Genomic DNA, 54,890 nt, shown 5'->3' with positions numbered 1-54,890 from the left:
CCAGCGGATCAAGGACCGGGGCGCCGCGGTGGTGGGCATCGACTTCCGCGACAACCGCGGGTCGGCGCAGGACTTCGCGCGTGACCGCGGCCTGACGTACCCGTCGATCTACGACTACGGCGGGCAGAACCTGTCCGCGCTCGGCGTGCCCGTCGGCGCGGTGCCGACCACCGTGATCCTGGACCGCCAGTTGCGGCCGGTGATCGTCTACCTCAAGTCGGTGAGCGAGCAGGAGATCTACGACGAGGTCGTGCGGGTCCTCGCTGAGGGCGACGACGCCCCATGACCGTCCTGCACGTGGCGGGGGTCGCCGAGACCTTCGCCGAGACCGTCTCGTCCGGGCCGCTGTTGCTCGGGCTGGGCGTGTGCGTGCTGGTGGGCCTGATCTCCTTCGCCTCACCGTGCATCGTGCCGCTGGTGCCGGGCTACCTGTCGTACCTGGCGGGCCTGGTGGGCGCCGAGGCACCGGCCGTCGTCCCCGGTGAGGCGCCCAAGAAGGGCCGGCTGCGGGTGGTGGGGGCCGCGCTCCTGTTCGTCCTCGGTTTCACCGTGGTGTACGTGCTGGCCACGTCGGCGCTGTTCGGCGTCACCACCGCCTTCTACGACCAGTCCCGGATGCTGCTGCTGCAACGCGTCGGCGGCGTCGTGACCATCCTGATGGGCCTGATCTTCATCGGCACCATCCAGATGCAGGACCGGCGGATGAACCCGATCCGGATCTCGCACTGGGTGGGCGCGCCGCTGCTCGGCGGCGTTTTCGCCGTCGGCTGGATCCCGTGCAGCAGCGCCACCCTGGGCGCGGTGCTGGTGGTGGCGGCCAACACCGAGGGGATGACCGCCTGGCGCGGGGTCGCGTTGGTCATCGCCTACTGCATCGGCCTGGGCCTGCCGTTCCTGCTGTTGGCGTTCTCGTCGGCGTGGGCGGTGCGCAGCCTCGGCTTCCTGCGGCGCAATGCGCGGGTGATTCAAGTGGTGGGCGGCATTCTGATGATCGGCGTGGGCCTGCTGCTGCTGTTCGGCTGGTGGAACGACATCGTCGACTGGATCCGGATCACCATGATCTCTGATGTGGAGCTACCGATATGACAACCTCCGGCCGGCCGTCGACCCTGCAGCGTTTCGTGGGGACGCCGCTGAAGAAGGTCTGGCGCGAGCTCACCGCCATGCGCACCGCGCTGGTGCTGCTGTTCCTGCTGGCCCTGGCCGCCGTCCCGGGCGCGCTGCTGCCGCAGCGCGACCTCAACGAGGGCAAGACGGCGCAGTACATCGCCGACCGCGGCACCCTCGGGGTGTGGATGGACCGGGTGGGTCTGTTCGACGTGTTCGGCTCGGGCTGGTTCACCGCCATCTACCTGCTGCTGTTCATCTCGCTGGTGGGCTGCCTCACCCCGCGCATCTGGGAGCACTTCAAGGCGCTGCGCACCAAGCCGGTGCCCGCCCCGCGCAACCTGAAGCGCCTGCCGCGGCACCTCACCGAGACCGTCGACGGCAGGCCCGCCGACCTGGCCGAGCGGGTGAGCACCAACCTGCGCGGCTGGCGCCGGACCACGCGGGAGGTGCCAGCGAGCACGGCGTACCCGGACGGCGCCGTGGAGGTGTCCGCGGAGAAGGGCTACCTGCGCGAGTTCGGCAACCTGACCTTCCACTTCGCGCTGCTGGCGCTGCTGGTGACCATCGCGGCAGGCAAGCTGCTCGGCTACGAGGGCACGCGCATCCTGGTGGCCGGGGAAGACCAGACCCTGTGCAACACCTCCACCGCGGTGTACGACTCGTTCCGCGGCGGTGCCCTGGTCGACGGCACGGCCCTGAACCCGTTCTGCGTGAACGTGGAGGACTTCGAGGCCAAGTTCCTGCCCAGCGGTCAGCCCGACATGTACACCTCGAAGGTCCGCTACACCACCGACGTGCAGTCCCCGGAGGACACCTGGACGCAGGGCACCATCCGGGTCAACGAGCCGCTGCGGGTGGCCGGCGACCGCGTGTACGTGCTGGGCAACGGTTTCGCGCCCACCTTCACGGTGACCTTCCCCAACGGGGAGAAGCGCACCCAGACCGCGCCGTTCCTGCCGCAGGACACCCAGACCATGCTGTCCGAGGGCGCGATGCGCTTCGACACCCCGGCCGGGATGTACCCGGACGAGGACGATCGCCGCAAGAATCAGCTCGCCATCGACGGCCTGTTCGCCCCCGACCCCGCCTTCCACTCGACGCTGCTGCTGTCGCAGTCGGCGATCGTCAACGATCCGCAGGTGGCGATCCGGGTGTACCAGGGCGACGGCGGCCTCGACACCGGCCGCGCGCAGAGCGTCTACGAGCTCGACCGCGCGCTGATCGATCAGGGGCGCCTGGTGCGCAAGGCGTCGGTGAACCTCAAGCAGGGCGAGAGCACCACGCTGCCGGACGGCACCGTGGTGACCTACGACGGCTACCAGCGTTGGGTGTCCATGCAGGTTTCGCACGACCCGGGCCAGACCGCGGTGCTGATCTCCGCCATCGTGATGATCGCCGGCCTGCTGGTGTCGATGCTGGTCCGGCGTCGTCGCATCTGGATTCGGCTGGTTCCGACGGTGACCGACGACGGTCAACGACGTACTGTAGTTGAAGTGGCCGGGCTGGCCCGTACGGACCAGGCCGGCTGGGGGGAGGGCTTCGACGACCAAGCGCGGGCCCTCCTGGTCGAAGGCGGACGTCTCCGACCGGGCGGACTGTAGTCCGACCGAGGAAGAAATCGAGGAATCGATCACGTGAACACCGATACAGATATGGGCGTCTACGTCAACGAGACGCTCGGGCGTCTGTCCGACGAGTTCTACATGGTGGCGCTCATCGTCTACTTCCTGGCGATGGTGCTGTTCCTGGTCTCGCTGGCCATGGCGGCCAAGACCCGGACCGCGGCCGGTGAGGCGTTGGCTGCGGCACCGGACCGGGAACTGGTCCACGCCGGCGCCGGTGGCTCCAGCACCACCGCGACCACCACTGCGGTGCCGTCGGCGGGCGACCGGACCCCCGGCCGTATCGACGACGGACCGAAGAAGCCCCGACGCAGTCGGTCGGCCACGCTCAGCGCGGCCACCTACCCGGTGGTCTTCATCGGCCTGATCGCGCACATCGCGTCGATCGTGCTGCGCGGTGTCGCCACCGAGCGCATGCCGTGGGGCAACATGTACGAGTTCATCTCGGTGACGTGTGCCGCCGCCGTGGTCGGCGGCCTGGTGGCGCTGCGCAACGTCAAGTACCGCCCGATGATGAGCTTCGTGCTGCTGCCGGTGCTCGTGATGATGTTCTTCGGCGGTACCGCGCTGTACGCCGACGCCGCCCCGGTGGTGCCCGCGCTCAAGTCGTACTGGCTGGCCATTCACGTCTCGGTGATCTCGATCGCCTCGGGCCTCCTGGTGGTCTCCGGCGTGCTGAGCGTGCTGTTCCTGGTCAAGGACCGGTGGCCCGCGGCCACCGAGATCCTGCCGTCCAAGGAGTCCCTGGACCGGTTGGCCTACAAGTGCGTCGTCGTCGGCTTCCCGCTGCTGGGTATCGGCATCATCCTCGGCGCCATCTGGGCCGAGGCCGCGTGGGGCCGGTACTGGGGCTGGGACCCCAAGGAGACCGTCAGCTTCATCTCCTGGGTGATCTACGCCGCCTACCTGCACGCTCGTGCCACCGCGGGCTGGCGCATCGGCGCCGCCTGGATCAACGTCGCCGGCGCCGCGTCGGTGATCTTCAACCTGTTCGCCATCAACCTGGTGGTCTCGGGTCTGCATTCGTACGCCGGGCTGTAAGTCGCCCGCGCGCGGTCAACAATCAAGAGGAGTAAGTGTGAAGAACGTCGGAGTCATCGGCGGCGGCACCATGGGTGCCGGTATCGCCGAGGTCGTCGCCCGTGCGGGCTCGTCGGTGCGTGTGCTCGAACGTGCGGAGGCCGTCGACGCGGCCCGTGAGCGGATCGCCAAGAGCCTGGCCCGCGCCGTCAAGGCGGGCAAGCTCGCCGAGGCCGACTCTGCCGCCACCCTCGAGCGCATCACCGTGACCACCGACCTGGAGTCGTTCGCCGACTGCGAGCTGGTCATCGAGGCGATGCCGGAGATCGAGTCGCTGAAGCTGGAGTACTTCACCAAGCTCGACGACATCGTGAGCAAGGACGCGATCCTGGCCACCAACACCTCGTCGATCCCGGTGATCCGCCTGGCCAACGCCACGCGCCACCCCGAGCGCGTGCTCGGCATGCACTTCTTCAACCCGGTGCCGGTGATGGCGCTGGTGGAGATCGTGACCACCCTCAAGGTGGATCCGGCCGTGGTGACCAAGGTGGCCGACTTCGCGCGCGACGGCCTGGGCAAGCGCACCATCGAGTCCAAGGACCAGTCCGGGTTCATCGTGAACGCGCTGCTGGTGCCGTACCTGACCAACGCCATCCGGATGTACGAGAGCGGCTTCGCCAGCGCCGAGGACATCGACGAGGGCATGGTGAGCGGTTGCGGTCACCCGATGGGTCCGCTGCGCTTGAGCGACACCGTCGGCCTGGACATCTGCCTGGCGGTCGCCGAGTCGCTGTACGCCGAGTTCGGCCAGGCGCACTACGCGCCGCCGGTGCTGCTGCGCCGCATGGTCGACGCCGGCTACCTCGGTCGCAAGACCGGTCGCGGCTTCTACGACTACTCCAAGTAGTCCGGTCTTCGCAGCAGGCGACTGTTTGCAGTAGACGACGACCCGTCAGAGTTTCCGTAGGAACTCGGGGTCGTCGTCCGGGCCTCGCGGGGCTTCTCGTCGGGACGATGTTCCGGCGGGGCCCTGCGAGGCCTTCGACATCTTCCACAGTATGAACACGACTGTGGCGACGACGATCAGCACGTACACGTAGAGCATGCTCCCGAGCGTACCCGTCGCTGATCGGCGGGGACGTGGCTCAGCGGTTGAGCAGCTCCACCACGTCGGCCTCCCGGAAGCGGCGGTGGCCGCCCGGCGTGCGGATCGACGGGAGCAGCCCGGTGCTGGCCCAGCGTGCCACGGTCTTGGGGTTCACATTGAACATCTCAGCCACCTGACCCGGGGTGAGGGTGTGCTGGCGCGCCATGCTCGGCGTGATGATCGGGTGTTCGGCGAGAGTCATCGTTCCTCCAAATCTCGACCTTTTCGGACATCTCCAGGAATACACCCCGAAGGGGCAGGTGCTCGAATGGTCAGGAAACAGTAAAGAGTCGGTAATGTCCGACTGATCGGGTTCCGTTTCGGCCTCCTCCGCCCGAACACGTAGGCTGGGACCATGACAGATGACCAGGCACAATCGACGGACGGGGCGGCCTCGACGACCCCGAAGGCCAGCATCGGTGCGCTGGTCGGATGGGTGGCGCTGTACACCCTGGTGCGCTTCGGTCTGGTGGTCGTGTTCGCCGCCGTGATCTGGGCGGTCGGTCTGCTCTTCGACGTGAAGGTGCCGCTCCTGGTGGCCGCGGTCTTCGGCGTGCTGATCGCGTTGCCCATCGGCATGGTGGCCTTCAAGACCATCCGGCTGAAGGTGAACGAGCAGATCGCCGCGGTCGACGCCGACCGGGCCGCGCGGCGCTCGGACCTGCATGCGCGGCTCCGCGGCGACAACGACTAGCCGCCGTGGCGCTCGTCGAAGCCACCGATCTGGTGCGCGAATACCGGATGGGCGACGAGCGGGTGCGTGCGCTCGACGGTGCCAGCCTCAGCCTGGACGGCGGGCAGTTCGTCTCGGTGATCGGTCCGTCCGGGGCCGGTAAGTCCACCCTCCTGCACATCCTCGGGGCGCTGGACACCCCCACCTCGGGTTCCATCGTCGTCGACGGGGTGGATCTGTCCACGCTCGACGACGACGCCGCTTCGGAGTTCCGGCGCCATCGGATCGGTTTCATCTTCCAGTTCTTCAACCTGGTCCCGACGCTGTCGGCGTGGGAGAACGTCGCCCTGCCCCGGCTGCTCGATTCGCAGTCGCTGTCGGCGGCCAAACCGCGCGCCGTGGAATTGATGGAGCGGGTGGGCCTGGGCGATCGGATCAACCACCGTCCGGGCGAGCTGTCCGGCGGGCAGATGCAGCGGGTGGCCATCGCGCGCTCGTTGATCATGGACCCCACCATCCTGCTGGCCGACGAACCCACCGGAAACCTGGACTCCAAGACCGGCGCCGAGGTGCTGGCGCTGCTGGCCGAGGTGGCGCACGACGACCCGAACCGGCTGGTCCTGATGGTGACGCACGCCGACAACGCCGCCGACTTCAGCGACCGTGTGATCACCGTCCGCGACGGCAAGGTGACGTGAGCGCGCTCGGGGCGGCACTCACCCGCGTGCGAGTGCTGAACCTGCGCGAACTGGCCAGCCATCGGCTGCGGGTGGTCACCTCGATGATCGTCGTGGTGGTGGCCTCCGGGCTGCTGATCGCGGTGCTCGGCGCCTACGGCTCGATGGCCGCGAGCGTCCGCGCCTTCAACGCGGCCCTCTCCGGCGCCGCGACGGTGGAGGTCGCGGCGATCGCCGACACCGGCGTCGACGCCGCGCTGGTGGGCAGGCTGCGCGCCGAGGTGCCCGACGCGAAGGCCGTGGTGCCGCTGGTCCGCGGCACGGTACTGCTCGACGGCACGCCCACCACCCTCCTCGGCTCGGACCTGCGCGTCACCTCGCTCTCGCCCCAGCTGCGGTCGGCCTTCGCCGCCTCCGGCAGGTCGGTCGACACCGCCGACCTCGACGACGGTGTGGTCGTCGGCGCGGGCACCGGGCTGCGCAAGGGCGACACGGTGGACATCGGCGGCACGCAGGTGCGGGTCCTGGAAGTGGTCGACGACCCGGAGACCAAGGTCCTCAACGGCGGCCGCTTCGTCTTCGCCTACCTCCCGCTGGCGCAGCGCCTGGCCGGGTTGGAGGGGGCCGTGGACTCGATCATGATCGTGCCCAAGGACGGCGTCGCCACCGAGACGCTCAACCGCGAGGTCAGCGCCGTGGTGGACGGGCGCGCCAGCGTCGTGGATCCGGACTTCCGGGTCAAGCAGGCCGAAGTGGCCAGCGCCGTGACCCGCGATTCGACGCTGCTGGTGTCGTTGGTGTCGCTGATCATCGCCGGGTTCCTGGTGTTCAACACGATGAACATGGCGGTCGCCTCGCGGCGGCAGTCGCTGGCGATGATCCGCGCGCTCGGGGCGCGCCGTCGACATCTGGTGACCGATCTGCTCGCCGAGTCCGCCGTCTTCGGCCTGGTCGGCGGTCTCCTCGGGGTGCCCGTCGGATGGCTCGCCGGGCGCTGGGCGGTGGGGCGACTGCCCACGTCGGTGGGCTCGGCCGCGCTCGAGGTGGACTTCGCGCTGCCCGGTTACGCGGCGCCGCTCGCGGTGGCGGCGTGCGTCCTGGCCTGCGTGGCGGCCACCGCGCTGGCCGCCCGTTCGGTGTTCTCGGTGGCTCCGGTGGAGGCGATGGTGCCGGGGGAGACCGCCGACGCCGACCCGCCGGCCCGTCGCCTGCTGTGGATCACCGGCCTGGTGGGGCTGGCGATGGTGATCGGCGCGTTCGTGATGACGCGGACGGTCGAGGGCCGCCCCGCGCTGCTGTCCGGCGCCGTCTACTCGCTGGGCGCGATCCTGGTCTTCTTCGGGCTCACCGTGCCGCTGGTGCGGGGCGTCGTCGCCGTGTGCCGTCGGTTCTCCGGGCCGGGCCGGCTGGCCGCGATCAACAGCGAACGCGCGCCGCGGCGGGTGTGGGCGACGGTGATGACCGTCGGCGTGGCGATCGCGGTGGGCGTGGGGATCTCCGGTGCGCTGAGCAACATGGTCGGCTCCATCGGCAACTCGCTGGAGGGGTTGAGCGACCCGGACATCTACGTGTCCTCCCGCGACAAGAGCGACATCCCGGTGGGGCCGGTGCTGAACCCGGAGATCGCCGAGAAGGCCGCGGCGCTGCCCGGTGTCGAGCGGATCGCCGGCGGGCAGTGGGCCACCGTCAACATCGGCTCGGCGCGCGCCATGCTGCAGGGCCTGGAACCCGGGGCCGCGGCGCCGTTCCTGCACAAGGCCACCCCGGAGGCAGCCGCCCAGACCCTCGCCGGCGACGGCATCCTCATCTCGCGCGTGCTGGCGCGCACCCTCGGCGTCGAGGTGGGCGACACCCTGCGGCTGGCCACACCGTCCGGCTATCACGAGTTGGTGGTGCGCGACACCGTCAACTACGTGACCATCGACTCCGGCACGGCCGCGATCGCGCAGACGCTGCTGGCCGAGTGGTTCGACCGCCCCGGCGACACGTATCTGCAGATCTTCACCGAGCCGGGCGCCGACCGCGAGCAGTTGCAGCGGGAGCTGCGGCGGATCGTCGCCGACTATCCGGGGGCCGGGAATCGGCCGGTGCACGTGTACACCGGCGCGCAGGCGCTCGAGGCCACGCAGGCGACGGTGGAGCAGGCCGGCGCCTTCACCGTGGCGATCCAGTGGATCGTCGCCGGTGCCGCCGCGATCGCCCTGCTCAACACGCTGTTGCTGTCGGTGCTGGAACGACGCCGCGAGCTCGGCGTGCTGCGCGCGATGGGGGCGTCCCGGCGGTTCGTGGTCCGCATGGTGCTGGCCGAGGCCGGGTCGGTGGCGATCGTCGGCGCGGTGGTGGGCCTGGTGATGGGTACCGGGCTGCACTACGTGGCCGACCGGAGCCTGGCCGAGACCACCTCCATCGACATCGTCTATCAGCCACTGTGGTCCACGGCCGGCTACGTGGCGATCGCGGCCGCGCTGTGCCTGCTCGGGGCCGTCGTGCCTGCGGCGCGCGCGGCGCGGATGAACATCACCGAGTCCCTCACCGCCGAGTAGGGTCTTCCGGCATGGCCGAGTACAGCCCCGCGGCGGCGTTCGATGCCGCCGTCTGCATCGTCGGTGCCGGACCCGCGGGGTTGGCCGCCGGGAAAGCCCTGGTCGAGCGCGGCGTCGACGTCGACTGGTTCGAGAAGGGCTCGATGGTCGGCGGGCTGTGGCGGATCGACAACGACAACGGCGGTTCCCCCGCCTACCGGTCGCTGCACCTGAACACCTCGCGGGCGTCGACGCAGTATCCGTCGTTCCCGATGCCCGCACAGTGGCCGGACTTTCCGCACCACACCCTGATGGCCGAGTACTTCCAGGACTTCGCCGAGCGGCACGGCCTGCTGGACAAGATCACGTTCGGGGCTGAGGTGACCGCGATCGTGCCGCTGCCCGGCGACGGCCCGGCCGGCAGCAGCGGGTGGGCGGTGACCCTCGCCGACGGTCGCACCCGCACCTATCGCCGGGTGGTGATCGGCACCGGCCACCACAGCGATCCGCAGCTGCCCGAGTTCGCGGGGTCGTTCGGCGGCGAGAGTCTGCACGCGCACGACTATCACGAGCCGTCGATCTTCGCGGACAAGGACGTCCTGGTGATCGGCGTCGGCAACTCCGGCATGGACATCGCCTGCGAGGCCGCGCGCGTGGCGAGGTCGGTGCGGCTGTCCACCCGGCGCGGGGTGTACGTGATCCCCAAGTACGCCTTCGGCAAGCCGATCGATCAGCTCGCCTCCCCGTACATGGCGTACCTGCCGTTCGCGGTGCAGCGCACGCTGTACGGACTCACCGTGCGGCTGGCCGCGGGACGGCCCCCGGACCGGGGCTGCCGAAACCCGATCACAAGATCCTGCACGCGCACCCGTCGGTGTCTTCGGAACTGTACGACCTCGTCGGGCACGGCGACCTCACCGTGGCGCCCGACGTGGAGTGCTTCGACGGCGACGTCGTGCAGTTCGTCGACGGCACCCGCGCGCACGTCGACGTGCTGGTGCTGGCCACCGGCTACCGGGTGTCGTTGCCGTTCCTGGACCCGGCGGTGTACGACCCGGCGGTGGGGGCCATGCCGCTGTACCAGCGGGTGCTCACGCCGGAGCGGCCCGGGCTGTTCTTCGTCGGCTTCTTCCAGGCGGTCGGCTCGGGCATCCCGCTGATGGAATTGCAGGCCGAGTGGATCGGCGACCTGATCACCGGGGCCTCGGTGCTGCCGCCGGAGCCGGTGATGCGGCGGTGGATCGACGACGACCTGGCCGTCCTCGCGAGCCGGTACGGCGGTTCCGAGCGGCACAGCATGCAGGTCGACTTCTGGCGGTACCGCCGGGCGCTGCTGGAGGCCGGCGCGCTGCGTCCCCACCCGTCGCTGCGTGAGCGCCTGACCCGGCCGCTGCTCGGCCTGCGCTGAGGTCAGCGGGCCTCGGCCAGCAGCCGTCGGGGCGGTACCCCGAACCACCGGCGGCAGGCGCGCGTGAACGAACTGGCCTCGGCGTAGCCGAGCGCGGTCGCGATCTCCGCGGCCGACAGGCCCGAGGGCGCCAGCCGCAGGGCCTGCTCCCGGCGGACGTCGTCGAGGAGGCTCTCGAACCGATCGCCGGTGTCGGCGAGGCGCCGCTGCAGGACGCGCGGATGCAGCGTCAACTCGCGGGCGACCCCGATGAGCGTGGCCTGGCCGAGGGGGAGCAGACGCTCGATGAGGCCGCGCACCAGGTCCGGGGTGGTCAGGTCGACGCGTTCGGCGGCCAGGTAACGCTCGGCCAGCTCGTGGGCGGCCGCGTCCCGGTCGCGGATAGGGGTGTCGAGCACCCGGTTGGGCAGCACGATCCCGTTGCGCGGTTCGTCGAAGGCCACGTCCACGCCGAACAGCTCCCGATAGACGTGCGGGTCCGCGCCCGGCGAGTGTTCGAGGTGCACCGCGATCGGGACGAAGTCGGGGGCGACGAGGAAGCGCATCAGATCGATCCCGATCCCGAGGGCCACCTCGACCGCCTGCTGGCGGTGCACGAGGTGGCGCAGCAGCACGGTGAAGGTGAACTCGGACGACTCCGGTCCGCGGACCAGGGCGGTCGCCAGGGTGGGGCTGTAGCTGTGCAGATAGCGCGACACCTCGTCGAGCGCGGTGCCGACGGTGTCGGAGTGCCGGGCGATGACCGCCACCGGGCCCAGGATGTCGATGCGCTGGCGGCGGGACAGGCGCAGCCCGAAGTCCGGGCAGTTCAGGGTGCGCGCGGCGTCGGTGAAGACGGCGCAGACGGCCGTGTAGGTGACGAACCGGTCGTGCTGCCCGGCGAAGCGCGGATCGACGCCGCGGGCGCGTAGCAGCGCTTCGGGGTCGCCGCCGAGTTCGTGGACCAGGTCGGCGAAGTTCGCCAACGACGAGGCCCGGATGAGGTCGGTCATGGAGCGTGCACCACCTCCCTCGGTCGCGAATGTCGGTGCCGCCCAGGATAGTCGTGTAATGACAAGTAATGGTCGTCATAGGGCAAGACCGATGAGGTGCGCCTCACATACTGTTCGGGATGATCGACGCCGGGTGACGCCCGGGACGAGTAAGGAGACGGCATGACTCATTCCACCAATTCCGCCGAGCCGACGTTCGACGCGCAGGCCTGCGTCGTCGGTGCGGGCCCGTCGGGTCTGGCCGCGGGCAAGGCACTGGCCGACCGCGGTATCGACTTCGACTGGTTCGAGAAGGGCTCGATGGTCGGCGGCCTGTGGCGGATCGACAACGACAACGGCAGCTCGCCCGCCTACAAGTCGCTGCACCTGAACAGTTCGCGGCCGCTCACCGAGTACCCGTCGCACCCGATGCCCGAGCAGTGGCCGGACTTTCCGCACCACACCCTGGTGGCCGAGTACTTCCAGGGCTTCGCGGAGGAGCACGGGCTGCTGGACCGGATCACCTTCGGCACCGAGGTCACCAAGATCGACCCGCTGCCCGGTGACGGCCCGATGGGCGGCAACGGGTGGGCGGTGACCACCGGCGACGGTGTCACCCGCACCTACCGCTATGTGCTGCTCGGCCCGGGGCACCACAGCATCCCGCAGATTCCGGAGTTCGCCGGCGATTTCAGCGGCGAGACCATGCACGCCCACGAGTACCACGAGCAGTCGGTGTTCGAGGGCAAGGACGTGCTGGTGATCGGTGTGGGCAACTCCGGCATGGACATCGCCTGCGAGGCGATCAAGACGGCGAACTCGGTGCACGTGTCCACCCGCAGCGGCGTCCACGTGCTCCCGAAGTACGCCTTCGGCAAGCCGATCGACCAGCTGGGCTCGCCGCTGATGGCCTACGTGCCGTTCCCGGTGGAGCGCGCGCTGTACGGGCTGACCGCCCGACTGGCCGCGGGCCGTCCGGAGGACCGCGGGCTGCCCAAGCCCAATCACAAGATCCTGCACGCGCACCCGACGGTGTCGGCGGAGTTCTACGACCGCGTCGGCCACGGCGACATCGCGGTGCACCCCGACATCGAGAAGTTCGACGACGACGAGGTGGTGTTCGTCGACGGCGTCCGTCAGCACGTCGACATCGTCGTCTTCGCCACCGGTTACAAGGTGTCGCTGCCGTTCTTCGACAAGGACGTCTACGACCCCGCCGCCAACGCGATGCCGCTGTACCAGCGGGTGCTCACGCCGGATCGCCCCGGCCTGTTCTTCATCGGCTTCATTCAGGCGGTCGGCTCCGGCATCCCGTTCATGGAGATGCAGTCCGAATGGGTCGGCGACTTGATCACCGGCGCGTCGGTGCTGCCGTCGGAGGCGGAGCAGCGTCAGTGGATCGCCGACGACCAGGCCGCTCTCGCCGCCCGCTACGTCCGCTCCGAGCGGCACACCATGCAGGTGGACTATTGGCGCTACCGGCGCGCGCTGCTCGAGGTCCGCGCCTACCGGCCCAATCCGTCGCTGCGCGAGCGCCTGACCCGGCCGTTGCTCGGCCTGCGCTGACCCACACCACCTCCCCGAAAGGACCCCCCATGACCGCGAACTCGCAGACCGCGCCGGCCGTCGAACGGCCCGCACCCGCCCTGCCCGCGAAGATCTTCATCACCGGCGCCAACGGCTTCATCGGCCGCGCCCTCGCCGAACGCGCCCGCGAACTCGGCACCGAGGTGACCGGTGTGGACCTGCTGCCCGATGCCGACGCCGGCATTCTCGGGGGCAGCATCTCCGACCCGTCGGAGTGGGCGGCCGCGCTCGACGGTGTCGACGCGGTGATCCACACCGCCGCCATCGTGTCCAACTCCGCGCCCCTCGACGACGCTTGGGAGGTCAACACCTACTCCACCCGGAAGGTGCTGGCCGCCGCCGCCGAGGCGGGGGTGGGCCGCTTCGTGCACCTCTCGTCGGTGGCCGCCTACGGCTTCGACTATCCCGACCAGGTCGACGAGAAGTACCCGGTCCGGGTCAACGGGTACAGCTACACCGACACCAAGGTGAACGCCGAGGCCGTGGTGATGACCGCGCACGCCGCCGGGGAGATCGACTGCACCGTGATCCGGCCCGGCGACGTCTACGGCCCGGCGTCCAAGCCGTGGGTGATCACTTCCCTGGAGATGATCCGCGCCGGGCAGATGGTGCTCCCGAACGGCGGCCGCGGGACTTTCACCCCGGTGTACATCGACACCCTGGTGGACGGCATCCTGCTGGCCACCGCGTCGGAGGCCGGGGCGGGGCAGGTGTTCAACCTGACCGACGGTCACGGCGTGACCTGTGCGGAGTACTTCGGGCGTCTCGGGGACATGATCGACGCCTCGGTCCGCACGCTGCCGACCAGCCTCGCGGTGGCCCTGGCCGGCGCGGTCGGTACGGTGCAACGTCGCCTCGGCCAGGCCAGTGAGCTGACCCCGGCTACCGTGCACATGCTGAACCGACCGGGTGAGTACTCGATCGAGAAGGCGCGCACGATGCTCGGGTACGCGCCGGCGATCAGCCTCGACGAAGGTATGCGCCGCACGCAGGAGTGGGCGCAGCGCGAGGGCCTGCTCACCCGCTGACCGTCGTCGGCCCGTCCTTCGGCTCGACCCGCCTGGCCTCCCCGGCGGGCGCGGACGGTCCCCTTGACCACCCGGGCCCGCCCCGCGGGGCAGGCACACTATGAAATTTTCAAATAACACATCGCGTCGGGAACCGTTCCCGGCACTGGTTTCATGCGCCTCACGCGGCGCTGGTTGACAAGGTCAAGGTTCGTCGCGCATTCGACCGGATCGGTTCACGACGACGCTTCGGATGCTCCGGATCGGCTGGCGGCACGAACCACGGCTGCCGATCGTGGCCGATGAACACTTCCCATCCACCGTGGTGAATCACGGTGTGGTGCCGGCGGCAGAGCAGGACACCGTTGTCCAGACTCGTGGCCCCGCCGTGCTCCCAATGCTCGACGTGGTGTCCGTCGCACCACGACGGCGGAACACCGCAACCGGGGAAGGCGCAACCACGGTCCCGTAGGACCAGCGCCTTGCGGATTCCCGGGGTGAACAGCCGCTTCTCGCGGCCCACATTCAGCGGCACACCGTTGTCGTCGAGCAGCGCCAAAGCCACCGCAGCCTCGCACATGATCAGCTCCGCCGTGCGCGCCGAGATCGGTCCGCCGAACCCGAGCCACGGCACCGCCGTGTCATCCTCGGCCGCGGCGATCGGAATTGAAGCCGTCTGTCCCGCAACGGAATCCAGTACTTGCCCGTTGATGACCACCGCCGCGGGCACCGACAGGGTGACGTGCGGCAAGACTCCGCCGGACTCTGGACGCTCCGAATGCGCCAGATACGTGCGCACCACCTGGGCCATCGCATCCGCGCGCCGCCGCTTGGCCGACCGCCGATCGGACGAACCATCCGGCTCGGGCACCGGCCGCGTGAGCGGATCCAACGCCGCACTGAGTTCCTCGGCTGCCACGATGTCGAAGTCGATCGTCACCGCCACCCGGCCGTCGTCCGTGCGGTTCAGGGTCATCTCGTTCAGGTCGTCACGCTCGGCGACCGGCACGTACCCGTCCGCAGCGTCGGGTTCGTCTTCGACCGGTGCCAACTTGATCGCCCACGCCCGAGCCTTTTCCTTCACCCGCGCCGGCGAGGTCTGCACCATCAACGAATGCACGATCCTCCGGCGATCGTCGTCGGACAAATCCACGCGGCCTGCCACGTGTCCGAGGCCAGACGCCACGGCATCACCGTGTTCCGCCGACACCGCACCATCACGTAAACCACGGACTACCGCGACCAGGTTCTCGTCGGACATCGCCTGCCCGAGCCGGCCGGCGCGGTAGGCGAGGGCCGGTGCCGCCCCGAGTTCGGTGAGGATCGCCGCGGCGGACCGCACATGCTTTCGGGTGGGTAGTCCGACTCGTTCGATCGCGGCGCACGTCGCGGCCACCGAATAGTCGGCCACATTGCGCAACCGTAGAACCGCTGCGGCTACGGCCAGGAGTTCCCGGTCGTCGTCGACCGCTCGCGCCCGGGCCAGGAACTGGGCGAGATTCGCCTGAGTATCGATGTCGGTGCCAGCGGGGATAGTGAGGTCATCGCTCATCAGATCGGCGAAGGCGTTGAGAGTTGCTGCGTCCATGACGCCCACTCCTCAGGTCGTGAGAAGCCAATAGCGAGGGAACCGGTCGAGCCGCGTGACGATCGGTCACCCGGCCACTCATGTTCCGAGAGTTCTGTGGGCGAGTCCGGGATGGTTCATCCCCTCTCGCTTGCCTCTATGGTACACCTCACATTTATCGAGCACAATAGTTCGAGTCGAGATTTTGAACGAACTCCCGCACCTTCTCTACCTGCGTAAAGGGGTGAAGGGGTGGTTCTCGTTGAGACTGCTTCGTTTTCCGGTCAGTCCTTCATCGACCGAAGCCCGGCCAGCCACTCCTCGGCGGCCGGCGACACCAGGGCATCCCGGTCGATGAAGGCATCGACGTCGGCGAGGTACTCGGCCAGGCATTGTTCGCCCAGGCGAAAGCCGACTTGCTTACGGGCCCATTCGAGGTGATTCTCGGTACTCTTGGGCTCGGTGAGCAGTACCAGCGGTGGCGTGGTGAGGGTGCCCGCTCCCTCGGCATATAGGGTCACGCGGACCGCGAACAGCATTATCCCGTACGTCTCGCGATCCGGACCGATGGTCATGTCCATTCGGGCGGCTGCCTCCGGCGGGACGGTGAAGTCGATGGGCAGTTCGGTCGACTGCAATCCGCTGTTGCCGGGGCCCCACGGCAGGCTGACCGCGTAACTGGCATCGACGACGACTTCGCCGCCGGAGCGATGGCAGTCCCAGCTCGACTCGCCGAGGAGTTCGGCCTCAAGCCGCGAGTAGGCAAGCGGAACGTCGGTATTGTTCTTGATGGTGAGATCGACGGACGACGCAGAAATGTCGGGCCTCGTGATTCGGTCGTGAGACGAGACATTGAACTCTTCGGCGGTGATGTCGACCGGCCGGGACAGGGACACGGCTGCGAACTCGGCGTCGGGCACGTCGCCCGACCCGAGCGTCGGGAGCACCGCGAGCACGATGCCGACGACAGTCACGAGCGTGGCCACCGTCGCCCAGACCGGATGGGTCAGACGCCGCCGCAGCGCACTCGCGGGGCGTGGTTCGTCGACCCATCGCGACCAGCCTGGTGGGGGCGGCCCCCAGCGGGGGTCGGGGTGCCAGTCGGCGGGCGGTTGCCAGTCCGGGTGGGGCGGTCTCGGCCAGTTCGGCGGCGGATTGAAGCGCACGGGCGTCTCCTACCGCGCGGCCCGCTGGTAGCTCGACCGGAGTCGGTCGAGCAGGCGCGAGCGCGTGGATTGGATGGCGAACATCTCGTCCAAGTGGGCCATATTGTCGGCGGCGCAGCGGCCGACCTCAGGGTTGCGGGACATGTCGGCGATCTGGGCCTCGGCGGCTTCGGCCGTCGTCACCACCGAGACAGTGCCGATCTCCTTGCGCTGCTCGCCGTCGTGCACCAGCGTCAGCTTCACGGCCATCACCATTGGCGCGGAGGCGAAGGCCGGCTGCACCTGCGGGCCCACGGTGAGCACCATCCGGTCGGCGGCGTCCGGCTTCACCTCGAAACGGATCTCGGTGGTCAACGACTTGTCCGCGGGCTCGGCGCCCCGCATCGGGATCGGCAGCTGATAGCCGACCGAGGCCTGGTCGGGGGCGGGTTTGGTGCCGGTGCAATCCTGCAACTGCTGGAAGTAGACCACCGTGGCGTCGATCTTGGTGATGAGCGACGGTTTGCCGCCCTTGTTCTGCAGCATGATGTCGATCGGGGTGACCTCCACGGCGCCGTCGACGGGGTCGCCGTCGCCGACTATCTGGGCGCCCAAGCTCTGCTGGCCGTCGATGGTGATCGACGCGATCTCCAGATCCACCGGCGGGGTCTTGACCGCCTCGTAGATCTGGAACGCCGAGATCGCCAGACCGATGATGCCGACGATCGCGCCGACGGTGGTCCACAGCGGATTCTCGATCGCCTTGCGAGTGACGCTGCCCCATCGTGAGGTGCGTTTGACCGGCGGCTCGGGGGCATCCTCGGGGACCCAGAGCTCCCAGCCGGGCGGCGGCGGCCCCCACTCGCGCGGGGGTGTCCACCCGGGCGGCGGTGTCCAACCCGGCGGCACCGGCGGCCAGTTCGGCGGCGGACGAAATCGCATGCGGCGAATCGTAGCCGGACGGTCCCGAGACGAGGAGACCATCCGGTTCTTTCGGACGCCCTAACTCAGGCCGAGGGCCACCCCGGTGGCGACGGCCCAGACCAGCATGGCCATGCCGGTGACGGCCAGGGCCGGGATCAGCGCGCGGCCCTGGGCGCCGGTGGCCACCGGGCGCACCGCCACCACCCCGAGGGGGAGGGCGAGGAAACCGAACAGGGCCCACCAGTCGGTGAACGCGCCCGCCCACAGGGTGATCAGGGACGGCAGGAAGACCAGGATCACGAACAGGCTGCGGGTGCGGCGGTCGCCGAGGCGCACCGCGAGGGTCACCTTGCCCGATTCGGTGTCGGTGGGGATGTCGCGCAGATTGTTGGCCACCAGCACGGCGCTGGAGAAGCAGCCGATCGCGATCGCGCACATCAGCCCGGTCACGTCCACCTTCCCGGCGACCACGAACTGGGTGCCGAGCACCGCCACCAGGCCGAAGAAGACGAACACCGCCACCTCGCCGAAACCGGCGTACCCGTACGGACGGCTGCCGCCGGTGTAGTACCAGGCGCCCAGAATGCACACCGCGCCCACGGCCAGCAGCCACCATGCGGTGGTCACCGCCACCGCGATCCCGGCGACGGCGGCGATGCCGAAGCAGGTGAAGGCGGCGGCCTTCACCGCGCCCGGACCGGCGAGGCCGGAGCCCACCAGCCGCAGCGGGCCGACTCGGTCGTCGTCGGTGCCGCGGATGCCGTCGGAGTAGTCGTTGGCGAAGTTCACGCCGATGATCAGCGCCAACGCCACCACCAGCGCCAGCGCCGCCTTCCACCAGACCACCTCGCCCACGTAGGCCGCGGCGCCGGTGCCGACGACGACGGGGGCGATCGCATTGGGAAGGGTGCGGGGCCGAGCGCCCTCGATCCACTGACTCACAGTTGCCACCCGTCGATCTTCCCACCGACGCGCTACGGCCCGTCCCGCCGGGTTACCGGTGCGAAGGCCAGTGAGATTCATCCGAAAGGAGGCTATTTCCCCCACGGGGAAGCTGCCAGCATGTTTGAATGCTGGCTTCCTCCCTCGCGACCGCTCGGCGTCGCTCCGCCGTCGCTGCCCTGTCGTGCGCGCTCTGCCTCGGTGTTGCCGCACCGATGGCACTGGCCACCACCGACGTGACCCCCGCAGCGGCGTCCGCACAGGACCTCCTGGCGGGTCTGGTCAACGACGGCACCCTCACCTGGGCGCCGGGCGCCGCGGGAGCGGCCAGCACCCTGCCGCCGTTGGGCTCGGCCGGCACCCCGACGATCGTCATCGTGACACCGGGTACCGACGACACCGGTCTGCACCCGCGGGTCGACGGTCTCGTGGGTCCGCGCGAAGCCGCCTACGTGAACTACCCGCAGTCCTTCGGGCCGTTCGTGTCGGGCAAGGCGGATCCGCCGTTGGGTCTGCCGTTCCTGGCGCCGGGCTACCAGTCGTCGGCGGCCATCGCCACGGCGGGCAATCTCGACGTGATGAAGGCACTGGTCGGCTACGGCGGACCGGTGCTGTACACCGGATTCTCCCAGGGCGCCGAAGCCCTCGGCGACGCCGCCGAGCAGGGTGTGGCCAGCGGGGTGCTGGACGACAACTCGGTGATTCTGCTGGTCTCCGATCCGCGCAGCCCCTGGGGACTCAAGGGCTGGGCCGCGGATCTGCCGGCCAGCGGCGTGTGGCTCTCGCCGATCCTGGGTGTGCTCGACATCGACAACAACGGCGCCCGCGATCCGGGCAAGACCGGCGACGTACCGGTGGTCGCGGTGATCGTGGCCGGCGATCCGGTGGCCGACTGGCAGTTCAAGTGGTACCGCCCGGCGTCGTCGCTGCTGGTGAACGCCGCCGGATTCCTCGTCATCCACGCGCCGGGCGACGGACCGTACGGCAACCTCGACAAGCTGGGCGAACCCACGGTGATGACCAGCGAGGACGGCAACACCACCTACCTGGTGTACGACACCGAACACCCGCTGGCGCTGCTCAACGCGGCGATCTACGACGTGCTCGGCCTCGAGTACGACGACGAGGACCTGCGGCGTTGGGATCGGAACGCCGAACTCTTCTACGCGATGGAGACGCCGGGCGTCGGCAACACCCGCGACGGCGTGCGAGTGAAGGCGGAGCAGCCGGCGGCGGTGCCCGCCGTGGCGGACACGACGGTGGCATCGCGCACGAGCGTGGATGGCGCAGCGGCGAAGTCCGCCGAGCCCGTCGTCGAGTACCAGGGACGTCATCGGGCCGAGTCTTCGCCCGAGGTGTCCGAGGCGCCGAGCGACTACACCGGCCGCCACCGCGCCGAGCCGACGCCCCAGGCCGCTCCCGAAGCTCCCACGACTTCCGGATCCGACACTTCGGACATCACCCCGGCGGCGCCCGCAGCGTCGGAGACTCTCGAGTCGACCGGGTCGTCGACCGAGCTGGAATAAGCCGAATACGGGCAAGTGCCCCTATGCTGGGCACATGGATGTATTGCGCCACGTAATTCTCGTTGTTCATTTGATCGGTTTCGCCATGACGCTGGGCGCGCTGCTCGAAGCCGCCTACCGGAAGCGTTTCGAGTTCAACGTTCCGATGAACATCGGCCTGGCGGTCTCGCTGGTCACCGGTGTGATCCTGTCGGCGCCGTTCGGCGACTTCGAGCCCAACTACCCGAAGATCGTCACCAAGGTGGTGCTCCTGGTGGTGCTCGGTGCGATCCTGGGCATGGGGATGGCCAAGCAGCGCAAGTCCGGCGAGCCCGTCGGCCCGCCGATGTTCTGGGCGGCCGTGCTGGTGTCGGTGGCCGCGGCCTCGGTGGCGGTCCTCTGGTAGTCGGCCACAGCGCCCGAAACGATTCGGCTCCCGCCCGGTGTGACACCGGGGCGGGAGCCGAATTCGTTGCCGCGGCAACCGCGCACGTGGCGCGGGCCGGGCGGTGACTGACAGCTAGGTGAGCGACGAGCCGTCGTACAGGATGTCGAAGAACTGCGCGGCCACCAGCTGCTCCTTGCTGCGCTCGGCGCCGAGCGCCTTGCGGTAGGCCAGCACGTGGCGCAGGCTCAGCGCCGAGTAGATCAGCGGCATGTGGTCCTTGCGCTGGTCGTAGACGCCCTTGGCGCCCTTGGCGGCGGCGAAGTCGCCCTTCGCGCGGGACGGGTGCAGCAGCGCGTCACGCAGCACGGCGGCCTTGATCATCTTCTTGCGCCCGCCGGGCACGGTGACCAGACCGTTCGGGCGGAACAGCGCGGTGTCGAACTCCTCGGCGGTGGCGACGGTGCAGCCCGCCGTCGGCCGCGGGTTGCACTCGACCATGTAGTGCGTGCCGTCCTCGGTCACCAGGTAGTCCATGCTGATCTGGCCGGTCCAGTTCAGTTCCTTGGCGATCTTCTGGGTGGCCGCCAACGACTCCGGGGAGTCGACGGACTGGAAGACGATGCCGCCGCGGTCGTCGATGGCCAGCGGATGCTCGTAGCACGAATGCAGCACCACTTCGCCCTCGTGCACCACGCTCCAGCTGCAGCGATCGGTGCCGACGAGGAACTCCTGCACCAGCCACGGATCCTGCTCGGTGGGCTTGATGTCGGCGACCGCGGTCTCCCCGGCCAGCGGGCCGGTATTGGTGATCACGTCCAGGCCGCCGCGGCCGAACGTGGCGCGGGCGAACCAGTGCTCCCACAGCTCGGTGGCGGCGACGAACTCCTCGGGGGTGGTGCACACGATGGTCTCGGCCAGCGGCAGGCCCAGACGCTTGCAGAGGTCGGCGAACGACGACTTATCGTTCACCTCGAGCAGGGCGTCGAGCTCCGGGAAGAACAGGGTGACGTCGCGCTCGCCCTGGATCTTCTCGCGGTTGGCGGCCAGGTAGAAGACCTCCTCGAACATCGGGAGCACCCAGTCCACCTGCTCCTCGTCGATGATCGCGATGACATCGTCGACGAACCCGTCCGGATCCTGGGTCGGCGGCCGGGTGACGACGCGCTTGTCGACACCCTTGGAGTGCATACCGGGCGACTGCTTGAAGGTGTCGGTGGCGATGACCGTGTGGCCGATCTCTTCACCGAGCTTGTGGATCTCGTCGACAGCAAAGGGCATTCTGGCGCTGGTAGCGAGGATGCGAGGATTGTCTGATGCCATGGCACCAACATAACAGTGCCGGACGCGGCCTCCGCAGGTCGAGGCCGGTTTCGCGGTGATCTGGCGCTAGGTTGCGCCGAGGTTGTCACGGAATTGTCGTTGCAGGGCTCGCCGGTCGACCTTCCCCGGCCCCCGCAGCGGCAACGCATCGACGATCAGCAGGTGGCGGGGAGCCGCGAACCGATCGAGCCGTTCGCGCACCGCACGGGTCAGGGTCGCGGCATCCGGTGCGGCGCCGTCGGGGACCACCGCCACGGCCACCGCCTGCCCCAGCCGTTCGTCGGGCACGCCGAACACCGCGCACGCGCCGACGCCGTCGAGTCGCTCGATCACCGCCTCCACCACCTGGGGCAGCACCGTCAGGCCGCCGGTGGAGATGGCCTCGTCGGCGCGGCCGACGACGGTCAGCCTGCCGTCGTCGAAGGTGGCCAGATCGTCGGTGCGGAACCATCCGGGCGTCGTGAACGCGGGATGTTCGGGCAGGTCGCGGTAGCCCAGCGCCACCGTCGGTCCGCCCAGTTCCACGCGGCCGACCCCGGTGTTCGGGTCGACGTCGATCAGTCGCACCTGCACCCCGGGCAGCGGCGTGCCGTCGTACACGCAGCCGCCGGCCGTCTCGCTCATCCCGTAGGTGGTGGTGATCGACAGGCCCGCGGCGCGGGCCGCGGCGGCCAGGTCCGGCGGGGTGCCGGCGCCGCCGACCAGGATCGCGTCCAGCTGAGCCAACGCCGCGGTGGCGGCCGGATCGGTGAGCGCCTTGCGCAGTTGCAAGGGGACCAGGGAGGTGTAGCGGCGTGGCCCGGTCATCGCCGCGACGGCCGCGGGCAGCGCGGCCGGATCGAAGCCGTCGGTCACATCGAGCACCATCGGGTCGTACCCGGCGGCCAGGCTGCGCAGCAGCACCTGCAGGCCGGCGATGTGATGGGGCGGCAACGCCAGCAGCCAGCTGCCGGGCCCGCCCAGCGACTGCGCAGTGGCGGCGGCCGAGGCGCGCAGGGTGGTGGCGGTGTGCAGGGCGCCCTTGGGGGTTCCGGTGCTGCCCGAGGTGGACACCACCAGGGTGCAGCGTTCGTCGATCGGCTCGCCGGCGCGCAGGCTCTCGCTCAGCGCCGCGGCCGCCGCGGGCGCGTCGGCGGGCAGCGGGAGAAAGGCGCCGCTGCCGTCGAGCATGGCCGAGAGCTCCGCGCGCGCGTCGAGCACGGCCGGGCCCGGCGGGAGCACCAGTGGCTGCAGCAGTCGCATACCGCTACTTGTACGCGAAGGAGGGGAAGATCTTGATGTCGAAGTAGTACAGGATCGTCTGCCGGGCGATCCACAGGATGCTGAGCAGGATGATCGCGCCGACGATCGCGTAGATCAGGTAGCCCAGGTAACGCAGCGCCGCGTTGCCCTCGGTCACGGTGCCGTCGGGGCTGGGATCGGCGCTGCCCTTGCCGATGCAGACCATGCCGACGCTGAAGAGCGCGGGCAGGCCGGCGCCGAGCAGCAGTCCCACGCCCAGGACGCGGAGGATGGAGATGATGAAGTCCATGTCAGATTTCCTTTAGCGTCGGCCGGTTCAGGACCGCGAGGCCGGGGAGGTGGCGTCGTCCAGGTCGAGGTCGACGGGGGACTCGCCGAGTTCGGCGTCCCACTCGGAGTTGACGTTGTTGGCGTCGACCTTCTCGTGCTGCGACCGCCAGTACATGAACAGCGAGAGCACCACCAGGATCGCGAAGATGGTGATGGCGCCGGCGACGTCGCCGATGCCGTGGGCCAGCCAGAAGCAGAGAGCGCCCACCAGACCCGCGGCCGGCAGGGTGGTGACCCACGCCAGGACCATGCGGCCGGCCACCGACCAGCGGACGTTGGAGCCCTTGCGGCCCAGGCCCGCGCCGATGATCGAGCCCGTGGCCACGTGCGTGGTCGACAGGGCCATACCGGCCACCGACGAGGTGAGGATGATGGCGGCCGACGACGACTGCGCGGCCATGCCCTGCGGCGGGCTGATGTCGATCAGGCCCTTGCCGAGCGCGCGGATGATGCGCCAGCCGCCGAGGTAGGTGCCCAGGGCGATGGCGGCGGCGCAGCTGAAGACCACCCAGAACGGCAGGCCGTGCTCCACCGAGGCCGGGTCGAGGTGATTGGTGGCGATCAGCGCCAGGGCGATCACGCCCATCGTCTTCTGCGCGTCGCCGGTGCCGTGCGCCAGCGAGACCAGCGAGGCCGTGGTGATCTGTCCGATGCGGAAACCCTGGTCCTGGTGGCGGGCGGCGATCGCCTTGGTGAGGGCGTAGATGAGCATGGTGCCGACGGCGGCGACCAGCGCGGCGATCACCGGTGCGAACAGCGCGGGTAGGATGATCTTGGCGAAGACGCCGCTCCAATTGACGCCCGCGGTGCCCATCGCCGCGAGGCCGGCGCCCACCAGGCCGCCGAACAGGGCGTGCGAGGAACTCGACGGCAGACCGAACAGCCAGGTGGCCAGGTTCCACAGGATCGCGCCGATGAGGCCGGCGAAGATGATGATCAGCGCGGAGTTCACGTCGAGCCCGGTGACGAACTGACCGTCCGGCTGCTGAATCTTCAGCACGTCCTTGGTGATGGTGGCGGCCACCTGCACCGAGAGGAAGGCGCCGATGAGGTTGAGGATCGCCGAGATCGCCACCGCGGTCTTGGGCTTGAGGGCGCCCGTCGCGATCGACGTCGCCATGGCATTGCCGGTGTCATGGAAACCGTTGGTGAAATCGAATCCGAGTGCCGTCACAATCAGCAGCACGAGGATCAGCATCTCTGCGCTCATGACCACCACTATGGGGCTTGCGTCGGCGATTGCGGTAATTACGCCAGAATTGAGTACGAAGGTACTGACCTGCGAGTTTGCTTGCAATTGGAGCTTATTTACCGGTTGTTCACCTCATGGTGGCCGAGGCTTCGCCGACTCCGTGGCGATTGTCTCGCCCGGGCCTTAACTGACGGTGAACACGCGGTGGCCGACAGGCCGCCGGTGGCGCGCCAAACGGGGTCGTCGTCGCGGTGGCACAATGCGTCCCATGACGATGACACTCGGGATGCCCATCAATTACGCGGGAGACTTCCGCGAGACGATCGAGAACCTCGCCGACTTCGAGGGCGTGGGTGTGCACCGGGTGATGGTTCCCGAGGCGTACAGCTTCGACGCCGTCTCGCAGCTGGGTTACATCGCGGCGCGCACCACCACCATGCAGCTGCAGACCGGCATTCTGCCGATGTACTCGCGCACCCCCACCAACCTGGCGATGACCGCCGCCGGCATGGACTACGTCAGCGGCGGCCGCTTCATCCTGGGCATCGGCGCCTCCGGCCCGCAGGTGATCGAGGGCTTCCACGGCGTCAAGTACGACTACCCGCTGGGCCGCGCCCGCGAGACCGCCGAGATCTGCCGGATGGTGTGGCGCCGCGATCGTCTGGAGTACGACGGCAAGCACTACCACCTGCCGCTCACGCAGGAGCACGGCGGCAGCGGCCTGGGCAAGCCGCTCAAGATCATCAACCACCCGGTGCGCGAGCGCATCCCGATGCTGCTCGCGGCGATCGGCCCGAAGAACGTGGAGCTGGCCGCCGAACTGTTCGACGAGCTGCAGCCGATCATGGTGCACCCCGACTTCGTCGACGCGGCCTTCGGCCCGGCGCTGGCGGCGGGCAAGGCCAAGCGCGATCCGGCACTGGACGACCTGAAGCTGGTGGTGCAGAGCACCGCGCTGATCACCGACGACGTCGACCTGGCCGAGCAGGCCCTGATGGGCGTGCGGCACCACGCCGCGCTCTACATCGGCGGCATGGGCGCCCGCGGCAAGAACTTCTACAACTCGCTGGTGCAGCGCTACGGCTACGTGGACGAGGCCAAGCTCATCCAGGACCTGTACCTGGACGGCCGCAAGCAGGAGGCCGCCGAGGCGGTGCCGGACGATCTGGTGCGGGCCATGAGCCTGATCGGCCCGAAGAGCTACGTCGCCGAGCGCGTCGAAGCCTTCCGTGCCGCCGGGGTGAGCGTGCTGTTGGGTTCGCCGGTGAATCACACCCACGCCGAGCGCGTGGACACCATGGCCGCGCTCGCGGAGATGATGGGCTGAGCCGAACGGGGCCGGTTCGACCGAACGGTCGAACCGGCCCAGCTTCCGGTCAGGCGATCGCGGCGGCCACGACGTCGAGGTTGGCTTCCATCCCGGCCTGCCAGACGGCCATCCGGCCGGAGATGATCCGCGCCTCCTTCTCCGGCTGCGCGTCGATGAAACCGCGCAGCGGTGAATCGCCGGCGCCGAAACGCGCCCACTGACGCACGATCGAGCCCTCGCGCGCCGGCTCCACCTCGAAACCCCAGACCGCCCACGGCTGCGCGTCCTCCGGCCCTACCGACCAGACCCAGCGGCGACCGTCCTCCACCTCGGTGATCACCGAGGTGGTGGACCATTCGCCGAGGGTGTCGTTGCGGTTGTGGCCGACGAAGCGGGCGCCGACGGCCACCGCGTCGGCGTCGTCGAGCCATTCGGCGGCGAACAGCTCACCGTCGGCGCTGGTGGGCAGGGTGATGTCGGTGACCAGCTCCCACGCCCGCTCGGGCGTGCAGTCGAGCTTGCGGCTCACTTCGATGATCGGGTTGTCGCGCAGTCGCATCGGACCTCCTCGGCAGTGGTGGCGGCTCAGTAGTAGTAGGGGTAGTCCGACCAGTCGGGGTCGCGCTTCTCCAGGAACGAGTCGCGGCCCTCGACGGCCTCGTCGGTCATGTACGCCAGGCGGGTGGCCTCGCCGGCGAAGACCTGCTGGCCCATCAGGCCGTCGTCGGTCAGGTTGAAGGCGAACTTCAGCATGCGCTGCGCGGTGGGCGACTTGCCGTTGATGGTGCGACCCCATTCGATGGCGGTCTTCTCCAGGTCGGCGTGGTCGACGACGCGGTTCACCGCGCCCATCCGGTGCATGGTCTCGGCGTCGTAGGCCTCGCCGAGGAAGAAGATCTCCCGCGCGAACTTCTGGCCGACCTGCTTGGCCAGGTAGGCGCTGCCGTAGCCGCCGTCGAAGGAGCCCACGTCGGCGTCGGTCTGCTTGAAGCGGGCGTGCTCGCGGGAGGCCAGGGTCAGGTCGCACACCGAATGCAGCGAGTGACCGCCGCCAGCCGCCCACCCGTTCACCACGGCGATGACCACCTTCGGCATGGTGCGGATCAGGCGCTGCACCTCCAGGATGTGCAGGCGTCCGCCCTCGGCCTTGACCCGGTTGGCGTCGACCGAGTCCACGGTGGCCGCGGCGACGTCGGAGTCGTGGCTGGTGGCGTACTGGTAGCCGCTGCGGCCGCGAATGCGCTGGTCGCCGCCGCTGCAGAAGGCCCAGCCGCCGTCCTTGGGGCTGGGGCCGTTGCCGGTCAGCAGCACGGTGCCGACGTCGGGGGAGCGGCGCGCGTGGTCGAGGGTCCGGTACAGCTCGTCGACGGTGTGCGGCCGGAAGGCGTTGCGGACCTCGGGGCGATCGAAGGCGATCCGGACGATGCCGTTGGTGCGTCCCTCGCCGACGTGGCGGTGGTAGGTGAGGTCGGTGAGGTCGGAGAAGCCGTCGACGGCCTTCCACTGCGTGGGATCGAATGGCGAAGTCATGCGCCCGAGCCTAGGCCACGCGAGGCGACCCCGAACGGGCGCTTGGTCGGTCAGCGGATACCTTGAAACGATGAAGGGTGCACCGATCGACCAGAAGTGGAACGTCCCCGCGACCGAGGAGTCTCCGCTCGAGGGCGGCTTCCGCGCCGAGTTCGAGGTGACCACCGAGCGCGGCGGCCCGCGCTACGGCGAACTGATCGAGGAGGTGCGCACCTTCATGGACAAGGTGCGCTACGCCAGCCCGACGCCCGAACTGGCCGACGAGATCATCGACGACCTCAAGCTGTTCAACGCCAAGCTCGACACCCTGCTGGTGGACGAGTGGCACACGCCGTCGGGCACCCGCGTGGACCTGCCCTCGCGCGGCAACATCACGCTCCCGCCGTACGAGGTGATCGACGGCGGTGAGGACGGCGTCACCGCCTCCGTCGAGTTCCGCCGCTTCCACCTGGGCGGCAACGGCGTGGCGCACGGCGGGCACGTCGCGGTGGTCTTCGACGACCTCGGCGGCATGGCCGCCACCCTGCACGTGCACGGAATCGCCCGCACCGCCTACCTCACCGTGAACTACCGCTCGCTGACCCCGCTGGAGACCCCGCTGACCATGCGCACCTGGGCCGAGCGCCGGGAGGGCCGCAAGATCTTCGTCAAGGGGACCCTGCACGACGGCGACCGCCTCTGCGCCGACATGGAAGCCCTGTTCATCCAGCTCCGCCCCGGCCAGGCCTAGCCTCCGGAAGTCTCAGCCCCGCAGAGTGTCGAGTTGTGGTGGCCTGACCACCACAACTCGACACTATGGGCGGTCGTCCTCTGCCGGCAGGGATCGAACCGGTCGCGCCGGGCTGCCGACGGCGACCACGTGGTCGGGAAGATCACGGACCACGACGCTGCCCGCGCCGACCACGGTGTTGCGCCCGATGACGACCCCGGCGCCGACCGTGACGTTCGACCCGAGCCAGCAGTTGTCGCCGATGCTGATGGGGGCCGGTCCGTTCGGCGCCCGCTCGGCGCAGTCGGTGGTCGTCGATCGGGTGCAGCGCTGTCGCCAGGACGGCGCCCGGGCCGATTCGGACATCGTCGCCCAGCGTGATCGGTCCGTCGTCCATCAGGAACGCATCGACATTGACGAAGACGTTGTCGCCGACGGAGATGTTGAACCCGTAGGAACATCGGAACCGCCGCTCAGGAGGCCCTCGGTTCCCGGCGGTGGGAGTGGCAGCACGGTCATGTGCTGGGTGTTCGGGGCGGCCGAGGTCAGGCGGCGGGGAGTTCGTGGACCTCGATGACGAAGCCCGCGCGGCGCAGGCGTTCGACGAGGACGTCGCCCATCGCGACGGCCGGAGTGAGGGCGCCGGAGCGGTCGGGAAGTTCGTCGCGGTCGAGGGCCAGCGCCAGCGCGCTCTCGCCGAGCATCACCGCGGTGGCCTTGTAACCGGGGTCGCCGTCGGCGCGCATCTGCGAGCGGTACCGCCGGCCGGTGCTGGTGGTGGTGTAGGTGCGGGTGACGAAATGTCCCGCTTCCCTGGCCTTCTCGCTCGGGCCCTGGCCGGGCTTGGGCAGCACCCGATCGAGCAGGCCGCGGGTGGGCCGGAAGCTCATGGCCGCCAGACCCAGGCCGGTGCCCACCGAGACCGCGCCCGCCAGCAGCGTCGACAGCACCGGGACGCCGCCGACCGACATGGTCTCCTGGTAGCGGAAGCCGGGGCCGTAGGCGTCGTCGAGCAGCGCATTGGACCGCCGCACCACGCGGGTGTTGTACGAGGCCATGAAGAACGGTGCCAGCGTGCCGGTCAACGACGGATCCACCTTCTTGGCGTCGACCGGGGCCATGTCGCTGGGCTCGGAGCTCGGGCCGGCGTGCTCCACCTCGCCCGGACCGCCGGACAGCGCGCGCGGATTGAGCAGCAGTCGGCGCATCTCCGGGTCCTTGGCCTGCTCGGCGATCACCCGCATCGAGTCGACGGTGCCGCCGGAGGCGCCGCCGCGCATCGAGGCCAGCACCAGCGTGGTCTCGCCCAGGGTGCCGGCGTCGTCCTCGGTCACCTGGCGGTGCAGCAGGTAGGCGCCCAGGTCGGAGGGGATCGAATCGAAGCCGCAGGAGTTGACGATGCGGGCCCCGGTGCCGCGGGCGATCTCGTCGGCCTTGTCGATGGTGAACCGGGTGAAGGGCACCTCGCCGGTCAGGTCCACGTAGTCGGTGCCCGCGCTGGCCGCGGCGATCACCAGGTTCTCGCCGTAGCGCAGGTACGGCCCGACGGTGGTGCAGACGACCCGGGTGCGCGCGCACATCGCGTCGAGCGCGGCGGGGGAGTCGGCGTCGGCGACCACCAGCGGCCACGACGCGGCACGCTCACCCAGCCGACGGCGCACCGCCGCCAACTTGGTCTCGCTGCGCCCGGCCAGCGCGATCTTGGTTCCCTCGGGGGCCTGCTCGGCCAGGTAGCGAGCGGTCAGCTCCCCGACGAAACCCGTGGCGCCGTAGACGATGACGTCGAATTCGCGACTCATGAACTCGACTGTATGGCATCGGCGTTGACGGCGTCACCGAGCGAGAACGCGCCCCACGGCTTGGGCGTCATCGTGGCGTAGAACTGGTCCAACTCGGCGATCGTGAAGCCCGCGGCCGCCAGTTCGTCCGGAATCTGCCGGGTGAGCCGGCAACCACCGGCCACCGCCTGCTCGATCGGGTCCAGCAGGCGCTGAAAACGCTGCACACCGCGGTCCGGGGCCAGGCCGTGCTCCAGGAAGGCCAGCCGTCCGCCGGGTTTGACCACGCGCCGCAGCTCGGCCAGCGCGGCCCCCAGATTCGGGATGGTGCACAGGGTGAAGGTGGACAGGGCGCCGTCGAAGGTGTTGTCGGGGAAGGGAAGTCGCTGGCCGTCGAGGCCGCCGCGGGTGATCGGGACGGCGCTGTCGGCCACCCGCCCCTGCGCCCGCTCCCACGCCAGGTCGGCCGGTTCGACGGCGGTCACCGAGGTCACCGCCGCCGGATAGCACCCCACGTTGAGTCCCGAACCGAAACCCACCTCGATGATGTCCCCGGACAGTCCCGCCGCCGCCCGGCGCCGCAGCTTGTCCATGCCCGGCATTCCGCAGGCGCGCTCCACCATGCGCGGCAGGATTTTGTCCTCGTAGAAGCCCACGCGTCCACCGTACGTCCGGAGATCGGCCGCCGCGGGCCGACCACTAAGGTTGCGGGCATGAATCCGTCCACCCTGCAGGCCCGCGTGATCGTCGACGAATTGATCCGCGGCGGGGTGACCGAGGCCGTGCTCTGCCCCGGTTCGCGCAACGCGCCGCTGGCGTTCGCGCTGCACGCCGCCGACCGGGCCGGGCGCCTGCGACTGCACGTGCGGATCGACGAGCGCGCCGCCGGTTACCTGGCGTTGGGCCTGGCCGTGGCCTCGCGCACGCCGGTGCCGATCGTGATGACCTCCGGCACCGCGGTGGCCAATATGAGCCCGGCGGTGTTCGAGGCCAACTACGCGCGCGTCCCGCTGGTGGTGATCAGCGCCAATCGCCCGTACGAGCTGCTGGGATCGGGCGCCAATCAGACCATCGAGCAGTTCGGCATCTTCGGCACCCAGGTGCGCGCGGCCATCAGCCTCGGCCTGGCCGAGGAGGACCTGGACACCAACTCGCAGTGGCGGTCGGCGGTGGGCCGCGTCCTCGCGTCCGCGCGCGGCGCCCGCACCGGCAATCCCGGTCCGGTGCAGTTCGACATCCCGCTGCGCGAGCCGCTGGTGCCGGGGGCCGACGATGCCCCCGACACCGACCTGACCCAGCTGCACGACGGCAGGTTCGCCGGGCGCCCCGGCGGGCTGGCCTGGACCCAGTCGCCGGTGGGCCGACTGGACGTGCCGATCGAGATCGACCTGTCCGAGCCGACCGTCGTGGTCTCCGGGCACGGCGCCGGCGAGCATCCGGAACTGGCCGACGTCCCGACGGTGGCCGAGCCGACTGCCCCGCTGCCGTCGACGCCCCTGCACCCGCTGGCGCTGGGCTCGGTGCGGCCCACGCAGGCCATCATCTGCGGTCGCCCCACCCTGCACCGGTCGGTGGCGCGCCTGCTGGCCGACCCGCAGGTCCGCGTCTACGCCCTCACCACCGGTCCGCGCTGGCCGGACGTCTCAGGCAACGTCTACGCCACCGGCACCCGGGCGGTGGGCGTCGGCGCGCCGACCAGCGACTGGCTGACCGAATGTGCCGAGGCCGACAGTGCGGTCCGCGCGGCGGTCTCCGCCGAACTGGCCGACGCCCCCGAACCGACCGGCATGCACGTGGCTCGCGCCGTGGCCGCCGCCATGACGGCGGGCGATCAGCTGGTGGTGGGCCCGTCGAACCCCATCCGGGACGTCGCGCTGGCCGGTGAGCTGGCCCCAGGCGTGCGGGTGCTGTCCAACCGCGGCGTCGCCGGAATCGACGGGATCAACTCGACGGCCATCGGCGCCGCCCTGGCCGCCGACCGCACCGGCGGCGACGGCCAGACCGTGGCGCTGGTCGGCGACCTGACCTTCATCCACGACGCCACCGGACTCCTGATCGGTCCGGACGAGCCGCGGCCCCGCGCCCTGCGCATCGTGGTGGCCAACGACGACGGCGGCGGCATCTTCGGGCTCCTGGAGCAGGGCGATCGACGGTTCACCGGGGCGGCCTACGACGGCGCCTACGAACGCATCTTCGGCACCCCGCACCGCACCGATCTGGCCGCCCTGTGCGCGGGCTTCCACCTGCCGCTGCGCCGGGTCACGCTCGAGGAGTTGCCCGCCGCGCTCGCCGCCGACGCCGACGGCATGCAGGTGCTGGAGGTGGTCACCGCGCGCGAACCGCTGCGGGCCCTGCACGAGCGAATCGCCGCGCGGCTGCGCTGAGCCGCACCGATTCTCCGCCGATCCCACCGGTTACCCTGACCGGTATGGACCCGGTGATTCAGCGGCGCGTGCAGCTCGGCTTTCTGTCGATCGGCGTTCTCGCGACCCTGATCGGCGCGGTGATCATCCTCGGCGCCTACCGCAACGACGCGAAGATCGACGCCAACCAGGCCACGGCCGTCGCCGACGTGATCTCCGCCGACCGGCTGCACGCCGCGGTGAACTTCGTGACGCCCGACGGTGTGCTGCGCAATCCCAAGTTCGGCCTGCTGTATCCGACGGAGCTGGAGGCCGGGCAGCGCATCCTGGTGGACTACGACGCCACCGATCCGGACAATCTGGCCCGCCCCGCGGGACGCAACGCCCAGCTCTCGGTACTGCCCGGGGTGTCGATCGTGGTGGCCGGATGGCTGGTGGCCCTCGTGGCGATGCTGACCGTGGCCGAGGTGAGCCGCCGCATGCGTCTGCGGGCGGCCGCCGCGGCGTCGTCTGTGTCGGAGGCCCCGGCGTCGGAGGCCCCGGCGTCGGCGCCTGCGGCCCCAGCGGAGTCGGGCGCGGACGCGCAACCTTAGACTCGACCCCATGACCGAGCCCGCCGAATCCGGTTCCCGCGCCAGCCTGGACAAGGACCCGTCCGAAGTCGCCGAGATGTTCGACGGGGTCGCCAAGCGCTACGACCTCACCAACACGGTGCTCTCGTTCGCGCAGGATCGCCGGTGGCGCACCGCCACCCGCAAGGCCCTGGCACTGCGTCCGCGCGACGTGGTGCTCGACCTGGCCGCGGGCACCGCGGTCTCCACCGACGAGCTGGCCTCCGCGGGCGCCACGGTGATCGCCGCCGACTTCTCGCGCGGGATGCTCCGCGCGGGCGCCAAGCGCGACGTCCCGAAGGTGGCCGCCGACGCGCTGCACCTGCCGTTCGCCGAGAACAGCTTCGACGCCGCCACCATCTCGTTCGGGCTGCGCAACGTGAACGACGTGCCGCTGGCCCTGCGGGAGCTGCGCCGCGTCCTCAAGCCGGGCGGTCGCCTGGCGATCTGCGAGTTCTCCACCCCCACGCTGGCGCCGTTCCGGACCGTGTACATGGAGTACCTGATGAAGGCCCTGCCCGCGGTGGCCTCCCGCGTCTCCAGCAACCCGGACGCCTACGTGTACCTCGCCGAATCGATCCGGGCGTGGCCCGATCAGGCCGGGCTCGCCGCACAGATCCGCGAGGCCGGTTTCGCCGACGTGGCCTGGCAGAACCTCACCGGCGGCATCGCGGCCATCCACACCGGCCGCGCCTGATCAGGTGAACGGCGGCCGGTGCTCCCACCGGCTCATCGCCAGTCCGGATCCGCGCCAGGCGCGCGCGATCAGGTCGGTGTCCTCGGCGGTCAGCAGATTGCCCATCACCCGCACCACCAGGCTCATCAGCGCCGCCGACCGGATGCCGGGACGGCCCAGCACCGGCACCGTCTTCGGCATGGTGAGCAGCCCGGCGGCCCGGCGCGCCGCGGCGAACGCGGCCCCGTACTCGGCCTGCAGCAGGGCGGGCCAGGCCCGCGTGTGGTCGTCGCTGTCGGCGAGCAGTTCGACGGCCATCCGACCGGTCTCCAACGCGGAGTCGATGCCCTCGCCGTTGAGCGGATTGACGCACGCGGCGGCGTCGCCGATCAGCATCCAGTTGCGGCCGGCCACCCCGGACACCGCCCCGCCCATCGGCAGCAGCGCCGACGCGATGCGCTCGGGGCCCGAGGTGAACTGCCAGTCGTCGGTCACCATGCGCACGTAGTGCTCCAGGACCGGCCGCAGCTGGACCGCGGCCGGGCGCTTGGCGGTGGCCAGGGCGCCGACGCCCACGTTCACGGTGCCGTCGCCGAGCGGGAAGACCCAGCCGTAGCCGGGGAGCAGGGTGCCCTCCGGGTCGCGCAGCTCCAGGTGCGAACCCATCCATTCGTCGTCGGCGCGCCCGGACCGCACATAGCTGCGCCCGGCCACTCCGTAGGCGGTGTCGCGGTGCCACTGCCGGCCCAGCACCTTGCCGAGGGTGGAGCGCACGCCGTCGGCGACGATCACCTGACCCACCCGCATCGCGGTGGGACGGCCGTCGCGGGTCACGAGCACCGACGAGATGCGGTCGCCGTCGCGTTCGACGTCGACGGCCTTGCCGGTGACCATGCGGGCGCCCCGGTCGAGGGCGAAACGGCGGACGGCGTCGTCGAACTCGGTGCGAGCCACGGCGCTGCCGAACGGTCCGAACCGGGAGGCCGGCCAGTCGACGCGCTGCTGCGCGCCCCACCCGTTCAGTTCCAGGCCGCGGATGCGCGGGCGGCCGGTGAGGTAGTCGGTCATCCCCAGGTTCTCCAGGGCGCGCACCGCGCGCGGGGTCAAGCCGTCGCCGCAGGTCTTGTCGCGCGGAAAGGTCGCGGCGTCGAGCAGGATCACCTCGGCCCCGGTCGCCGCGGCGTGCGCCGCCGCGGCGGCACCGGCCGGACCTGCGCCGACGACCAGGATGTCGGCGGATTCCACGAGTGCGGCGTCGTCGCCCGTTGTACTGGTCACCCGTCGATTATGTCGCCGAGGGTTTGCGGTTACGCTTCTGGTGTCGTCCGAGCGCGCAAAGGCCGCGTTGGCGGCAGCAGATCCGCTGGGCAGCGGTCTGAGTAGACGAGGGGACGCGACAACGTGAAGTCGACATTCGCCGGACTCGACCTCGGCACCGGGGAGTTCGCCGAGGGGGTAGCGCAGGCACTGGTCCGCGTGGAGGACCTGCTGCTCGCCGAACTGTCGTCCGGGGATGAGATCCTCACCGAGGCCGCGACCCACCTGGCCAAGGCCGGCGGCAAGCGTTTCCGGCCGATGTTCGCCCTCCTCGCCTCCCACTTCGGTCCCGACCCCGAGGGCACCGACGTGATCACCGCGGCGACCGTGGTGGAGATGATCCACCTGGCCACCCTGTACCACGACGACGTGATGGACGACGCCCCGCTGCGGCGCGGCGCGCTCAGCGCCAACGCCCGCTGGAACAACTCCATCGCCATCCTGGCCGGCGACTTCCTGTTCGCCCGCGCCTCCCGCCTGGTGTCCACGCTGGGGCCGGACTCGGTGCGCATCATCGCCGAGACGTTCGCCGAACTGGTCACCGGCCAGATGCGCGAGACCGTCGGCGCCCGCGGCGGCGACCCGGTGGAGCACTACCTCAAGGTGGTGTGGGAGAAGACCGGTTCGCTGATCGCCGCCGCCGGCCGGTTCGGTGCGATGACCTCCGGCGCCGACGCCGAGCGCGTCGAGGCGCTCTCGCGGATCGGCGACATCGTGGGCGTGGCCTTCCAGGTGTCCGACGACATCATCGACATCGCCTCGGTCACCGACGACAGCGGTAAGACCCCCGGCACCGACCTGCGGGAGGGCGTGCACACCCTGCCGGTGCTGTACGCGCTGGAGAGCTCCGACGCGAGCCGGCTGCGCGAGCTGCTGGTCGACGCCGAGACCGGCGAGCCGCGCCCGCTCACCGAGGACGCCGAGGTGGCCGAGGCACTGCAGCTGCTGGTGGCCTCCGAGGGGATGGACCGGGCCCGGCAGCGGCTGGGACGGATGGCCGACGAGGCGCACGCCGAACTGGCACGACTGCCCGAGGGACCGGCGCGGGATGCGTTCACGTCGCTGGTGAACTACACCGTCGACCGCGTCGGCTGATCGTCGCCGACACGTGCCGCGGGAACTTTTCCCCGCGCCGTCCGCGTTGACTCGGTAGTCATAGTTCTTCGTCCCGAGGGGTCCGATGCACTCTTTCAACGGTCTCAAGACCGCCGCCCTCATGGGTTTGATGTCGGCGATCATCGTCGGCATCGGTGCGGCCTTCCAGAACACCACGATCCTGATCCTGTCGGTGGTGCTCGCGGTGGCGACCAACGCCTACGCGTACTTCAACAGCGCGAAGCTGTCGCTGAAGGCGATGCATGCGCAACCGGTCACCGAGGTACAGGCCCCGCAGCTGTACGCGATGGTGCGTGAGCTCGCCACCCGCGCCAATCAACCGATGCCGGCGCTGTACATCAGCCCCACCGAGTCGCCGAACGCCTTCGCCACCGGCCGCAATCCGAAGAATGCGGCGGTCTGCTGCACGTCGGGCATCATGGAGCTGCTCGACGAGCGGGAACTGCGCGCGGTGATCGGGCACGAGCTCAGCCACGTCTACAACCGGGACATCCTGATCAGCTCCGTCGCCGGCGCGATGGCCGCGGTGATCAGCGGTCTGGCGAACTTCGCGATGTTCGCCGGGATGTTCGGCGGCAACCGCGAGGGCGGGGTCAATCCGCTGGCCATGATGCTGATCGCGATCCTCGGCCCGATCTCGGCCATGCTGATCCAGATGTCGGTGTCCCGCTCGCGCGAGTACCAGGCCGATGCGTCTGGCGCCGAACTCAGCGGCGACCCGTTGGCGCTGGCCTCGGCGTTGAACAAGATCTCCGGCGGCATCGCGTTGGCGCCGTTGCCGCCGACGCCGGAACTGACCACGCAGTCGCACATGATGATCGAGAGCCCGTTCCGCGCGGGGGAGAAGATGAGCCGGCTGTTCGCCACGCACCCGCCGACCGAGGATCGCATCGCGCGCCTGCACGAGATGGCGCGCCAGGGCGGTCAGACGTTCTGATCGTCCGGCCGCAGGATCTCGATCTGCGCGGCCTGTAGCGGCTGGTGACACTGGTCGCAGTCCAGCCGGGGCGCCAGGGCGTGGTCGTCGTGCCGCCAACTCATCGCCGGTCCCTCCGGGAGGGCGTACCAGCGCTCGGCCCAGCTCAGCGTGGTCGCGATGATCGGAAAGAAGGCCTGACCCTTCTCGGTGAGGTGGTAGTCGCGGCGGCCCTGCTCGGCGACGTCGACGCGCAACAGGCCGTAGTCGAGGAGGATGCGTAGCCGTTCGGACAGGATGTTCGACGGGATCTTCAGCGTCGATTCGAAGTCTGTGTAGCGGCTGATGCCCTGGAACACGGCTCCCATCACCACCGCCGACCAGCGGTTGCCGAAGACGGCCATGGTCTCGGGGAATTCCCCCGCGCTGCGGGAGGCGTTGGTGCGCCGCCGGGTGGCGGTCTCGGGCACCGAGCGGGACCAGCCGCCGGTGGGACCCCAGGCGGCCCGCACGTCGGTGCGGACGGTGGCGACCCCGCAGGTGCCGCACACCAGTTCCGGATGAAAACTCGCGCCGCAGACGGTGTGCCGCCGGACCGGCAGTTCCCCGCGCACGTGATCGGCCCAGCGATCCTCCCAATCCCAGATGGCGAGCAGGATGGGCCAGGTGCCGCGCCCCTGCGGGGTCAGCAGGTACTCGGCGCGGATCGGATTCTGCTGGTACACGCGACGAATCAGCAGGCCCTCGTCGGCCAGGAGTGCGAGCCGGGCGGCCAGGCTGGCGGCGGAGATCGGCAGCAGCTCCTGGAACCGGCCGAACCGGGTGGCGCCGGTGTGAGCGGCGCGCAGTAACTGCAGGCACCATTCGTCGCCGAGGACGCCGAGGCCGCGTGCGATGGAATTCGGGCCGGTATCAGGTGGCGATGCGGAGACGACCCCCCGGTCAGCGGATTGCTGCATGGGGGTCAGCGTAGCCGTCACCAGCGGCGAGGTCGGGATTTTGGGGCAGTGCCGTGTCGAGCACGTGGCGGCTCCTCTCGCGTCGTCGGTCGCTCGGCGCCCGCCCGTCGAAGCGGGTGGGAGCGGCGTCTTCCAGCACAGATTAATTGACAGAGTGACTACGATAGCTATAGTGACTTGGATCATCATGTGATTGCATGCGGGATAAGAAGGAGCACCAGGGAACGATGACTTCGATTTGGATGATGGGCGGCTACCAGACCGACTTCGCCCGGAACTGGCACCGCGAGGGTCTCGACTTCGCCGATCTGACGAGGGAGGCCGTCACCGCGACCTGCGAGGCCGCGGGCATCGGCCCCGAGGCCATCGAGGTGATCCACGTCGGCAACGCCTTCGGCGAGATGTTCACCGGCCAGGGCCACCTGGGTGCGATGCCGGCCACCGTGATCCCGGAACTGTGGGGCACCCCGGCCACCCGCCACGAAGCCGCGTGCGCCTCCGGCGGCACCGCGCTGCTGGCCGCGATGGCCGACCTCAAGGCCGGCCTGTACGACGTCGCGCTGGTCCTGGGCGTGGAGCTGGAGAAGACCGTGCCCGGCGACGAAGCCGCGCGGAACCTCGGTGCGGCGGCCTGGGCCGGGCACGAGGGCGAGCAGGCCAAGTTCATGTGGCCGTACATGTTCGCCGAGATGGCCGAGGAGTACGACCGGCGCTACGGCCTCGACTTCGCGCATCTGCGCCGGATCGGGGAGATCAACTTCGCGAACGCCCGCAGCAACCCGAACGCGCAGACCCGCGGCTGGACCGACCTGGTCTTCGAGGCCGACGACGCCCGCAACCCGCTGGTCGAGGGGCGGCTGCGCCGCCTGGACTGCAGCCAGATCACCGACGGCGCGGCCGGCGTGATCCTGGTGAGCGACCGCTACCGCCAGGCCCATCCGCAGGCGCAGCCGTGGTCGCTGGTCAGCGGCTGGGGCCACACCACCGCCGGGCTGTCGCTGGAGAGCAAGCTCGGCCGGCGGGACGACTCGCCGTACCTGCTGCCGCACCTGCGCACGGCCATCACCGATGCGCTGGACCGGGCCCGCGTCGACCTCGACGACCTGGACGGCCTGGAGATCCACGACTGCTTCTCGATGAGCGAATACCTCACCATCGACCACCTCGGCCTGACCGCACCGGGCCGCTCTTTCGAGGCCATCGACAGCGGCGCGATCGAGCGCGACGGCGCCCTGCCCATCAACCCCAGCGGCGGACTGCTCGGTGGCGGACACCCGGTGGGCGCCAGTGGCATCCGGATGCTGCTGGACGCCTCCGCGCAGGTCTCCGACCGTGCCGGCGACATGCAGATCGACGGCGCGAACACCTTCGGCACCGTCAACTTCGGCGGCAGCACCGCCACCTGCGTGACCCTCGTGGCCACCAGCGCGCCGAACTGACCGACCCTCTTCCTTCACCGACAGCTAAGGACAAGACCCATGGTGACCAGTGTGGACCTGGTGGAACGGATGATCACCACCCTCCCCGCCGACGACGACCACCCCTACCGCTCCGGCGCGTGGCGGCCCCAGCAGGCCGAATGGAACGCCGACGACCTGACCGTCGTCGAGGGCCAGATCCCCGCCGACCTGGACGGCGTGTACCTGCGCAACACCGAGAACCCACTGCACATGCCGATCCACCAGTACCACCCGTTCGACGGGGACGGCATGGTGCACATGGTCGGGTTCCGCGACGGCAAGGCGTTCTACCGCAACCGCTTCGTCAAGACCGACGGTCTGGCCGCCGAGCAGGAGGCCGGCCGGTCGCTGTGGGCGGGCATCGCCGAATCGCCGTCGATCTCCGACCGCACCGACGGCGTGGGCGCGCGCCAGTTCCTCAAGGACTCCTCGAGCACCGACGTGACGGTGTTCCGCGGCGAGGCGCTGACCAGCTTCTACCAGTGCGGCGACCTTTACCGCATGGACCCGCTGACCGGCGACGCGCTGGGTCGCGCCGACTTCAACGGCGCCTTCCCGGCCGAACTCGGCGTCTCCGCTCACCCGAAGAACGACGACCGCAACGGAGAACTGCTGTTCTTCAACTACGGCAAGCAGGCGCCGTACATGCACTACGGCGTCGTCGACGCCGCCAACGACCTCGTGCACTACGTGCCCATCGAACTGCCCGGTCCGCGGCTGCCGCACGACATGGCCTTCACCGAGAACTACGCGATCTTCAACGACTTCCCGCTGTTCTGGGACGAGGACCTGCTGCGCGCCGGCCACCATGTGCCCAAGCTGCACGACCTGCCTTCGCGCTTCGGCATCCTCCCGCGCCGCGGTGACCCGTCGCAGATCCGCTGGTTCGAGGCCGACCCCACCTACGTCCTGCACTTCACCAACGCCTTCGAGGACGGCGACGAGGTGGTGCTCGACGGCTTCTTCCAGCACGACCCGGATCCGAGCGCGGAGGAGTCGGCGCACCTGCCCAAGGCGCTGCGGCCGTTCCGCTTCCTGGCCCTGAACCGGATGAAGACCCGGCTGCATCGCTGGCGGTTCAACCTGGTCACCGGCGCGGTGCGCGAGGAATCGCTGACCGACACCATCAGCGAGTTCGGCATGATGAACAACGACTACCTGACTACCGACTACCGGTACGCCTACGCGGCCACCGGCAAGCCGGACTGGTTCCTGTTCGACGGTCTGGTGCGCCACGACGTGCACACCGGGGCCGAGGAGCACTACTCCTTCGGCGACGGCGTGTTCGCCAGCGAGACCAGCGTCGCCCCCAAGGTGGGCGCCACCGCCGAGGACGACGCGTACCTGGTCACCATCACCACCGACCTGAACGACGACGCGTCGTACGCCGTGGTGATGGATGCGGCGCGCCTGTCCGACGGCCCGGTCTGCCGGGTGCGGCTGCCCGAGCGCGTCTCGTCGGGCACCCACTCCACCTGGGCGCCGGGCTCGGAGCTGCGCCGCTGGCGCACCGCCGACAACGCCGGCGATGCCGTGGAGATCGGCTGATGCGGGCACTGCTGGACGAGCTGGCGCTGCCGGTGATGGCCGCGCCGATGTTCCTGGTGTCCGGTCCCGACCTGGTGGTCGCGGCCGGGCGCGCCGGCATCGTGGGCGCGTTCCCCACCCAGAACTGCCGCACCGCCGAGGAACTCGACCGCTGGCTGGCGACGATCACCGAGGGCCTCACCGTCGACGGCACCACCCTGCCGTGGGCCGTGAACCTGGTGACGCACCGCACCAACGGTCGCCTGGCCGAGGACTTGGCGCTGGTGGCGAAGTACCGGCCGCCGCTGGTGGTGACCGCGCTCGGCTCGCCCAAGCCGGTGCTGGAGACGGTGCACGCCTACGGCGGCGCGGTGATCGCCGACGTCGCCGACCTGGCGATGGCGCGCAAGGCCGCCGCGGCCGGCGCCGACGGGCTGGCCTGCATCTCGGCCGGGGCGGGCGGACACACCGGCATGCTGTCGCCGTTCGCCTTCACCGCCGCGGTCCGCGAGTTCTTCGACGGCCTGCTGATCATCGGCGGCGGCATCTCCGACGGCTTCGGCGTGGCCGGGGCGATCGCCGCGGGCGCCGACCTGGTCTACATGGGTACCTCGTTCCTGGCCTCGCAGGAGAGCCTGGCGGTGGCCGACTACAAGCAGATGGTGGTCGACTGCAGCCTCGAGGACCTGATCGTCAGCGCCGGGATCACCGGCACCCCGGCGTCGTGGCTGCGGCCCAGCCTGATCAGCCACGGCATCGATCCGGACGCGCTCGACGACGTCGAGCGTGAGCGCGACTACCAGGCCGGGGGCGACGCGGTGCGTCGCTGGAAGGACCTGTGGGCCGCCGGGCAGGGCATTGGCGCCGTCACCGACATCCGGCCCGTCGGCGAGATCGTCGCCGACCTGGCCGAGCAGTATCAGCGGGCCGCGGCCCGCCTCACCCCGTACCGTTCCCTGGAAGGAAGCACTCATGCTTGAGTTCGACCCCGGCCTGTACTCGCCCGACAAGATCGAGCGTTTCCGCGCGATGGGCGCCTGGACCGACGAGACCGTCGACCAGCTGTTCCGCGACCGCGTCGCCGAGAACCCCGACAAGATCGCCCTGGTCGACCCGGCCAACAACGAGGTGCTGGTCGGCACCGCGCCGCGTCGGCTCACCTGGCGGCAGGTCGACGACGAGGCGACCGCGCTGGCGGCCCGCCTGCTCGAGGCCGGGGTGGGCACCGGCGACGTGATCGGCGTGCAGATGCCCAACGGCGTGGAGCTGGTGGAGCTGTACCTGGCGGCCTGGCGCATCGGCGCGGTCGTCTCGCCGCTGGCCATGCAGTACCGCGAGCACGAACTGGTCGGCATGGGCAACGCCGCCGGGTTCTCCGTGCTGGTCACGGTGCCTGCCTTCGCCGACCGTCCGATGGCCGCGGAGATCCTCGGCTTCGCCGATCGGCTGCCCGGCCTGCGGACCGTCGCGACGCTGACCGCCGAGCCGGTCGGGGAACCGGTGGACGGGGTGCTGGCGCTGGTCTCGGCCGCGGCCACCGACGCCGATCGGGCCGCGGTCGCCGCGCACGGCTACTTCGCCGATCCGAACCACCCGATGACCATCTGCTGGACCTCGGGCACCGAGAGCGCACCCAAGGGCGTCCCGCGCGCCCACTACGACTGGCTCTCGTTCACCTGGGCCGGGGTCGACGCTCCCCGCCTGACCGGCGACGACGTGCTGCTCAACCCGTTCCCGATGATCAACATGGCGGCCTTCGTGGGCAAGCTGCTGCCGTGGCTGCGCACCGGTGCGCGGCTGGTGCAGCACCACCCGTTCGACGCACCGACCTTCTTCGGTCAGATCGCCACTGAACGGGTCACCTACACCGTCGCGCCGCCCGCGCTGCTGCTGATGCTGCTGCGCAACGAGGCCCTGCGCGGTCAGATCGACCTGTCCAGCCTCACCCGCGTCGGTTCCGGCTCGGCCCCGCTGCAGCCGGTGACGGTCCGCGGCTGGCAGGAGGACATGAACATCGCGGTGATCAACTTCTTCGGTTCCAACGAGGGCATCGGGCTGCTGTCGAGCCCGGAGGACTTCCCGGACCCGGTGAACCGTGCGATGTACTTCCCGCGCTACGGCACCCCCGGCATCGAATGGGCGTCGCGGGTGAGCCAGTGGATCTCGCTGAAGCTGATCGACGAGGTGACCGGCGAGGTCATCACCGAACCGGGCCGACCGGGCGAGCTGTACATCGACGGCCCGATGGTCTTCGCCGGCTACCTCAACGGTGAGACGCTGGCCAGCCCGTTCGACGAGGACGGCTACCTGCGCACCGGCGAGGTCTTCCAGATCGCCGGCGACAAGAACCAGTACCTGCACTACGTCGACCGGGCCAAGGACCTGATCGTCCGCGGCGGCATGAACATCGCCCCCGCCGAGGTCGAGGCTTTGCTGAGCGATCACCCCGCGGTGGCCGAGGCCGCCGTCATCGGCCGTCCGTGCGAGGTGATGGGCGAGCGCGTGCACGTGGCGCTGGCGCTGAACCCGGGCGCGGAGGTGACCCTGGACGAGCTCACCGAGTTCCTCCGGGACCGTCACATCGCCTCGTACAAGCTCCCCGAGAGCATGGAGGTGCTGCCGGAGCTGCCGCGCAACCCCGTCGGCAAGCTCCTCAAGCGGGACCTGCGCACGGCGCTGGCCGAGATGGGCTGACGCCCGCCCACCCGTTCCCGATAGAGCTTTCCGCTACCGATAGACGACGACGCTCCCGCGACCCCAGACAGGGGTCGCGGGAGCGGAATCGACCGTCGGGAGCGGAAGGCTGCTAGCGGTAGTTCACGAACTGCAGCGCGATGCCGAAGTCCTCGCCCTTGAGGAGCGCGATGATCGCCTGCAGGTCGTCGCGCTTCTTCGACGACACACGCAGTTCGTCGCCCTGAATCTGCGCCTTGACGCCCTTGGGGCCCTCGTCGCGGATCTTCTTGGCGATCTTCTTGGCGTGCTCGGAATCGATGCCCTGCACGATCTCACCGGTGATCTTGAAGGTCTTGCCGGAGCCGACGGGCTCGCCCGCGTCGAAGGCTTTGAGGGAGATGTCCCGGCGGATGAGCTTCTCGCGGAAGACCTCCAAGCCGGCGACGGCCCGTTCCTCGGCGTCGGAGGTGATCACGATCTTCTCCTCGCCGGACCAGTCGATGCCGGTGTTGGTGCCCCGGAAGTCGTACCGCTGCGACAACTCCTTGGCAGCCTGGTTGAGGGCGTTGTCGACCTCCTGGCGGTCGACCTTGCTCACCACGTCAAATGAAGAATCAGCCATGTCCCCAGGGTAGGGCATGGCAGGCGCGACGGGGACGCTGACCTGCCGGTTTGCATAGACCACCCGGTCCCGTTGTATTCTATTTCCCGTTGCCTTCACCGGCGACACGGCAGATTGCCCGAGCGGCCAATGGGAGCGGATTGTAAATCCGTCGCGAAAGCTACGTAGGTTCGAATCCTACATCTGCCACCGACGAGAATATGACTACGGAAATCGGTAGTGACCAGCGGTTTTGGTCTTCCGGAGACTGTGTGTGTAATCTCGTGAAGGCTTCTGGGCCACACCGGAAAACGGTGCGGCCCGGAAAACGCCCCCTTAGCTCAGTCGGCAGAGCGTTTCCATGGTAAGGAAAAGGTCGACGGTTCGATTCCGTCAGGGGGCTCGCTTGGCACGGCGACCCGCGAGGGTGGTCCGAGCTGACAGGGCGGTGTAGCTCAGCTGGTTAGAGCGCACGACTCATAATCGTGAGGTCGGGGGATCGAGTCCCCCCACCGCTACACAATTCGGCCGCTCACCGCGGACCCGCCCAAGACGGGGATCGCCAGGCGCCGAAGACGAGAAGTAAGACGCGAAAGAAGGCTAAGGACATGGCTTCCTCAACTGACGTGCGGCCGAAGATCACCTTGGCCTGCGAGGTGTGCAAGCACCGCAACTACATCACCAAGAAGAACCGGCGCAACGACCCGGATCGCCTGGAGCTGAAGAAGTTCTGCCCCAACTGCGGAACTCACCAGGCTCACAAGGAATCGCGCTAAGCGATCCACAGGTTTCATCGAGCGGGCCACCTCACAGTGTGAGGTGGCCCGCTCGATTTGATTGAGGCGACGCCAGGCGCGCGCCAACCGACCGCAGATGTCACCGCGGTCCGCTCGAGGGAGAACACCATGATGATGCAGCAGAACGAGAAGGCGGATCTGACCGTCGAGCAGATCGCCGAGCACACGGCGTCGGTCGTCGGCCACCACTACACCGTCGACGACTACTACGAGGTGGGTCGCGAAGAGGTGCGCAAGCACGCCCGTGCCGTCCAGGACGGACATCCGACGCACTGGAGCGAGGCCGGCGCCCGCGAGTACGGACACGACCGCATCGTCGCCCATCCCACGTTCGTCTCTGTGCTCGGCATCACGGCGCAGGCCAAGCTGTTCGACGAGGTGGTCACCGGTTACGACCTGTGGCAGATCATGCAGACCGATCAGCGCCTGGTGTACCACCAGCCGATGAAGGTGGGCGACCAGCTCATCTGCGACGTCTCGCTGGAGTCGTTCCGGCACATCTCCAGCCCGGAGGCCATCGACCTGCTGGTGACCAAGAACATCATCTGGAATCAGCACGACGAGCCGGTGATGACCACCTACACCTCGATCGCCGCCCGGCCGGGCATGAAGGTGCCCGAAGAACTGGCGGACTCGCTCGACCACGTGATGATGAAGGTGGACGAGATCGGAGACCCGGGCAAGACCGTGCACCGCGAGGGCGGGCACGGGCAGCCGGACCCGGTCGAACGGCCCGGCGCGTACGCGGCCGTCGACTTCGACACCCTCAGCGTGGGCCAGGAACTGCCGCCGAAGACCTTCGAGCTCACCCGCGGGAACCTGGTCAACTACGCCGGGGTGGCCGGCGACCCGAACCCCATCCACTTCTCCGACCACGTCATCGCCGCGGCCGACGGCATGGACGAGGTGGTGGCGCACGGGATGCAGACCATGGGACTGGGCGCCACCTACGTCTCGGAGTTCGTCGGCGACCCGGCGGCCTTCTGCGAGTACAACGTGCGCTTCACCAGCCCGGTCTACGTCCCGGCCGATGCCAGCGCGAAGGTGGACTTCACCGGTAAGGTGAAGGCGCTCGACCCGGAGACTCGCCGCGGCACCATCGCGCTGACCGCCAAGCAAGACGGCCGCAAGATCTTCGGGCGCGCGAATGTGGTCGTGCAATTCAACTGACCACGCCGGTGTGAGGCGACTGATCATCCCGGTTTGAGGTGTGAGGGCCCGGTGCTCTACACTAGGAAAGTCGAAGGCTTACTTCAGACTTGCGCGCTACCCGAAGGGTGGCGCGTTGGTCTTGTAGGGCTCGATAGGTGCCGGTGCAGACCGGCACAAAGGGGCGTAGCTCAACTGGCAGAGCAGCGGTCTCCAAAACCGCAGGTTGCAGGTTCAAGTCCTGTCGCCCCTGCACCCGACGTCCCGGGACGCCAGCGTTTCGGGACCGTTCCCCGGCCGGGGGATGAGGTAGACGAAGGGATCGGTGAATAGGTGGCCAAGCGCGACCGTAAGGCTCCGAAGGATGACGCGGAGCTGACGACCGGCGACGACGCCGACACCGGTATCGACGTCGACGTCATCGAGGCCGACGAGATGCGGCCTCAAGGCAAGCGTCGCGCACGTGAGCGTCGTACCGCCTCCGGCGAGTCGCTGCCGGGCAAGGTCGGCGTCGTCGATCCCGCCGCCGAAGAGGGCACCAGCGCAGACAGTCGCAATCCGTTCGTGCGGATCTGGGTCTTCCTGCGCCAGGTCGTCACCGAGATGAAGAAGGTCATCTGGCCGACTCGTCGGGAGATGATCGTCTACACCATCGGCGTGCTGCTGTTCGTGTCCGCGGTGACCGCGGCCATCTTCGGCATGGACATCGGGTTCGCGAAGCTGACGCTGTTGGTGTTCGGCTGACGCGAGCGGGCCGGCCGCCAGGCCGGTCGACGAGAAGTAACACATCGGGCAATGAAGGAGCGTGGGCGCGAATGAGCACCCCGGAGAACGAGATCGAATCGCCGGAGACCGGCGACGCGGCGGTGGAGGCTACGGCCGAGGCCGCAGAGTCGGCGTCGATCGACACCGACGCTCCCGAGGCCGACACCCCGGCGGAGACCACCGAGGCCGACACCCCGGCGGAAGCCGCCGAGGCTGTCGACGAGGTCGAGGAAGACCCGATCGAGGCCAAGAAGCGCGAGCTGCGCCGTCAGCCGGGCGACTGGTACGTGATCCACTCGTACGCCGGTTACGAGAACAAGGTCAAGGCGAACCTCGAGACGCGCGTGCAGAACCTCGATGTGGGCGACTACATCTTCGAGGTCGTCGTGCCGTCCGAAGAGGTCACCGAGATCAAGAACGGCCAGCAGAAGAAGGTCAACCGCAAGGTTCTGCCCGGCTACATCCTGGTGCGCATGGAACTCAACGACGAGGCGTGGGGCGCGGTGCGCAACACCCCCGGCGTGACGGGCTTCCTAAGCATGAACAACACGACGCCCACGTCGCTGTCGATCAAGGAAGTGCTGCAGTTCCTGGTGCCGCGCGCCGAGGTCCGCAAGGCCGCTGCCGCCAAGGCCGCTGCCGCCGTGGGCGACAGTGTCGAGGCCGCTGCGGCCGCCGCGTCCAACCTCGTCGAGGTCGACTTCGAGATCGGCGAGTCGGTCACCGTCATGGACGGCCCGTTCGCGACGCTGCCCGCGTCGATCAGCGAGGTCAACACCGAGCAGCGCAAGGTCAAGGTGCTGGTGTCGATCTTCGGCCGTGAAACCCCGGTCGAGCTCGGCTTCAACCAGGTGGAGAAGCTGTAGCCCCCGGGCCGCCCACCCATAGAGACTTCCGCGTATCCAGCGTTCGCGGAGAGTGAAGATACAAAGGACAAACTGAGATGCCTCCCAAGAAGAAGAAGATCGCCGGGATCATCAAGCTGCAGATCCAGGCGGGCCAGGCCAACCCGGCGCCGCCCGTGGGTCCCGCGCTTGGTCAGCACGGCGTGAACATCATGGAATTCTGCAAGGCCTACAACGCGGCTACCGAGTCGCAGCGTGGCAATGTGATTCCGGTCGAGATCTTCGTGTACGAAGACCGCTCGTTCGATTTCAAGCTGAAGACCCCGCCCGCAGCGAAGCTGCTGCTGAAGGCCGCCGGCCTGCAGAAGGGCTCCGGCGAGCCGCACATCAACAAGGTCGGCAAGGTCACCATGGACCAGGTCCAGGAGATCGCCAAGACCAAGGCTGAAGACCTGAACGCCAATGACATCGACGCGGCCGCGAAGATCATCGCCGGCACCGCGCGCTCGATGGGCATCACCGTCGAAGGCTGATCAGCCGCACCAACCCTCGTGGGAGGGCCGCGCTCGGCCCACTAACCACTCACTCGGGATCCGCACGCGGGACCCTGAAGAAGGAACAGAGCACATGAGCAAGAAGAGCAAGGCCTACCAGGCCGCCGCCGAAAAGGTCGATCGCGACAACCTGTACAGCCCGCTGGAGGCTGTCGAGTTGGCGAAGGAGACCTCCTCGAAGAACACCGACTCGACCATCGAGGTGGCCGTCCGCCTCGGCGTCGACCCCCGTAAGGCCGACCAGATGGTGCGCGGCACCGTCAACCTGCCGAACGGCACCGGTAAGACCGCCCGCGTCATCGTCTTCGCCGCCGGCGACAAGGCCACCGAGGCCGCCGCCGCCGGTGCCGACGAAGTGGGCGCCGAGGACCTGATCGAGAAGATTCAGGGCGGCTGGCTGGACTTCGACGCCGCCATCGCCACCCCGGATCAGATGGCCAAGGTCGGCCGCATCGCCCGCGTCCTCGGACCGCGCGGCCTGATGCCGAACCCGAAGACCGGTACCGTCACCACCGACGTGACCAAGGCCGTCAACGACATCAAGGGCGGCAAGATCAACTTCCGCGTCGACAAGGCAGCCAACCTGCATTTCGTGATCGGCAAGGCGTCGTTCAGCGCCGCTCAGCTGGCCGAGAACTACGGCGCCGCGTACGACGAGATCATGCGTGCCAAGCCGTCCGCTGCCAAGGGTCGGTACATCAAGAAGGTCACCATCTCGAGCAACACCGGACCGGGCATCCCGGTCGACTCGTCGGTCTCGCGCAACTTCACCGAAGCCGCGCAGGACTGATCCAGGTTTCACCGCACGGGCCTCGCCACGTCTCGACGTGGCGGGGCCCGTCGTGCATCCCGGGTTCGGACGCGAGTACCGTCACAGCGCGGCCGGGTGGCCGGCTGCGGCCGACCGGGCGCGTGTGATCATGCTGGGGTGAACGATGCGGGCCGGATCGATGAGGGCGGGATCGAGGAGGGCGGGGACGGCACGACGCGGTCGGAGGTACTCCTCGGCCTGCGCCTGTCGCTGCCCGCCGGTCTGGGCATGTTTCCCCTCGGCATGGCCTTCGGTCTGCTCGTGATCCAGCAGGGCCTGGCGTGGTGGATGGCGCCGGCGCTGTCGTTCCTGGCCTACGCCGGTTCGCTGGAGCTGCTGCTGGTGGGCATGATCGCCACCGTCACCCCGCTGGCCACCATCGCCGTCACCACCTTCCTGGTGAACTTCCGCCACGTCTTCTACGCCTTCTCCTTCCCGCTGCGCGTGGTCCGGGGTCGATGGGCGCGCCTGTACTCGATGTACGCGCTGACCGACGAGTCCTACGCCGTCACCGCCGCCGCCCCCGGCTCGTGGACGCACGCCCGGCTGCTCGCCACGCAGGTCGCCTTCCAGGTGTACTGGGTGGGCGGGGGCCTGGCCGGAGTGGCGGTCGGCTCGCTGCTGCCCGGCCCCATCGAGGGGCTGGAGTTCGCGCTCTGCGCGCTGTTCATCACGCTGACCCTGGACGCGTGCCGCACCCGCGAGCAGGTGCCCTCGCTGCTGTTGGCGGCGCTGTCGTTCGCGGTGGCCGCCGTCGTCACGCCTGGAGCGGTGCTGTTCACCGCCCTGGCGCTGTTCGTGGGCCTGCTGATCGGCCGCTACGTGCTCGAGCGGGTGCGCGCATGAACATGCCCGATCCCGGGTACCTGGTAGCGGTGCTGGTGACCGCCTTCGCCATCACCTTCCTGCTGCGGGCCCTGCCGTTCGCGCTCCTGCGCCCGCTGCGGCAGTCGCGCGCGGTGATCACGCTGGCCGCGTGGATGCCGGCCGGAATCCTGGCGGTGCTTGCCGCGGCGACCCTGCAGAGCACCCTGGACACCGACGGCCGGTGGCTGCCTGCGCTGGCGGCGGTGGCGGTCACGGTCGCGGTGCACCTGACGTGCGGACGCCGCACGCTGCTCAGCGTCGGGCTGGGCACGCTGACCTACGTCGGCCTGCTCTACCTGTTCTGAGCCCGACCCCGGCCGCGCGCTCGCCCAGCGGGCAGCGGCCGTCGGCGCTAGCGTAGGGCGCATGGAACCTGTGGGCGCCAAGATCGCCGTCGTCGGAGCCGGCGCGGTGGGCACCTCCATCGCCTACGCCGCGCTGATTCGCGGGGTGGCCCGCACGGTGGCGCTGATGGACGTGAACGAGGCCAAGGTGCAGGCGCAGGTCTTGGACCTGCAGCACGGCCTGGAGTACGTGCCGCGTGCCCGGGTGATCGGTGGCGCCGACCCGCAGATCTGCGCCGACGCCGACGTCGTCGTCTTCACCGCCGGGGCCAAGCAGAACCCGGGGCAGTCCCGCCTGGAGCTGGCCGAGGCCACCATCGCGCTCACCCGCACGGCGCTGCCACCCATCGTCGAGGCCGCGCCGAACGCCCGCTTCGTGATGGTGACCAACCCGGTCGACGTGGTGACGTACGCGGCCCTGAAATTCACCGGGCTGCCGCGCACGCAGCTGTTCGGGTCCGGCACGGTGCTGGACTCGTCGCGGCTGCGTTTCCTGCTGTCGGAGCACTGCGGCGTCGCGGTGCAGAACGTGCACGCCTACATCGCCGGCGAGCACGGCGACTCGGAGATCCCGCTGTGGAGCTCGGCCACCGTGGGCGGCGTTCCGCTGCTGGACTGGACGCCGCTGCCCGGTCGGGCACCGCTGGATCGGGCCGCGCGCGAGGGGATCCGCGACGAGGTGGTCGGCTCGGCCTACCGCATCATCGAGGGCAAGGGCGCCACCAACTACGCCATCGGCCTGGCGGCCGCGCGGATCACCGAGGCCGTGCTGGGCGACGAGCATCGCGTGCTGCCGGTGTCGTCGCTGGTCGACGACGATGCCCTCGGCTTCGGCGACGTGTGCCTGTCGTTGCCGACGGTGGTCGCCGCGGGCGGGGCCCTGCAGCGACTACCGATCGCCATGTCCGAGTCGGAAGCGGCCGGGCTGTGCGACTCGGCGCGGACCCTGCGGGAGATGCAGCGCCGGTTCGGTCTGTGAGCGGGCCTGTGGAAAGCCGCTCGGGTCGGCCGCACTCCTGTGGACAGCGCGGGCCGGGCGGTCGGTGCCGGTGACTAACCTGGCCTCATGCGCGACGACAAGCTGCTGACCCGGATCGGCGCTCTGCTCCGGCAGGCCGAGGGCACCGACAACGAGCACGAGGCGCAGGCCTTCCTGGCGGCCGCGCAGCGGTTGGCGACCGCCTCGTCGATCGATCTGGCGGTGGCCCGCAACCACGACCCGGCGCTGGCCCGGAGGCAGACGCCGCTGAGCAGGCAGATCGCCATCGGCACGGCGGGTAAACGCGGTCTGCGCACCTACGTGCAGCTGTTCGTGCAGATCGGCCGGGCGAACGACCTCACCTGCGATGTGGCCTCGAACTCCACCTACGTGGTCGCCTACGGCTACGAGGCCGACATCGACACGACGGAGGCGCTGTACGCGTCCCTGGTGGTGCAGATGGTGGCCGCCAGCGACGCCTACCTCAAGTCCGGGGCGTACAAATCCGAGACCGCGCAGCAGGTGGTGACCCGCGACTACGGGCCGTGGCGGCGTCGGGTGGTGGAGGAGAAGGCGCTCTCGCCGATCACCGCCCGCCTCAACTTCCAGTCGGCCTTCGCCGAGCGTATCGGCGCGCGTCTGCTGCAGGCGCGGGACGAGCAGCGCGGCGAGGCGCTCCGGGCCGAAGGCTCGGGTCCGGGAACTCCGTCGACCGCACTGGCCCTGCGGAACAAGGAACTGGCGGTAGCCGACTACCACCGGCGCGAATCCACCGCGCGGGGCAGTTGGCGGCCCAGCCGTGCCACCGCGGGCTATTCGTCGGCCGCCCGGCGTGCCGGGGACACCGCGGGCCGTCGTGCCAAGATCGGCGCCGACCGGGAGTTCGGGGCGCCGCGCGGGGCCCTGGAGAAGTGACCCGGGACAGCACCCGGGCGCGCTACTACGAGACCGAGGGCCTGATCTTCGCGCTGGTCGACCGGCCCGGCGGGCGCGCCCACACCGTGCAGGTGGCCGGGGCCACGCTCACCCTGCCCGCCGAAGCCCGGTTCGGCTCGGTGGAAGCCGTGCAGCGTTACGTCGACGAGGTGCTGGCGCTGCCGTCGGTGCGGGACCGCTTCGATCGGGCCCGGCGGCCGGTCCGGGTGCGTGGGCGCAGATCGGCCGGTCGCGCGCACTACGCGCCCGACACCGCCGAGATCGCGATTCCCGACGGGGCCGACGGGCGCTGGGCGATGCGCGAACTGCTGGTCCTGCACGAGTGCGCGCACCACCTGACCGATCCCGGGGCGGCCGCGCACGGGCCGGAGTTCACGCACACCCTCATCGACCTGGTCGGACTGGTGCTGGGACCGGAGTTCGCGCTGGTCTACCGCGTCCTGCTCGGCGATGCGGAGCTCGCCTGAGGCCGGTCGCGCCAGATCAGTGCAGCCTTGTTGCCGTACGGGCCGTGTCTGTGCACGGCAGTTCCCGGATACCTCGCCGAGGCGCACTGACTGAAAGCTCTGACCCCAGCCTTCGGTACCGATAGCCTCGTCGGGGGACCGCCCGACAATAGAAGGAAGCCCAGGCTGTGAGTATGACTTGGCGAGAAGCGATCCTGCGGGTGCTGAGCGAGTCGGACGTTCCGCTTCACTACACGGAAATCGCGCAGCAGATCATCGACAAAGGCTACCGGAACGATACTGCTACCCCGGCAAACACTGTCGCCGCGACTCTGGGATACGAGGACATGAAACCTCGTATCCGGAGGACGTCCCGCGGCGTGTACACGTTGGCGGACAGCTCATCAGATCCCAGATCACCCGCACCGACGGTCGCGGCGACCACAGCCCCGGGCGACGAGGACGCTAACGAGTTGACCGCTGCACACGAAGAGATGGGACTAATCAACGCGTTCGGTATGTTCTGGGCGCGCGAGAGTGTCGATTGGAGCGCTCGGACCCCCAGAGTGCTCGGTGTACAACAAACGGGTAGTCAACCTGTGAACTTCGCCAACCAAACCGGTGTCTACTTGCTCTACGACGGCAACCGAGTGGTGTATGTGGGCCGCGTCACCAGCGCACGCCTGGGGCAACGCTTGTGGGACCACACGCGCGATCGTCTAACGAGCCGGTGGAACCGCTTCTCGTGGTTCGGCGTGAGAGGTGTCGCGGACGACGGAAGTCTTACGGACGGCCCCGCTGGCGACATCAGGCCCGACCAACTCATTGCGACACTGGAGGCGCTTCTTATTGAAGGCCTTGAGCCGCCGCAGAATCGTCGGCAGGGCGACGGATTCAATGCACTGGAGTTCATTCAGTTCGTTGACCCAGAGATCGAGAAGCGCAGAGTTCAGCAGGCCGTCATGCGTGCGTCGTGGAGCTAGCCAGACTGCGAAGTAAAGAACGCACCACCAGGTTGGATCGGTAGAGTATTTCTGCTCTTCCGTGACCAAGAGACTGATCCATCCGGGGTGTCCGAGGACCCATTCCCTAGCGAGGATGGGATATTTTGGGATTGAATGAACGCTGGGACGGACTCAAGCTTGATGTGGTCGAAATCGTCGGCCAGCTGGGACGTTCCTATTTGAGTGGGCGGCGATGGACAAGGCTGCGGATTTGCTGGGGGTGACCCCGGTGGGCACTGCGCGCCAGGGGTCAAGTACCTCCGGGTCAGCTGAGGGACGTGCCGATCGAGGGTGTCCGTGACACAGGAGTTTTTCGCTGAGATCACACCACCGTGCTTGGTCGGCTTCATGATCCTGCTCCCTGATCCGATCCCGCTACCGCAGAAAGCAACCTGGTATTCAACTACCGATGAACGAACGCCGGAGTTGGAAGGAGTGGAGTTCGCGCCGCAATCAGGTGTGGCGACCACCCCAGTATTGGATGGCGAGCACAACTTCGTATCTCTGAGATTCTGGCAGATGGTCGATGATTCGCCTACGCCGTTCGTGCACGAGAGTAAGTTGCTGATGAAGGCGTTCGACGCGATGCACCCAACCCACAACGAAGACACCGGCCATGAATACCTCGACCGAGAGATCGCTCCGGGTGAGATGTACCGCACCGTCGTGGAGGCAGTCACATTCAACAGTGAGGAGCCGTCAGATTCGACCTCGATCGATCGGTGTCTGAGTGAACTGATGAAGTTCTACCGATCCTACCGTGTAGTCGCCCCCCGTCCCTTGCCTGAGTTGACGATTCGACGGCTCTTTCCGACCGTACTCATCTTCAAACGTGCGCCGGACGAGACCGAGGTTACTTTCGTCGGTATCACGGTTCTCGAAGATGGGGCACCACCCAACCTTGGTGGTCTCGTTAGTGAAGTCGGCACGGACTACGCAATGTTCGATCAGGCGGCAGGCCTCCAAAGCCGTCTAGATCGACTGGACCCGCTGGCCCGCTACCTCGAGTGTCGAACCGACGCGGGGTACGCCCTTCATGGCGTTGGCTCGTTTCGTGACGCCGTGATCCATCTCGGCATCGCGTGCGAGGTGCTGTTCGACGGCTTGCTGGGCATGTTGATGTGGGAGGAAGGGGTATCGATCGACGACGCTGCGGAGGTCTTCTCCAGCACGATCGTAACCCGAATAAAGAACGAATTTCATACTCGACTTGGCGGTACTTGGCGATTGGATCGAGGTGAACTCGGCGACTGGAGTAGGAAGGTGGCAGATGTGCGTAATCGAGTCGTTCATTCGGGCTATCGACCTAGTGTGGCCGAAGCTATCGAGGCAGAGGCTGCTGCTGATGCATTGCGGGACTTCGCCGCTGGGCGACTGTCAGCGCTTGGTCGGAAGTACCCAAATGCCAACGTGGTCTTCTTCGGTGACTCGCCTGTTCCCGTGGGATAGTGCCCCTTGGGGTGGTGGACTTCGGATCGGGCGTAGAGTCACGCGTTCTGATCAACGAGTCGTTGTGAACGCTATGCGATTTGGGCTTGCGCGTCCA

General features: G+C 69.1%; 55 protein-coding genes, 4 tRNA genes and 1 pseudogene (1 of these 60 running past the window's edge). 42 read left to right on the top strand and 18 right to left on the bottom strand.

What is annotated here, in order from left to right:
* The 5 genes in view from ACFFJD_RS15725 to ACFFJD_RS15705 are tightly spaced (at most 37 nt apart) and all read left to right on the top strand, a layout consistent with a single transcriptional unit that may run on beyond the window.
* On the top strand, window positions 1–286 hold the end of the coding sequence (locus ACFFJD_RS15725; protein ID WP_382365849.1) for a TlpA family protein disulfide reductase. 311 nt of this gene lie to the left of the window's left edge; 286 of the gene's 597 nt are visible here — the last part of the coding sequence; its start codon lies beyond the left edge, outside the window; it ends in the stop codon at window positions 284–286.
* A complete protein-coding gene (locus ACFFJD_RS15720) occupies window positions 283–1,086 on the top strand; it encodes a cytochrome c biogenesis CcdA family protein (protein ID WP_382365847.1) in 804 nt (267 codons plus the stop codon). Before ACFFJD_RS15725 ends, ACFFJD_RS15720 begins: the two co-directional genes overlap by 4 nt.
* Window positions 1,083–2,711: a cytochrome c biogenesis protein ResB gene (gene resB, locus ACFFJD_RS15715; protein WP_382365844.1), complete on the top strand. Its 1,629-nt coding sequence runs from the start codon at window positions 1,083–1,085 to the stop codon at window positions 2,709–2,711. Before ACFFJD_RS15720 ends, resB begins: the two co-directional genes overlap by 4 nt.
* Before the next feature lie 33 nt (window positions 2,712–2,744).
* Window positions 2,745–3,773, top strand: a complete 1,029-nt coding sequence (gene ccsB / locus ACFFJD_RS15710; protein ID WP_382365842.1) for a c-type cytochrome biogenesis protein CcsB — start codon at window positions 2,745–2,747, stop codon at window positions 3,771–3,773.
* A gap of 37 nt (window positions 3,774–3,810) precedes the next feature.
* Window positions 3,811–4,659: a 3-hydroxybutyryl-CoA dehydrogenase gene (locus ACFFJD_RS15705; RefSeq protein WP_382365840.1), complete on the top strand. Its 849-nt coding sequence runs from the start codon at window positions 3,811–3,813 to the stop codon at window positions 4,657–4,659.
* A 238-nt stretch (window positions 4,660–4,897) separates the two neighbouring features.
* Here ACFFJD_RS15705 and ACFFJD_RS15700 read toward each other — a convergent pair whose 3' ends face one another.
* Entirely contained in the window at window positions 4,898–5,101 is a 204-nt protein-coding gene (locus ACFFJD_RS15700) for a BldC family transcriptional regulator (RefSeq protein WP_382365838.1), read from the bottom strand.
* Between the two features lie 153 nt (window positions 5,102–5,254).
* Here ACFFJD_RS15700 and ACFFJD_RS15695 point away from each other — a divergent pair, with 153 nt between their 5' ends.
* From ACFFJD_RS15695 to ACFFJD_RS15675, 5 genes and pseudogenes are all read left to right on the top strand, one after another.
* Complete coding sequence (locus ACFFJD_RS15695) at window positions 5,255–5,593, top strand: DUF4229 domain-containing protein (RefSeq protein ID WP_382365836.1); 339 nt, start codon at window positions 5,255–5,257, stop codon at window positions 5,591–5,593.
* Between the two features lie 47 nt (window positions 5,594–5,640).
* Window positions 5,641–6,270 (top strand): ABC transporter ATP-binding protein, encoded by a 630-nt coding sequence (locus tag ACFFJD_RS15690; protein ID WP_382365962.1) that lies wholly within the window; start codon window positions 5,641–5,643, stop codon window positions 6,268–6,270.
* Window positions 6,267–8,792, top strand: a complete 2,526-nt coding sequence (locus tag ACFFJD_RS15685; protein ID WP_382365834.1) for an FtsX-like permease family protein — start codon at window positions 6,267–6,269, stop codon at window positions 8,790–8,792. The genes ACFFJD_RS15690 and ACFFJD_RS15685 overlap by 4 nt, the downstream gene beginning before the upstream one ends.
* Window positions 8,793–8,803: 11 nt before the next feature.
* Window positions 8,804–9,496, top strand: a pseudogene (locus tag ACFFJD_RS15680) (flavin-containing monooxygenase); the annotation flags it as partial.
* Between the two features lie 149 nt (window positions 9,497–9,645).
* Complete coding sequence (locus ACFFJD_RS15675; protein ID WP_382365832.1) at window positions 9,646–10,179, top strand: flavin-binding monooxygenase-like family protein; 534 nt, start codon at window positions 9,646–9,648, stop codon at window positions 10,177–10,179.
* 2 nt (window positions 10,180–10,181) lie between these two features.
* On the opposite strand, the gene ACFFJD_RS15670 is transcribed toward ACFFJD_RS15675, so the two are convergent.
* Window positions 10,182–11,171, bottom strand: coding sequence for an AraC family transcriptional regulator (locus ACFFJD_RS15670; protein ID WP_382365830.1), 990 nt, complete (start codon window positions 11,169–11,171; stop codon window positions 10,182–10,184).
* A 162-nt stretch (window positions 11,172–11,333) separates the two neighbouring features.
* Between ACFFJD_RS15670 and ACFFJD_RS15665 the strand changes: the two genes are divergently transcribed.
* Both ACFFJD_RS15665 and ACFFJD_RS15660 read left to right on the top strand, forming a co-directional pair.
* The gene (locus ACFFJD_RS15665; protein ID WP_382365828.1) at window positions 11,334–12,716 is read left to right on the top strand and encodes a flavin-containing monooxygenase; all 1,383 of its coding nucleotides are present in this window, start codon (window positions 11,334–11,336) and stop codon (window positions 12,714–12,716) included.
* Between the two features lie 29 nt (window positions 12,717–12,745).
* Complete coding sequence (locus tag ACFFJD_RS15660) at window positions 12,746–13,765, top strand: NAD-dependent epimerase/dehydratase family protein (RefSeq protein ID WP_382365826.1); 1,020 nt, start codon at window positions 12,746–12,748, stop codon at window positions 13,763–13,765.
* A gap of 160 nt (window positions 13,766–13,925) precedes the next feature.
* Here ACFFJD_RS15660 and ACFFJD_RS15655 read toward each other — a convergent pair whose 3' ends face one another.
* From ACFFJD_RS15655 to ACFFJD_RS15640, 4 genes are all read right to left on the bottom strand, one after another.
* Entirely contained in the window at window positions 13,926–15,332 is a 1,407-nt protein-coding gene (locus ACFFJD_RS15655) for an HNH endonuclease signature motif containing protein (protein ID WP_382365824.1), read from the bottom strand.
* Between the two features lie 263 nt (window positions 15,333–15,595).
* Window positions 15,596–16,477, bottom strand: a complete 882-nt coding sequence (locus tag ACFFJD_RS15650; RefSeq protein ID WP_382365822.1) for a hypothetical protein — start codon at window positions 16,475–16,477, stop codon at window positions 15,596–15,598.
* 9 nt (window positions 16,478–16,486) lie between these two features.
* Complete coding sequence (locus ACFFJD_RS15645) at window positions 16,487–17,398, bottom strand: hypothetical protein (protein WP_382365820.1); 912 nt, start codon at window positions 17,396–17,398, stop codon at window positions 16,487–16,489.
* Window positions 17,399–17,458: 60 nt separating this feature from the next.
* Window positions 17,459–18,331 (bottom strand): 1,4-dihydroxy-2-naphthoate polyprenyltransferase, encoded by an 873-nt coding sequence (locus ACFFJD_RS15640; protein ID WP_382365818.1) that lies wholly within the window; start codon window positions 18,329–18,331, stop codon window positions 17,459–17,461.
* A gap of 119 nt (window positions 18,332–18,450) precedes the next feature.
* Here ACFFJD_RS15640 and ACFFJD_RS15635 point away from each other — a divergent pair, with 119 nt between their 5' ends.
* Window positions 18,451–19,848 carry an alpha/beta hydrolase family protein gene (locus tag ACFFJD_RS15635; RefSeq protein ID WP_382365816.1) on the top strand — a complete coding sequence of 466 codons (1,398 nt, stop codon included), beginning with the start codon at window positions 18,451–18,453 and terminating at the stop codon, window positions 19,846–19,848.
* A 34-nt stretch (window positions 19,849–19,882) separates the two neighbouring features.
* Window positions 19,883–20,233 (top strand): Fe-S protein, encoded by a 351-nt coding sequence (locus ACFFJD_RS15630; protein WP_382365814.1) that lies wholly within the window; start codon window positions 19,883–19,885, stop codon window positions 20,231–20,233.
* Between the two features lie 114 nt (window positions 20,234–20,347).
* On the opposite strand, the gene ACFFJD_RS15625 is transcribed toward ACFFJD_RS15630, so the two are convergent.
* From ACFFJD_RS15625 to ACFFJD_RS15610, 4 genes are all read right to left on the bottom strand, one after another.
* Complete coding sequence (locus tag ACFFJD_RS15625; protein WP_382365812.1) at window positions 20,348–21,535, bottom strand: ATP-grasp domain-containing protein; 1,188 nt, start codon at window positions 21,533–21,535, stop codon at window positions 20,348–20,350.
* A gap of 66 nt (window positions 21,536–21,601) precedes the next feature.
* A complete protein-coding gene (gene menE / locus ACFFJD_RS15620; RefSeq protein WP_382365810.1) occupies window positions 21,602–22,777 on the bottom strand; it encodes an o-succinylbenzoate--CoA ligase in 1,176 nt (391 codons plus the stop codon).
* A gap of 4 nt (window positions 22,778–22,781) precedes the next feature.
* Window positions 22,782–23,066, bottom strand: coding sequence for a hypothetical protein (locus tag ACFFJD_RS15615; RefSeq protein ID WP_382365808.1), 285 nt, complete (start codon window positions 23,064–23,066; stop codon window positions 22,782–22,784).
* A gap of 27 nt (window positions 23,067–23,093) precedes the next feature.
* Window positions 23,094–24,317 carry an inorganic phosphate transporter gene (locus tag ACFFJD_RS15610; RefSeq protein ID WP_382365806.1) on the bottom strand — a complete coding sequence of 408 codons (1,224 nt, stop codon included), beginning with the start codon at window positions 24,315–24,317 and terminating at the stop codon, window positions 23,094–23,096.
* A 256-nt stretch (window positions 24,318–24,573) separates the two neighbouring features.
* On the opposite strand from ACFFJD_RS15610, the gene ACFFJD_RS15605 reads away from it, so the two are divergent.
* Entirely contained in the window at window positions 24,574–25,626 is a 1,053-nt protein-coding gene (locus ACFFJD_RS15605) for an LLM class F420-dependent oxidoreductase (RefSeq protein ID WP_382365960.1), read from the top strand.
* A gap of 49 nt (window positions 25,627–25,675) precedes the next feature.
* Here the strand turns inward: ACFFJD_RS15605 and ACFFJD_RS15600 are convergent, their stop codons facing one another.
* Both ACFFJD_RS15600 and ACFFJD_RS15595 read right to left on the bottom strand, forming a co-directional pair.
* Entirely contained in the window at window positions 25,676–26,167 is a 492-nt protein-coding gene (locus tag ACFFJD_RS15600; protein ID WP_382365804.1) for an SRPBCC family protein, read from the bottom strand.
* 26 nt (window positions 26,168–26,193) lie between these two features.
* On the bottom strand, window positions 26,194–27,138 hold the full coding sequence (locus tag ACFFJD_RS15595; RefSeq protein WP_382365802.1) for a 1,4-dihydroxy-2-naphthoyl-CoA synthase: 945 nt from the start codon (window positions 27,136–27,138) through the stop codon (window positions 26,194–26,196).
* 70 nt (window positions 27,139–27,208) lie between these two features.
* Between ACFFJD_RS15595 and ACFFJD_RS15590 the strand changes: the two genes are divergently transcribed.
* Window positions 27,209–27,868: a PaaI family thioesterase gene (locus tag ACFFJD_RS15590; protein ID WP_382365800.1), complete on the top strand. Its 660-nt coding sequence runs from the start codon at window positions 27,209–27,211 to the stop codon at window positions 27,866–27,868.
* 63 nt (window positions 27,869–27,931) lie between these two features.
* Here ACFFJD_RS15590 and ACFFJD_RS15585 read toward each other — a convergent pair whose 3' ends face one another.
* From ACFFJD_RS15585 to ACFFJD_RS15575, 3 genes are all read right to left on the bottom strand, one after another.
* Window positions 27,932–28,213 (bottom strand): DapH/DapD/GlmU-related protein, encoded by a 282-nt coding sequence (locus ACFFJD_RS15585; protein WP_382365798.1) that lies wholly within the window; start codon window positions 28,211–28,213, stop codon window positions 27,932–27,934.
* A 179-nt stretch (window positions 28,214–28,392) separates the two neighbouring features.
* The gene (locus tag ACFFJD_RS15580) at window positions 28,393–29,646 is read right to left on the bottom strand and encodes a saccharopine dehydrogenase family protein (protein WP_382365796.1); all 1,254 of its coding nucleotides are present in this window, start codon (window positions 29,644–29,646) and stop codon (window positions 28,393–28,395) included.
* Window positions 29,643–30,281 carry a class I SAM-dependent methyltransferase gene (locus ACFFJD_RS15575; RefSeq protein WP_382365794.1) on the bottom strand — a complete coding sequence of 213 codons (639 nt, stop codon included), beginning with the start codon at window positions 30,279–30,281 and terminating at the stop codon, window positions 29,643–29,645. The genes ACFFJD_RS15580 and ACFFJD_RS15575 overlap by 4 nt, the downstream gene beginning before the upstream one ends.
* Window positions 30,282–30,338: 57 nt before the next feature.
* On the opposite strand from ACFFJD_RS15575, the gene menD reads away from it, so the two are divergent.
* Genes menD through ACFFJD_RS15560 form a run of 3 tightly spaced genes read left to right on the top strand, consistent with a single transcriptional unit; the run spans window position 30,339 to window position 33,296 of the window.
* Window positions 30,339–32,009, top strand: coding sequence for a 2-succinyl-5-enolpyruvyl-6-hydroxy-3-cyclohexene-1-carboxylic-acid synthase (gene menD, locus ACFFJD_RS15570; RefSeq protein ID WP_382365792.1), 1,671 nt, complete (start codon window positions 30,339–30,341; stop codon window positions 32,007–32,009).
* Window positions 32,010–32,053: 44 nt separating this feature from the next.
* Complete coding sequence (locus ACFFJD_RS15565) at window positions 32,054–32,581, top strand: hypothetical protein (RefSeq protein WP_382365790.1); 528 nt, start codon at window positions 32,054–32,056, stop codon at window positions 32,579–32,581.
* 10 nt (window positions 32,582–32,591) lie between these two features.
* Entirely contained in the window at window positions 32,592–33,296 is a 705-nt protein-coding gene (locus tag ACFFJD_RS15560) for a demethylmenaquinone methyltransferase (RefSeq protein WP_382365788.1), read from the top strand.
* On the opposite strand, the gene ACFFJD_RS15555 is transcribed toward ACFFJD_RS15560, so the two are convergent.
* Window positions 33,297–34,553 (bottom strand): geranylgeranyl reductase family protein, encoded by a 1,257-nt coding sequence (locus tag ACFFJD_RS15555; RefSeq protein ID WP_382365786.1) that lies wholly within the window; start codon window positions 34,551–34,553, stop codon window positions 33,297–33,299.
* Window positions 34,554–34,676: 123 nt separating this feature from the next.
* On the opposite strand from ACFFJD_RS15555, the gene ACFFJD_RS15550 reads away from it, so the two are divergent.
* Both ACFFJD_RS15550 and htpX read left to right on the top strand, forming a co-directional pair.
* Entirely contained in the window at window positions 34,677–35,687 is a 1,011-nt protein-coding gene (locus ACFFJD_RS15550) for a polyprenyl synthetase family protein (RefSeq protein ID WP_382365784.1), read from the top strand.
* 85 nt (window positions 35,688–35,772) lie between these two features.
* Complete coding sequence (gene htpX, locus ACFFJD_RS15545; protein WP_382365782.1) at window positions 35,773–36,645, top strand: zinc metalloprotease HtpX; 873 nt, start codon at window positions 35,773–35,775, stop codon at window positions 36,643–36,645.
* Here htpX and ACFFJD_RS15540 read toward each other — a convergent pair.
* On the bottom strand, window positions 36,633–37,583 hold the full coding sequence (locus ACFFJD_RS15540) for a winged helix-turn-helix transcriptional regulator (RefSeq protein ID WP_382365780.1): 951 nt from the start codon (window positions 37,581–37,583) through the stop codon (window positions 36,633–36,635). The two genes, htpX and ACFFJD_RS15540, sit on opposite strands and share 13 nt — an antisense overlap.
* A 227-nt stretch (window positions 37,584–37,810) precedes the next feature.
* Here ACFFJD_RS15540 and ACFFJD_RS15535 point away from each other — a divergent pair, with 227 nt between their 5' ends.
* Genes ACFFJD_RS15535 through ACFFJD_RS15520 form a run of 4 tightly spaced genes read left to right on the top strand, consistent with a single transcriptional unit; the run spans window position 37,811 to window position 43,264 of the window.
* Entirely contained in the window at window positions 37,811–39,022 is a 1,212-nt protein-coding gene (locus tag ACFFJD_RS15535) for an acetyl-CoA acetyltransferase (protein ID WP_382365778.1), read from the top strand.
* Between the two features lie 39 nt (window positions 39,023–39,061).
* Window positions 39,062–40,591 (top strand): carotenoid oxygenase family protein, encoded by a 1,530-nt coding sequence (locus ACFFJD_RS15530; protein WP_382365776.1) that lies wholly within the window; start codon window positions 39,062–39,064, stop codon window positions 40,589–40,591.
* Entirely contained in the window at window positions 40,591–41,550 is a 960-nt protein-coding gene (locus tag ACFFJD_RS15525) for an NAD(P)H-dependent flavin oxidoreductase (RefSeq protein WP_382365774.1), read from the top strand. Before ACFFJD_RS15530 ends, ACFFJD_RS15525 begins: the two co-directional genes overlap by 1 nt.
* Window positions 41,543–43,264, top strand: coding sequence for a class I adenylate-forming enzyme family protein (locus tag ACFFJD_RS15520; RefSeq protein ID WP_382365772.1), 1,722 nt, complete (start codon window positions 41,543–41,545; stop codon window positions 43,262–43,264). Before ACFFJD_RS15525 ends, ACFFJD_RS15520 begins: the two co-directional genes overlap by 8 nt.
* A gap of 112 nt (window positions 43,265–43,376) precedes the next feature.
* On the opposite strand, the gene ACFFJD_RS15515 is transcribed toward ACFFJD_RS15520, so the two are convergent.
* Window positions 43,377–43,868, bottom strand: coding sequence for a YajQ family cyclic di-GMP-binding protein (locus ACFFJD_RS15515; RefSeq protein ID WP_382365770.1), 492 nt, complete (start codon window positions 43,866–43,868; stop codon window positions 43,377–43,379).
* A gap of 108 nt (window positions 43,869–43,976) precedes the next feature.
* Here ACFFJD_RS15515 and ACFFJD_RS15510 point away from each other — a divergent pair.
* From ACFFJD_RS15510 to ACFFJD_RS15430, 17 genes are all read left to right on the top strand, one after another.
* Window positions 43,977–44,057, top strand: a tRNA-Tyr gene (locus ACFFJD_RS15510).
* A 120-nt stretch (window positions 44,058–44,177) separates the two neighbouring features.
* A tRNA-Thr gene (locus ACFFJD_RS15505) sits at window positions 44,178–44,250 on the top strand.
* 41 nt (window positions 44,251–44,291) lie between these two features.
* Window positions 44,292–44,365 (top strand) — tRNA-Met (locus ACFFJD_RS15500).
* A 90-nt stretch (window positions 44,366–44,455) separates the two neighbouring features.
* Window positions 44,456–44,623 (top strand): 50S ribosomal protein L33, encoded by a 168-nt coding sequence (rpmG, locus tag ACFFJD_RS15495; RefSeq protein ID WP_246992217.1) that lies wholly within the window; start codon window positions 44,456–44,458, stop codon window positions 44,621–44,623.
* A 129-nt stretch (window positions 44,624–44,752) separates the two neighbouring features.
* Entirely contained in the window at window positions 44,753–45,814 is a 1,062-nt protein-coding gene (locus tag ACFFJD_RS15490; RefSeq protein WP_382365767.1) for a fused (3R)-hydroxyacyl-ACP dehydratase subunits HadA/HadB, read from the top strand.
* Between the two features lie 159 nt (window positions 45,815–45,973).
* A tRNA-Trp gene (locus ACFFJD_RS15485) sits at window positions 45,974–46,046 on the top strand.
* Window positions 46,047–46,126: 80 nt separating this feature from the next.
* Complete coding sequence (secE, locus tag ACFFJD_RS15480; RefSeq protein ID WP_382365765.1) at window positions 46,127–46,537, top strand: preprotein translocase subunit SecE; 411 nt, start codon at window positions 46,127–46,129, stop codon at window positions 46,535–46,537.
* A gap of 71 nt (window positions 46,538–46,608) precedes the next feature.
* The gene (gene nusG / locus ACFFJD_RS15475) at window positions 46,609–47,424 is read left to right on the top strand and encodes a transcription termination/antitermination protein NusG (protein WP_382365763.1); all 816 of its coding nucleotides are present in this window, start codon (window positions 46,609–46,611) and stop codon (window positions 47,422–47,424) included.
* A 77-nt stretch (window positions 47,425–47,501) separates the two neighbouring features.
* The gene (gene rplK, locus ACFFJD_RS15470; RefSeq protein ID WP_382365761.1) at window positions 47,502–47,936 is read left to right on the top strand and encodes a 50S ribosomal protein L11; all 435 of its coding nucleotides are present in this window, start codon (window positions 47,502–47,504) and stop codon (window positions 47,934–47,936) included.
* Window positions 47,937–48,030: 94 nt separating this feature from the next.
* Window positions 48,031–48,747 (top strand): 50S ribosomal protein L1, encoded by a 717-nt coding sequence (gene rplA, locus ACFFJD_RS15465; RefSeq protein ID WP_382365759.1) that lies wholly within the window; start codon window positions 48,031–48,033, stop codon window positions 48,745–48,747.
* Window positions 48,748–48,885: 138 nt separating this feature from the next.
* Window positions 48,886–49,614: an AzlC family ABC transporter permease gene (locus ACFFJD_RS15460; protein WP_382365757.1), complete on the top strand. Its 729-nt coding sequence runs from the start codon at window positions 48,886–48,888 to the stop codon at window positions 49,612–49,614.
* A complete protein-coding gene (locus tag ACFFJD_RS15455; RefSeq protein ID WP_382365755.1) occupies window positions 49,611–49,940 on the top strand; it encodes an AzlD domain-containing protein in 330 nt (109 codons plus the stop codon). The genes ACFFJD_RS15460 and ACFFJD_RS15455 overlap by 4 nt, the downstream gene beginning before the upstream one ends.
* Before the next feature lie 61 nt (window positions 49,941–50,001).
* Complete coding sequence (locus ACFFJD_RS15450; protein WP_382365753.1) at window positions 50,002–50,958, top strand: L-lactate dehydrogenase; 957 nt, start codon at window positions 50,002–50,004, stop codon at window positions 50,956–50,958.
* Between the two features lie 87 nt (window positions 50,959–51,045).
* Window positions 51,046–51,873 (top strand): DUF2786 domain-containing protein, encoded by an 828-nt coding sequence (locus tag ACFFJD_RS15445; RefSeq protein ID WP_382365751.1) that lies wholly within the window; start codon window positions 51,046–51,048, stop codon window positions 51,871–51,873.
* Window positions 51,870–52,361 carry a TIGR04338 family metallohydrolase gene (locus tag ACFFJD_RS15440; protein ID WP_382365749.1) on the top strand — a complete coding sequence of 164 codons (492 nt, stop codon included), beginning with the start codon at window positions 51,870–51,872 and terminating at the stop codon, window positions 52,359–52,361. The genes ACFFJD_RS15445 and ACFFJD_RS15440 overlap by 4 nt, the downstream gene beginning before the upstream one ends.
* 173 nt (window positions 52,362–52,534) lie before the next feature.
* Entirely contained in the window at window positions 52,535–53,323 is a 789-nt protein-coding gene (locus tag ACFFJD_RS15435; RefSeq protein WP_382365747.1) for an HTH domain-containing protein, read from the top strand.
* A gap of 318 nt (window positions 53,324–53,641) precedes the next feature.
* A complete protein-coding gene (locus ACFFJD_RS15430) occupies window positions 53,642–54,793 on the top strand; it encodes a hypothetical protein (protein WP_382365745.1) in 1,152 nt (383 codons plus the stop codon).
* The last annotated feature ends 97 nt before the right edge of the window (window positions 54,794–54,890 follow it).

The sequence above is a fragment of the Gordonia phosphorivorans genome (assembly GCF_042432625.1).
Classification (GTDB): Bacteria; Actinomycetota; Actinomycetes; order Mycobacteriales; family Mycobacteriaceae; genus Gordonia; species Gordonia phosphorivorans.
This window is presented reverse-complemented; position numbering and strand designations above follow the sequence as displayed.

What these genes read in the sequence shown, in the direction of transcription:
- ACFFJD_RS15490 (WP_382365767.1), top strand. Translation starts at nt 44,753, where the DNA reads ATGATGATGCAGCAGAACGAGAAGGCGGATCTGACCGTCGAGCAGATC.
- ACFFJD_RS15580 (WP_382365796.1), bottom strand. Translation starts at nt 29,646, where the DNA reads ATGAGTCGCGAATTCGACGTCATCGTCTACGGCGCCACGGGTTTCGTC.
- ACFFJD_RS15595 (WP_382365802.1), bottom strand. Translation starts at nt 27,138, where the DNA reads ATGACTTCGCCATTCGATCCCACGCAGTGGAAGGCCGTCGACGGCTTC.
- nusG (WP_382365763.1), top strand. Translation starts at nt 46,609, where the DNA reads ATGAGCACCCCGGAGAACGAGATCGAATCGCCGGAGACCGGCGACGCG.
- ACFFJD_RS15610 (WP_382365806.1), bottom strand. Translation starts at nt 24,317, where the DNA reads ATGAGCGCAGAGATGCTGATCCTCGTGCTGCTGATTGTGACGGCACTC.
- ACFFJD_RS15625 (WP_382365812.1), bottom strand. Translation starts at nt 21,535, where the DNA reads ATGGCATCAGACAATCCTCGCATCCTCGCTACCAGCGCCAGAATGCCC.
- menE (WP_382365810.1), bottom strand. Translation starts at nt 22,777, where the DNA reads ATGCGACTGCTGCAGCCACTGGTGCTCCCGCCGGGCCCGGCCGTGCTC.
- ACFFJD_RS15540 (WP_382365780.1), bottom strand. Translation starts at nt 37,583, where the DNA reads ATGCAGCAATCCGCTGACCGGGGGGTCGTCTCCGCATCGCCACCTGAT.
- ACFFJD_RS15585 (WP_382365798.1), bottom strand. Translation starts at nt 28,213, where the DNA reads ATGTCCGAATCGGCCCGGGCGCCGTCCTGGCGACAGCGCTGCACCCGA.
- ACFFJD_RS15660 (WP_382365826.1), top strand. Translation starts at nt 12,746, where the DNA reads ATGACCGCGAACTCGCAGACCGCGCCGGCCGTCGAACGGCCCGCACCC.
- ACFFJD_RS15670 (WP_382365830.1), bottom strand. Translation starts at nt 11,171, where the DNA reads ATGACCGACCTCATCCGGGCCTCGTCGTTGGCGAACTTCGCCGACCTG.
- ACFFJD_RS15600 (WP_382365804.1), bottom strand. Translation starts at nt 26,167, where the DNA reads ATGCGACTGCGCGACAACCCGATCATCGAAGTGAGCCGCAAGCTCGAC.
- ACFFJD_RS15455 (WP_382365755.1), top strand. Translation starts at nt 49,611, where the DNA reads ATGAACATGCCCGATCCCGGGTACCTGGTAGCGGTGCTGGTGACCGCC.
- ACFFJD_RS15520 (WP_382365772.1), top strand. Translation starts at nt 41,543, where the DNA reads ATGCTTGAGTTCGACCCCGGCCTGTACTCGCCCGACAAGATCGAGCGT.
- ACFFJD_RS15720 (WP_382365847.1), top strand. Translation starts at nt 283, where the DNA reads ATGACCGTCCTGCACGTGGCGGGGGTCGCCGAGACCTTCGCCGAGACC.
- ACFFJD_RS15565 (WP_382365790.1), top strand. Translation starts at nt 32,054, where the DNA reads ATGGACCCGGTGATTCAGCGGCGCGTGCAGCTCGGCTTTCTGTCGATC.
- ACFFJD_RS15700 (WP_382365838.1), bottom strand. Translation starts at nt 5,101, where the DNA reads ATGACTCTCGCCGAACACCCGATCATCACGCCGAGCATGGCGCGCCAG.
- ACFFJD_RS15635 (WP_382365816.1), top strand. Translation starts at nt 18,451, where the DNA reads ATGCTGGCTTCCTCCCTCGCGACCGCTCGGCGTCGCTCCGCCGTCGCT.
- rplA (WP_382365759.1), top strand. Translation starts at nt 48,031, where the DNA reads ATGAGCAAGAAGAGCAAGGCCTACCAGGCCGCCGCCGAAAAGGTCGAT.
- ACFFJD_RS15605 (WP_382365960.1), top strand. Translation starts at nt 24,574, where the DNA reads ATGACACTCGGGATGCCCATCAATTACGCGGGAGACTTCCGCGAGACG.
- ACFFJD_RS15615 (WP_382365808.1), bottom strand. Translation starts at nt 23,066, where the DNA reads ATGGACTTCATCATCTCCATCCTCCGCGTCCTGGGCGTGGGACTGCTG.
- rpmG (WP_246992217.1), top strand. Translation starts at nt 44,456, where the DNA reads ATGGCTTCCTCAACTGACGTGCGGCCGAAGATCACCTTGGCCTGCGAG.
- menD (WP_382365792.1), top strand. Translation starts at nt 30,339, where the DNA reads ATGAATCCGTCCACCCTGCAGGCCCGCGTGATCGTCGACGAATTGATC.
- rplK (WP_382365761.1), top strand. Translation starts at nt 47,502, where the DNA reads ATGCCTCCCAAGAAGAAGAAGATCGCCGGGATCATCAAGCTGCAGATC.
- ACFFJD_RS15445 (WP_382365751.1), top strand. Translation starts at nt 51,046, where the DNA reads ATGCGCGACGACAAGCTGCTGACCCGGATCGGCGCTCTGCTCCGGCAG.
- ACFFJD_RS15515 (WP_382365770.1), bottom strand. Translation starts at nt 43,868, where the DNA reads ATGGCTGATTCTTCATTTGACGTGGTGAGCAAGGTCGACCGCCAGGAG.
- ACFFJD_RS15630 (WP_382365814.1), top strand. Translation starts at nt 19,883, where the DNA reads ATGGATGTATTGCGCCACGTAATTCTCGTTGTTCATTTGATCGGTTTC.
- ACFFJD_RS15530 (WP_382365776.1), top strand. Translation starts at nt 39,062, where the DNA reads ATGGTGACCAGTGTGGACCTGGTGGAACGGATGATCACCACCCTCCCC.
- ACFFJD_RS15655 (WP_382365824.1), bottom strand. Translation starts at nt 15,332, where the DNA reads ATGGACGCAGCAACTCTCAACGCCTTCGCCGATCTGATGAGCGATGAC.
- resB (WP_382365844.1), top strand. Translation starts at nt 1,083, where the DNA reads ATGACAACCTCCGGCCGGCCGTCGACCCTGCAGCGTTTCGTGGGGACG.
- ACFFJD_RS15450 (WP_382365753.1), top strand. Translation starts at nt 50,002, where the DNA reads ATGGAACCTGTGGGCGCCAAGATCGCCGTCGTCGGAGCCGGCGCGGTG.
- ACFFJD_RS15590 (WP_382365800.1), top strand. Translation starts at nt 27,209, where the DNA reads ATGAAGGGTGCACCGATCGACCAGAAGTGGAACGTCCCCGCGACCGAG.
- ACFFJD_RS15525 (WP_382365774.1), top strand. Translation starts at nt 40,591, where the DNA reads ATGCGGGCACTGCTGGACGAGCTGGCGCTGCCGGTGATGGCCGCGCCG.
- ACFFJD_RS15665 (WP_382365828.1), top strand. Translation starts at nt 11,334, where the DNA reads ATGACTCATTCCACCAATTCCGCCGAGCCGACGTTCGACGCGCAGGCC.
- ACFFJD_RS15535 (WP_382365778.1), top strand. Translation starts at nt 37,811, where the DNA reads ATGACTTCGATTTGGATGATGGGCGGCTACCAGACCGACTTCGCCCGG.
- ACFFJD_RS15690 (WP_382365962.1), top strand. Translation starts at nt 5,641, where the DNA reads ATGGGCGACGAGCGGGTGCGTGCGCTCGACGGTGCCAGCCTCAGCCTG.
- ACFFJD_RS15560 (WP_382365788.1), top strand. Translation starts at nt 32,592, where the DNA reads ATGACCGAGCCCGCCGAATCCGGTTCCCGCGCCAGCCTGGACAAGGAC.
- ACFFJD_RS15435 (WP_382365747.1), top strand. Translation starts at nt 52,535, where the DNA reads ATGACTTGGCGAGAAGCGATCCTGCGGGTGCTGAGCGAGTCGGACGTT.
- htpX (WP_382365782.1), top strand. Translation starts at nt 35,773, where the DNA reads ATGCACTCTTTCAACGGTCTCAAGACCGCCGCCCTCATGGGTTTGATG.
- ACFFJD_RS15645 (WP_382365820.1), bottom strand. Translation starts at nt 17,398, where the DNA reads ATGCGATTTCGTCCGCCGCCGAACTGGCCGCCGGTGCCGCCGGGTTGG.
- ACFFJD_RS15695 (WP_382365836.1), top strand. Translation starts at nt 5,255, where the DNA reads ATGACAGATGACCAGGCACAATCGACGGACGGGGCGGCCTCGACGACC.